Consider the following 57671-nt stretch of genomic DNA (forward strand, 5'->3'; position numbering starts at 1 on the left):
CCCACATTTTTTTGGCCGGCCCCCGCCCCCCGCGGGGGGGGCCCGGCCCCCCCCCCCCCCCCCGCCGCTCCAGCTCCACCGCTCCTGATCGCGCTCCCCGGTAAGGCTCACATACGCCTTCGCCGCGAACGTCAGGAACACCCGAGCCGGACCCGCGTCATGTCATCAGCGCTGCAGCGTCAGCAGACCCGGCCGGTAGGGCAGGAGGCCGTAGTCGCCGCCGGAGCTGGGGCTGCGACCCTGGTAGAGCAGCTGCAGGTTGCAGGGGTCAACGGTCTTGGTCTGGTCGGGGTTGCTGCGGACCAGATCGCCGTGGCTGATGTCGTTGGTCCAGGTGGCGCCGCTGTTGGCCTTGCCGGCGAAGGGGTTGCTCTCGGTCGCGGCCTGCGGCGTCCACGTGCCGTCCAGGCTGTTGGCCGTGAACGAGCGGAAGTAACGGCCCTGCGCGCCGATCGCCTCGACAATCATGAGGTACTTGTTCTGGCCCTGGAGCTTGTAGACCTCGACCGCCTCGAACAGGTTGTTCGTCGAGTCGCTCATGATCGTGGTGTAGTTCGAGCCGAAGCTGCCGGGGAAGTTCCCGATGGGCATGCTCTGCCGGTAGATCTTGCCGTTGTCCCCGGCGAAGAACAGGTACATGTTGTTGTTGTCGCCGATCAGCGTCTGGTCGATCGGCCCGGTGCCCGAGCCGGAGATGCTCGCGGTGGACAGCGTCTGCTGCGCCGACCAGCCGTTCGGGTTGGTGGGGTCGCTGGAGGTCCGGTAGGAGAAGGCGGTCCCGCCCCACTGGTAGGCGAGCACCCAGATGTTCTTGGGGGCGAAGTAGAACAGGGTGGGCGCGACGGTGCCGGAGCTCATCCCGGTCTGGGTGGCCGAGGCCATGTCGGACCAGTTCGTGAAGGGGCTGAAGGCCATCGAACCCCAGCTCGATCCGTTGTCGTGCGTCGTCGCGTAGACGAGGTGCTTGCCGTTGTAGACGACGTTGGTGAAGTCCTTGAGCGAGACCCACCCGGACTTCGGGGTCGCCAGCGGGCCCGTCGACGTCCAGCGGTACGTCGACGGAAGAGCGCACGTGCCGGTCGGCGACGGAGACGGCGACGGCGACGGCGATGGGGACGGGGACGAGGACGGAGACGCGCTGGGCGACTGCGTCGGGGAGGGGCTGGGCGAGCCCGGGCTGCCGGTGCAGGCCACACCGTTCAGGGAGAACGAGGTCGGCACCGGCGTGGAGCCGTTCGAGGAGCCGTTGAATCCGAAGTTCGTGCTGCCGCCGCTGGGGATGCTGCCGTTGTAGGAGACGTTCGTGGCGGTCACCGACGAGCCGGACTGGGTCTGGGTGGCGTTCCAGATCTGGGTGATCTGCTCGCCGGCGCCGAACGACCAGGTCAGCCGCCAGCCGTTGACCGCGTCACCGAGGTTGTTGATGGTGACGCTGGCGTTGAAGCCGCCCGGCCAGCTCGAACTGACGGTGTAGTCGACCCGGCAGGCGACGGCGGCCTGGGCGGGCTGTGTGACCAGCAGGCCGCCGGCTCCGGCCAGCAGGACCGGGATGGAGCCGATCACGAGGCCGCGGCGCGAGGCCCGCCGGGGCGGCGCCGCGGTCGTGACGGCGGAAGGGCGCGGTGACCGCGCTCGCCAGGGCAGACGCATCTGTCATTCTCCTCATCATCATGTCCGGCCGCCGTCAGGAGCTGGTGCCTGCGGGTAGCGGTCGGGGTGGCTGCGGTGCCGTTCGCGGTGAACCCGAAAGTCGTGGAGCCGCCGGCGGCGATGGAGCCGTTGCGGGAAAAGCGGACACGCGGAGGTCACCCCGCGCGATCGACGCCGCGTCCCGTGATCGGGGAACGCACACCACCAGGGCGTCGCGAACGGCGGCCCTCACCGCGCACCACCACATGGCAGGAGGAGGCCGCCTCGAGGACACAGTTTGGAAATCACGCCGAAATGTGTCAAGCCCCGCGAGAAAGTTTCAGAGTGACGCTCTCGCCGCCACGGGCGGCGAGCCCCGATAATGCCTGATGAGCCGCACGCCCGTCCGCCGCCCCTCCGTTGGGGCGAGGTGCCGCCCTTGACATCGCCTCTTCGTCTTGTATTGGCTCCGACCTGCCACCACAGCCACCTCGACAGAGAAGGAACCGCGACAGGCGCGAAATTGTTAGCGCTAACAGAGGACCTGCGGCCACCACCCGGTGGCCATCGTGCGGGGCGGTCCGGCGGACAGACACCACGTCCCTGGAGCCGCCCTCTCGGACAGTCACCGATGAGGAGGTTCACGGCGGCAAAGACGAACGTCCGGACGGTCGCCTTCGTCGGGTCGTGTCATCACCGGCGAAACCGCGGGCCGTCCGGTGCCCGCGCGCGGATACGTCACGTAGCCGATACCCCGGACCCACCCCGGCCGCGTACGGCCGCGGGGTGCGTCACCCGACCCCGACGGGCGTGCGGCCGACCGGCAGGCGCAGAGCCGGGCGCCTGGAGGACGCCCGGCCCGGGACATCGGCCGGCCGGCCTTATCCGATTCGCTTCCAGGGACCGTTCGGGTCGCCTGGGGTCTGGTTGCGGGTCCACCATCGTGCCTGGTAGACGATGCCCTGGTAGTCCGCCCGGTCGCCGGTGACGAAGATCCGTGACGGGGTCCACACGGCGGTGCCGTCCGCCGTGGTCACGATCTGCTGCCAGGGCCCGTACGGATCGCCGGGGGTTTGATTCTTCGTCCACCACGAGCCGCGCCAGCCGGATCCGTGGTAAGACACCTGGTCACCGGTGTTGTAGACCGTGCTGGCGGCCCACGCCGGAGGGTTGTCGATGACGGTGACTCCTCCGCTCCCTGAGGGGAGCGGCTTCTCGCTAGGCCGCTTGCGCAGCGTCGCGAAGGGCAAGCCCTGCCCTGAGAATGTTCTTGGCCGCGTTCACGTCGGCGTGCGCGGTGTGCTCGCACGCCTGGCATCGGAACTGGGCTTGGGTGAGGCGGTTGTCCTTCGCGCAGTGCCCGCACCGCGAGCAGGTGCGGGAGGTGTTGCGGGGATCAACCGCGATCAGCTCGCGACCGGCGCTTTCAGCCTTGTACGCGAGCACACGCAGGAACACCCCCCAACCCGCGTCCAGGATGCTCCGGTTCAACCCTGACTTGGCCGCGACGTTCCGCCCAGGCTGGGCGATCGTGCCGGCGGCCGAGCGGGTCATGTTCGCGATCCGCAGGTCCTCATGCACGATCACGTCATATGCGCGGACCAGGGTAAGCGCCGCCTTGTGCGCGCCGTCCAAACGCTGGCGGCGGACCTTCGCGTGCAGCGCCGCCACCCTCGCCACCGCTTTCCGCCGCCGTGTGGACCCGCGCCTGGTGCGGGCCAGAGCCCGCTGGGCCGCTCCCAGACGACCGGCGGACGCCTTCAGGTGGCGCGGGTTGGCCAGGGGGTCACCGTCGCTGGTGGTGACCAGCGATGCCACGCCCATGTCCACGCCCACGGCCGCGCCCGTCGCGGGCAAGGTCTCGGCGGGCACGTCGTCGCACGACAGGATCACGTACCAGCGGGAACCCTCCCGCTTGACGCTGATCGTCTTCACCCGGCCGCGCACCGGGCGGTGCTGGTGCACCCGGACATGCCCGATGCCCTGAAGGCGGACGAACGTCGCCGTGGGGTGCTCGGGCTGGCAGTCCCACCGGCAGCCGTCCCCGTCCTTCGGCCAGGTCACCGTGTCGAACCAGCCCCACCCCTTGAACCTGGGAAACCCGGGCGTGCGCCCGGCCTTCACCCGGCGGAAGAACGCCCCGAACGCCTTGTCCAACCGCCGCAAGGTGGCCTGCTGGGAGGAGAACGACCACCGGCCCTGACCGGCGGGGTCATCGGCACGGATGTGCTTCAACTCCCCAGACTGGTCACCGTAGCGAACCGTCACACCCGCCGTGCGGTAGGCCGTCCGCCGGTGCTCCAAGGCGGCGTTGTAGAGGACCCGGTGATCCTCAAGGCAGGCCGCCAGCGCGGCGGCCTGCTTGCCGGTGGGGCGCAGCAGGAACGTGAACGACCGGCGCACACCCACCTCCTACATTCAGTAATCAGATCACCACGCTACCGGAAGGTGCCGACAAAACCCGGAGGCAGGAAGCGCGGAATCACCGGTGAGCCAAAGCAGGCCGCGGATCAGCTCTTCACGGCGGGCCTTCACCCGGCCACCCAGAACGGGACGGCGGTCTTCGGACACCACACCACCTGGCACCCGAGGTCATACGCCACACCGGGGGAGGCCCGGCGCGTGGTGCGGGCAGAGGCGACGGCCCGTCGCCCCCGTCACCGCTCCTGTGGTGCGAGCGGGATCCGGACCCGCGTGGCTCCGTACGGCGAGGCCGGACGATACGAGTGGGGCATGCGGGGGGATTCCTCAGTCCTTGACGGCGCCGGCGGTGACGCCCGCGGCGACGTATCGCTGGGCGATGACGAGCAGCACCGTGGCCGGGATGGACGCGACGACCGCGGTGGCCATGATGGCGTTCCACTGCTGGTTGTTGTTGCCGATGTAGTGGTAGATGCCGAGCGTGATCGGCTGGTGGGCGCCGCCCTGGTCGAGCGTGCTGGCGAAGACGAAGTCCGACCAGGCCCACAGGAACGTGAACAGCGACACCGTGATGACCGAGTTGCGGGAGACCGGCAGCACGATCGACCAGAACGTGCGCAGCGCGCCCGCGCCGTCCACCCGGGCGGCCTGCAGCAGCTCCTCGGGGATGCCGGACATGAACGCGGTGAGGATCAGCACCGCGAACGGCACCGCCAGGGTGGAGTCGGCCACGATCAGCCCCGGCACCGTGTTCAGCACCCCGGTGCTCAGGTAGATCGCGTAGAAACCCATCGCCATGATCACGCCGGGGATCATCTGCGCGATCAGCAGCACGAAGCTCAGCACGCCGCCGCCGCGCGGCCGCAGCTTGGCCAGCGAGTACGCCGCGGGCGCCGCGATCACCAGCGTCAGGGCCACGGTGCCCAGCCCCACCACGAGACTGGTGGCGAGGTAGGGACCCTGCTGCTCCAGCACCGCGCGGTAGCCCTCCAGCGTCCCGTGGACCGGGAACCAGTACGGCGGCGACTTGCGCATGTCCTGGTCGCGGGTGAACGACACGTTGATCATCCAGTAGACGGGGAAGAGCATGAGCGCGGTGAACACCACGCCCAGGCCGGTCCGCCACCAGGTGCGCCGGGTCGCCGTCATGCCGCCCCCTGCCTTCGCTGCGTGCGGATGTAGACGAGGCCGAAGACCAGCGCGATCACGATGAGCAGGTTGCCGACCGCCGCGCCGGGCCCGAAGGAGGGCAGCAGGTTGCCGAAGCCGAGCCGGTACGACCAGGTGGCCAGCGTCGTGGACGCGTCGCTCGGCCCGCCCTTCGTCATGATCCAGATGATGTCGAACACCTTCAGCGTGTAGACCAGCCCGAGCAGCAGCGTGATCGCCGAGACCGGGCGCAGCAGCGGGAACGTCACCCGCCAGAACCGCTGCCAGCCGGTCGCCCCGTCCAGCGCCGCCGCTTCGTACACAGCCGAGGGGATCGCCTGCAGGCCGCTGTACAGCACCACCAGGTTGAACGGGATCCCGATCCAGATGTTGGCGATGGTCACCGACCACAGCGACCAGTCCGGGGACGTCAGCCAGTTCACCGGGCCGATCCCCACCGCCGAGAGCACCGCGTTGACCACGCCCGACTCGCTGTTGAGCATCCACGACCACGTCGAGGACGACACGATCAGCGGCAGCAGCCAGGGCACCAGGAACAGCGCGCGCAGGGTCGCCGACAGCCGGAAGTTCCTGGCGAAGAACACAGCCAGGGCGAGCCCGATGGTGAACTGGAAGGCCAGCGACACCACGGTGAACACCACCGTGTGCCACAGCGCCGGCCCGAACGTCGCGTCGCGGACGACCTTCGCGTAGTTGGCGAGCCCGGTGAACGGCGCGTCCCCCCGCACGAACGACCGCACCGTGTAGTCGCGCAGGCTGAGGTCGACGTTGCGGTACAGCGGATAGACGTAGAACGCGAGCAGGTAGACCACCACCGGCGCGAGGAACGCCCACGCCGCCCACCGGCCCGACCGCCGTACGGGCGCGCGGCGGGCGCCGCCGGTCTCCCGGGCGGGGGCCCCCTCCCGCCGGTTCTCCCCGGTGGGCGGGGCCGGCATCCGTGTTGCGTGTTTCATGCTTTCCTTCGTATGGACGACCAGGGCCGGGCCCGGAGACGGGCGCTCCGGGCCCGCGCGACGCTACTGGACGGCGCTCGCCGCCGTGGCCTGGGCGGCCGTCAGCGCCTCCTGCGGCGGCTGCGACCCGCTCAGCGCGGCCTGCATCGCCTTCCACATGGGCTCGGAGATCTTCGGGTACTTCGTGCCCAGGTTGTCGCTGGTGCGGCCCTTGGCCGCCTTGACCGCCTCCACCCACACCTTCAGCTCGGCGTTCTGCTCGACCTGCCTGGCCTGCACCGCTTCCGTGGGCGCGATGTACGACAGCGTGGTCGTGGTGGTCAGGGAGTTGCCGGTGCTCGCCAGGCACGTCACCAGCTTCTGCGAGGCGACGTATCGGGCGGCGTCCTTCTGCACGGGGACGCTGACGAACTCGCCGCCGGTCGGCGCGGGAGCCGTGCCGCCGTCCTTGCCGGGGATCGGGATGATGCCGTAGTCGAAGCCGGTCTTCTTGGCGTTGGCGAGCTGCCAGGTGCCGTTCTCGCCGAAGGCGAAGTCACCGGTCGCGAACTCCTGCCAGCTCGTCGTCTGGGTGTTGTTGATCACCGAGGTGGGTGCGTACCCCTTCTTCACCCAGTCGGTCCACAGCGAAAGCGCAGCCACGCCCTGCGGGGAGTCGAGCTTGGTGAGGTTCGCGCCGGAGCCCCAGAACCAGGGCAGGAACTGGAAGCTGCCCTCCTCGGTGCCGATCGCGGAGAACGTGATGCCCTTCTTGCCCGCCGCCTTCACCTTCTCCAGCGCCGCGGTCAGCGACGCCCAGTCCTTGATGCCGTCGGCCTCCACCCCGGCCTTCTTGAGGACGTCCTTGTTGTAGTAGAGGGCGAGGGTGTTGGCCCCGATCGGGATGCCGTACGTCTTGCCGCCGAGCTGGCCCGCCGCGAGCAGGTTCGGCGAGACGGCCGAGGTGTCGATCTTCGTCTCGTCGGTCGAGGTGAGCACCCCCGCCTCGGCCAGCGTCGAGACGACCGGGTTGTCCACGATCAGCACGTCGGGCGAGTTGCCCTGCTGGGCCGCCAGCAGCGCCTTGTTGGTCAGGTCGGTGGTGTCGTAACCGGTCCGCTTGACGGTCACGCCTGCCTGCGTGCCGCACTGGGTGAGCAGCTTCACCCAGTCGGAGGAGTCGTCGAACTGCGGGTAGGGGTCCCAGATCGTGTAGGTCCCTCCCCCGGCGGCCTGGCCCGCGCCCGCCGAGGCGCCACCACTGCCGTCACCCCCGGACGACCCGGAGCACGCGGTGAGACCGCCCGCGACGGCGAGGACCACCAGGCCCAGGCCGGCGGCGCGCCGGCCCCTGTCGAGGCTTTCCATATCGTTTTTCCTTTCGACGGCCGGCGTCCGGCCGATGTCATCTCGTTCACCGGCGCGGGTCCGCACGGTCAGGGTGCGAACCCGCGCGGCGGCTCAGGTGAGCTGGATGTAGTCCAGCTCGGCATAGCCGGTCCCGCCGCCGAAGTTGGGGGATCCCTTGGCGAGGCGGATCACGTTGTAGCCCGCCCGCAGGTTCACCGTGGTGCTGACCGTGGCGCCGAACTGGCCCCAGGCGGCGGTGGGCGGGTAGCTGACCGTCGTCCAGGCGCCGCCGTTGTACGCCAGCCCCTGCGTGGCGGTCGCCCCGGTGGCGTTGGCGTAGCCGATGGTCATCGTGTACGCCCGGGCCGTGGGCACGTTCACCACGAAGTCGACGTAGCTGTCCGTGGTGTGATCGCCGTTGTTGTTGTCGATGCGCCCGACGTAGCCGCCCTCGGACGCGCTGGAGCTGCTCAGCCGCTGGGCGCGGAAGACCGACGCGTTCTCCGCCTCGTAGCGCTGCTGGTAGGACGGCACACCGCTGACCGGCTGGATCACCAGGTTGTAGGCGCTGGTCGCCGACATGTTCGGCACCGGCACGCTGATCTGCCCGTTGCTCACGGCGTACGTGCTGGTCGAGATGGTCGTGGGCGCGGTCACGGCGGTGAACCGGCCGTTCGCGGGGGTCGACTGCAGCGTCACCTGGACCGAGGAGCCCAGTGCGCCGATGCCCGTGACGCGCACCGTGTTGGTGCCCGACTCGTTGCCGAAGACCACGTTGACGATCTTGCGGGTGGAGTCGTAGGAGGCGAAGCCGTCCAGCCCGGTCTGGGTGGCCGGGGTGGTGGTCACCATGCGGCCGGCCATGTCGCCGTACCACTTGTACAGCCACCAGGTGCCGGTGGGCTGGCTGTTGTTGACGACAAGCCCGTTCATGGTGCCGTATTCGTACCAGAACGCCCGGTGCGCCATCTCGACGCCGCCGCGCTCGAACTTGGCCACGTAACTGGCGATCCTGCCGGGGACGTCCACCTCGCTCGTCGCGGCGTACTCGTTGATCGCGATGCGCCGGGGGCTGATGCCGAGCGAGGACTCCAGGGAGCGGTAGTCGGCGATGTGCGCGGCGATGGCGCTGGGGTCGCCGCCCAACTCGTGCCAGCAGATGACGTCGGGCAGGGTGCCCGCGGCCTTGGCGCTGCTCAGGAACGACGACAACCAGGACCGGTTGTAGTAGGAGATGCTCGGGCCGACGATCGGCGTCGTGGTGTCCAGCGCCCGCACGGCCCGGTAGGTGCGCGTCCACCCGTCGTTGAACGGCCCGGCCGCGGAGGTGTTCCACGTCCCATCGGGCTCGTTCCACAGCTCCCAGCCGATGACGTTGGTCACCGAGGTCGCGTTGCGACGGGCCGCGACCATCGTGTTCACCTTGGCCAGCCAGTCGTTCCAGCTCACCCACTGATAGGGGAAGTTGGGGTAGATGTCCGGCATCCGGACGAACTCCCCGGCCCCGACGCGGGTGGCCTGCGGGGCCACGAGCAGCGAGTCACCGCCGGGGGGCTGACCGTTGGGCCTCTGCCCCACGCCGGGGGCGGGCTGCGTCAGCGAGTTGACCTTCAGCGGCAGCAGCGTGGAGTCGGCCGGGCGGCCGTTTTCCGCCAGGCCGTACAGGCCGCCGGCCGCGACGTGGGTGACGGGCCGGAAGGGCTGGGCGACGTTCACCGTGAGGGTGGCGCCCGCCGCCTCGGCGGGGCTCAGCGGGACGAGTGCCGCGGTCAGCGACACGGCCAGCGCGGACAGTGACACGGCCGGTGCGGGCAACAGGGTCGTGCGTCGGGGTCTGCGCATGTACTTACCTCGCTCTTTCTGTGCTCAGGTGGGGGGTAGAGCAGGAGGTGAAGCAGGGACCGCCCGCCCCGAAACCGGCGGCGCGCGCCGCGGGCGGTTCCCTCTGTCGCCGCGGGCCGTACGCTGCGGCCCGCGAGGTCATTCCGTGGCGGCGACCGGGATCCAGACCCGCATCGGGCCCTCGCTCCGGTTGCCCCACAGGAAGTACGGCACCGCGGTGAGCGTGAGCGGCGTGCCCGTCCGCTCCCGCCTGGCTCCGGCGGTGTACAGCGAGTCGCCTGCGTGGGCGACCAGCCCGCCCGCGGTGATCACGACCGGGATGTCCGGCAGGTCCTCGCGGTGGGCCGCCGTCATCTCGGCGGCAGGGTCCAGCCGCACGTCCTCCAGGACCGTGCCGGGCGGCAGGTCGGCCTGCTCCAGGCAGTACACGAGCGGGCCGCGGGCCAGCGCGACGCAGCCGCGCACCGCGTCCACCCGCGGATGCGCGGTCACCTGCCGGACCGGCATCTCCAGGTCGAGGACGACGGTCGTGCCCGGCGCCCAGGCCCGGGTGAGCCGGACGTAGCCGTCCTTGGCGGGGGCCATCACCGGGCCGCCGTCGATCAGGACCTTGTAGGCGTCGCACCAGGAGGGCACGCGGAGCGCGAGCGTCCAGGGGGTGCGGGTCTCGGAGGTCACGGTCAGCTCGATCCGGCCGTGCCAGGGGTATCCGGTGCGCAGGTCCACCCGTGCGGCGGCGCCCGCGACCTCGGCGTTCACGCTGCCTGAGGCGTACAGGTGAATCTGCACGCCCTCGTCGTCGGCCGTGGCCAGGTAACCGTGCAGCGAGGCCATCAGCCGGGCGATGTTCGGCGGGCAGCAGGCGCACGAGTACCAGGGCAGGCGGCTCGCCGTGGCCTCCTCGCCCGAGCTCGCGTGCCCGGTGCGCACCTGCAGGGGGTTGGAGTAGAAGAAGTGCCTGCCGTCGGACGACACGGCGGCGGCGAACGCGTTGTACAGCACCCGCTCCATCTCGTCGGCGTAGCGGGCCCGGCCGGTCGCCAGCAGCAGCCGCCAGTTCCACTGGAAGCTCGCGATGGCCGCGCAGGTCTCGCCGTAGGCCCGGTCGGGCGGCAGCTCGTAGGGGTCGCCGTACGCCTCCTCGCGGTGGCGCGAGCCGTGGGCGCCGGTGACGTAGGTGCGCCGGTGGAAGGCGTCGGCCCACAGGCGCTCGGCCGCGTCCAGCAGCGCCAGGTCGCCGGTCTCCACGGCCACGTCGACCATCCCCGCCAGTAGGTAGAGCTGGCGTACGGAGTGTCCGGTGACTTCGCGGGCTTCCCGTACGGGCACGTGGTCCTGGTAGTAGGCGGGCCCGAACCGCCCGTGGCCGAGCAGCCCCCGTCCGCGCAGGTCGAGGAACCGGCGCGCCAGGTCGAGGTAGGGCCGGCGGCCGGTCAGCCGGTACAGCTCGGCGAGCGCGGTCTCGATCTCCGGATGCCCGCAGACCTCCTCCACCCCGCCCGGGCCGAACCGTTCCACCAGCAGATCGGCGAACCGCTGGGCGACCGCCACCAGGCCCGGGCTCACCCCGGTGCGAGCCGCGGCCACCGCCGCCTGGAAGAGGTGGCCCGCGCAGTACAGCTCATGGCTCCAGTCGGGCTTGCGCCACCGCTCGTCCGGCGCGGCCACGGTGAAGTAGGAGTTGAGGTAGCCATCCGCCTGCTGGGCGCGGGCGAGCAGCGCCGTCGTGTCCTCCACGAACGACCGCAGCGCCCCGTCCCCGGACGAGGTGCCCAGCTCCCAGGCCGCGGCCTCCAGTGTCTTGTGGACGTCGGAGTCGGCGAACCACATGCCGGCGAACGCCTCGTCCGACTCGCCCGCCGCGGCGCGGAGGTTGCCGATGTTCCCGGCACGGTGCAGGTTGTCCACGCAGTGCGGCAGCGTTTCCTCGGCGTTGCGCCGCTGCCACCGCCCCAGCAGGCCGTCCGGGTCGAGCCGGGCGTGGTGCAGGCGCAGCGGCCACAGTGCGGCGACCGCCCCGGGCCCCGGCGCGACCGGCCCCGCGGAGCCGTGGAGGCCGGACGGGCCCGACGCCTGGATCGTCTGAACGCCGGGAGCGGCAGACGTGTCTGACAGCTTCTGCTCAGTCATGCCTCATCTTTCGTGGGACAGTGGACGTCCTTCACGCCACCGAGGGTTTCTCCTGCTCCCGGCGAGGAGCGTGGACAGTCCGCCGAGGCGGAGCCGCCCTGATACCTGCGAGCGAGAAGCCGGCCGGGGGCGTATCGCGAGCAGCGGAAAACAGGAAGGAAACGAGGAAAACGGTTGCCGTGAAACTATCCAACCGTGCTCCGGATCGTCAATAGCCTGTTTCGGCGTGGTTACAGTGACCCCGCGGTCGGACGCATCGCCTATAGAGTGGGAACCAGGAAACCCCTGAGGAAAGTGGAGGAAACGTGGGAAAGCTGGAGCGTCATGCCACGATCGCCGACGTCGCGGCGCTGGCCGGGGTGTCGGTGGGCACGGCCTCCAAGGCGCTCAACGGGCGCGGATCATTGCGTGAGGAGACCAGGATGCGGGTGCGGGAGGCGGCCCGGCAGCTCAGCTTCGAGGCCAACGCCGGTGCCCGGAGCCTGCACTCCGGCCGCACCTACACGGTCGGCATGATCACCACCGACACGATCGGCCGGTTCAGTATTCCCGTACTGATGGGCGCCGAGGACGCGCTGGGCGCCGGGGAGATGTCGGTCTTCCTGTGCGACGGGCGCGACGATCCCATCCGCGAGCAGTACTACGTCAAGACCCTCCTCAGCCGCCGGGTCGACGGCATGATCGTGACCGGTCGGCGCACCGAGGCACGGGCGCCCATCGGCGCCAACCTGCCTGTGCCCGTGGTCTACGCCTTCATCAGCTCCGCCGACCCGCAGGACTGTTCGGTGGTCCCGGACGAGGCGGGTGGCGCGCGCAAGGCGGTCGAGCATCTCCTGGCCGTCGGGCGCACCCGGATCGCACATGTCACCGGGCCCGAGCACCACAACTCCGCCCGGGTACGTGCGGCCGCGGCCACGGAGCGCCTCGCCGAGGACGGGCTGTCCCTGGTCGCTCCCCCGCTGTTCGGCGGATGGAGCGAGGTGTGGGGACGTCAGGCCGTCGGCATCCTCCTGGCCGGCCGGACCGAGTTCGACGCCGTCTTCTGTGGCAGCGACCAGATCGCCCGGGGCGTCTGCGACGCACTGCGGGCCGCCGGCCGCCGGGTTCCGCAGGACGTCGCCCTCGTCGGCTTCGACAACTGGGATGTCATGACCGAAGCCTGCCAGCCACCGCTGACCAGCATCGATCTGAACCTCGAAGGGCTCGGCCGTTCGGCGGCCGAGATGCTGCTGGCCGCCATCAACGGCTCTCCCTCCCCCGGCCGCCACGCCCACCCCTGCCGGCTCGTGGTGCGGGAGTCGACCACCATGCCACTCCCCTGACCGGCGCACGCGACGGAAACCCTTGTCCCCGCGGACACGGACCGGCATGAACGCGCGCGTCGTCCCTTCCCGATCGGGTCTCGTACGGCCGCCCGTGATCACCGCTGGAAGGTTCTGCCAGGATGAGGCGCATGTCGGAGCGGGTCGCAGTGGAGTCGTCGGCAGAGATACCACCCCCGGAATGGGGACGCAGATCGGCCGCACCTCCGGCGACGCCCTGGCTGTTCGCGCTCGTCGCCGCGCTTCTCGTCGTCGGCCGCCTGGTGCTGACCCCCCTGATCACGGCCCCGGCGCTGCGGACCTGGGCGACGGTCTTCGTGGCGATCTGCGTTCAGGCGCTGCCGTTCCTCGTCTTCGGCGTGCTGCTGTCGGCGGCCATCGCGGCCTTCGTCCCGCCGTCGTTCTGGACGAAGGCCCTGCCCCGCAACCCCTACGCCGCCGTCCCCGTGGCGGGGGCGGCCGGCGTGGTTCTGCCGGGCTGCGAGTGCGCCTCTGTCCCGGTGGCCTCGGGGCTGATGTCGCGTGGGGTCACCCCGGCGGCCGCGCTGGCGTTCCTGCTGTCGTCGCCCGCCGTCAACCCCGTGGTCGTGGTCGCCACGGCCGTGGCCTTCCCCGGACAGCCGATGATGGCCGCGGCCCGCTTCGCCGCCTCGCTCCTGGTGGCGGTCGCGGCCGGCTGGCTGTGGCTGCGCTTCGGCCGGGCGTCCTGGCTGCGGGTGCCCTCCCGCACGTTCCCCGGCGGCTCGAAGTGGGCCGAGTTCCGCGACGCCATGCGGCACGACCTCCTCCACGCGGGTGGGTTCCTGGTGGTCGGCGGGATCACCGCGGCCACGCTCAACGTGATCGTGCCCCGCGCGTGGCTGACCTCGGTTGCGGGCGTCCCGGTGCTGTCGGCGGTCGTGCTCGCGCTTCTCGCGGTCGTGCTGTCGATCTGCTCGGAGGCCGACGCGTTCGTCGCGGCCTCACTGACCGCGTTCTCCCCCACGGCGAAGCTGGCGTTCCTGGTCGTCGGGCCGATGGTCGACCTGAAGCTCATCGCCCTGCAGGCGGGAACCTTCGGCCGGGCCTTCGCGGTGCGGTTCGTTCCGCTGACGTTCCTGCTCGCCCTCGTGGTCAGCTCGGCGATCGGAGGAGTCCTGCTGTGAGCCGCATGTCCCAAAGTCTCGTGCTGACCCTGCTCGGCGGCGTCGTGCTCTGGATATCCGCCCTGACGACGTCGTACCTCAACTATGTGAAACCCGGCTTCCGTCCCTTCCTGCTCGCGGCGGGGGCGGTCGTCCTCGCCCTCGGGATCACCGGTCTCGTCCAGGAGTGGCGGCGTCCATACGCCGGCGCTCACGCCGGACACGTTCGCGAGGGGACGGGAGAGCACGCCGAGGGCCACGACCATTCACGGGCGCCGAAGGTGGGCTGGCTGCTCTGCCTGCCCGTCTTCGCGATCGCCCTGATCGCGCCTCCCGCGTTGGGCGCCTTCGCCGCCCGTACCGAGGACGGGCCGGCCCGGCCGCCGGCGACGGCCGGCTCCTATGTCCCGCTCTCCGGGGAGAAGATCATCCCGATGGCCGTGGGCGAGTTCATCGGCCGGGCCTGGGACTTCCGCGAGCGCACGCTCACCGGCAGAAAGGTCCGCCTGACCGGCTTCGTCGTACGGTCGAAGAGGAAGGACCGCTGGTACGTCACCCGCATGCAGATGAGCTGCTGCGCGGCCGACGCCATCGCCCTCAAGGTGGCCGTGCTCGGCGCCGCTCCGCCGCCCGACGACACCTGGGTCGAGGTGACCGGCGCCTGGGTCCCGCCGAGGTCTCGCGAGATCCCGAACGGCACAGTGCCCCATGAGACGACCACGGGGCCCCCGGAGATGACCGCCGTCCAGGTGACGGAAATCCCGCAGCCGAGCGAGCCGTACGAGTAAGCCGGAACACGCCCGCGCCCTTCTCCGCCTCGTCACGGCTCCAGTCCCACAGTCGAGTCGCCTGCGGCCACGACGAAACTAGCGCGAATCGCCCACAAGTCGATGAAAGCGCACGTACGGGACGACGCTCCGCAACTTCTCGCACGTCTCTTCGTATTCGCGCTCAGGGGCGGACTGCCCCATCACTCCGGCTCCGGCACGGAGCCAGGTGCGCTCCCCCCTGCCGAGCAGCGTCCGCAGGACCAGCGCGGCATCGAGTGAGCCGTCCGTCCCCACCCGGAACACCGCACCGCCGTAGAGCCCCCTGGGCTCCACCTCATGCCGGGTCAGGGCGGTGAGGGCGGCGGCTCTCGGCACACCGGTGGCCGTGATGGCCGGGAAGAGGGCCGCGAACGCCTGCCAGGGGCCGACGACCTCCTCCAGGCTCCCGGCGACCCGGGAGGCGAGATGCTGCACAGAGCCACGCTCCTTGACCGTCATGAACTCCTCGACGATCACCGATCCGCGCCTGCAGATCGACTCCATCTGCTCGCAGGCGAGACGTACGGAGATCGCGTGCTCGTGCACCTCCTTCGCGTCCGTGAGGAGCTCACGGCGCAGACGCTCGTTCTCCTCCGGGTCCGGCCCCAGAGCGCGGGTCCCCGCGAGTGGCTGGGTGGAGACGCGCCCGCTCGGGTCGACCTCGACCACGGTCTCGGGACTGAAGCCGGCCGCCCGCCAGCCGCCGAGGTTCAGCAGGAAGGATCGCGCGGGGGTGTTCGCCCGGCGGCCCGCGAGGTACGAGGCGGCGAAGTCCGGCACGCCGCCAGGAGGCAGCGGCACGGCCCGTGAGAGGACGGCCTTGCCGACGAGGCCCGCGTGGATGTCGGCGACGCCGCGGGCGACCGCCTGCCGGTAGGCGGGCCCGCCCGCGGCGATGAGCTTCTCGGCATCAAGCAGATCAAGCAGATCAGGCATCTCGGGCAGCTCGGACGGATCAGGCAGCTCGGGCAGCGCCGGAAGGGCCGGAAGGGCCGCCGCCTCGGCGTCGGGCGCTGCCGCGTCCGCGAGGAGGGCGCACACCCTCCTGGTCCAGGCGTCGCCGATCGCGCGCACCTCGGCCTTCCCCGGGCGCAACGCGACCTCGACGCTGGGCACGACGAGGTGCAGGAGCGGCTCGGCCCCCGCTTCGGCGGGGTCGCCGTGGAGCATGTGGGCGAGCTCGAAGGCGGCCCACCCGTACAGATGACGGTCTGCCGCGCCGGGCTGCCCCAGCGCCGCGACCGCGTCGGCGACCGGGTCCAGCGGCGGGCCGTCGACGGGCACGGTCCAGGAGCGGCCGCCGGCGCGGGCGACCACCCGCGCCGCGTCCACGGTGAGCGTGACGGCGCCTCCCGCGGCGAAATACCAGATCCCGGCCTGCTCATAGACCACGTGTTCCTCGTCGAGTCCGGCCCGGGCGAGCCGTACCGCCGCGGCGGCCGGGTCGTCGGGGGCGTCGTGGACAGCCGAGGGCCCGAGGGCGGGCACCGCCCGTGCCCAGTCCGCCCACATCGTGGCCGGTTCGATGCTCATCGTCGTGCTCCTTGTCATGCGGGCGCCGTCGGCGCCGCAGGTCGTGCTTGTCGGGGCGGGCAGGTTCATCGAGCGGGCTCCAACCGCCATCCCTCGGCCCTGCCGCGCTGGTCCCAGAAGGCGGCGTAGGTGCCGCCCAGAGCCATCAGCTCGTCGTGCGTGCCGCGTTCGGTGATCCGCCCGCCTTCCACGACGAGCACCTGCTCGGCGGCGAGCACCGTGCTGAGCCGGTGTGTGATGACGAGCAGCGTCTTCTCCGCGGCCAGCGCCCGCACGGCCGATGTCAGCACCGCCTCGCTTTCGTGGTCGAGAGCGGCGGTCGCCTCGTCGAGCACGAGGATCGGCGCGTCCTTGAGGAGGGCCCGGGCTATGGCGACACGCTGGCGCTGGCCGCCGGACAGGGCGGTTCCGCCTTCTCCGACCACTGTCGACCAGCCGTCGGGCAGCGTCCGGACCACCTGGTCCAGCCCGGCCAGGGTGGCCGCACGGTGGAGCGCCTCCTCGCTCGCCTCCGGGTCGCCGACCCGCACGTTGTCTTCGATCGTGCCCTCGAAGAGGTAGACGTCCTGGAAGACGATCGAGACCGACGCGGCCAGATCCTCGGGAGAGATGTCCCGCACGTCGACGCCGCCGATGCGTACGGTGCCCCCCGTCGTGTCCCAGAAGCGGGCCAGCAGGCGGGCGACCGTGGTCTTCCCGGCTCCGGACGGGCCGATGAGCGCGGTCATGCCGCGCTCGGGGAGGCGGAAGCTCACGTCGGCGAGCAACGGGTCCCGCCCCCCTGCGGACGGCTCCTCCCCCACCGGCGGGTTCCGCGGGTAGTCGAAGCTCACCTGATCGAACTCCACCTCGGCCCCGTCGGGCAGCTGCGGCTCGGCGGGCCGGGGAAACGGGCGTGTGTCGAGCACGGCGCGCAGCCGCAGGAGGCTGCCCCGCGCGATCCGCATCCCGGCACCGAGATCGGCCGCGGTGGACACGCTGTCGGTGAGCCTGCCGACGAGCACCAGCAGGGCGGGCATGGTCGCGACGTCCAGGGAGCCGTCCAGCGTCCACGACACCGACAGGGCCAGCAGCAGCGCGAAGACCATCCGGGCGGCGAAGGCGAAGGACACGAGCCCGGGGGTGCCGCGCTGGATGAGCCGGCGGTCCCCCCGGGCCTCCCCCACCAAGGCGTCGTCGAGCGCGCCGTAGCCTTCGGCCGTCCTGCCGAACGCTCGCAGCACCGGCTGGTTCCGCACGAACTCCAGGACGCGGTCGGCCGACTCCGCGATGGCGCCGTCGCGGCCGTCGTCCAGGCTGCGTACGACGGAGGTGCTCCACAGGTGGACCGCCAGCAGCACGGGCGCGCACAGCACCAGCACGAGCGCGACCCGCGTGTCGAGGAAGAGGCTCGCCACGACGATGGTGACCGGCGTCAGCACCGAGGTGATCAGCGGGCGCAGCAGGTGGGCCGGCATGTTCATCACCTGGATGACGTCCTGCCCGGCCAGCCTGCTGAATTCAGCGGCCCGCCCGGCGGTGAACCAGCCGAGAGGCAGGTCCAGAGCGTGCTCGGCGAGACGCCGGTGCAGCACGCGAGACAGCTGGGAGCCTGCGGCGAAACCGCGGCCGAGACCGATCGCCTGCACGATCGCATATCCGAGCGAACAGATCACGAGAGCGGTGAGCCACGGCCAGGCATCGCCGGAAGCGTCACCGAGCAGGGCCCGCAGGAGGGGCACCAGGAGGGCGAAGGCGACGCCCTGGAGGACGGCGGCACCGGCCTGCACGGCGAGAAGGCGGTTCAGCGGGCGCGATCCTTCGGATCCGAGCACACGGTGGAGATCACGGATCATCGCGGGGTTCCCTCTCGTGCGTCGCCGGATCGGCCGCGGCCGGCCGGAGCCGGAACGGCCGCCTCGTCACCCGTCACGTCTCGTCCGGTGGACTGTGCCTTCCATTCGGTGGACTGTGCCTCTCGTCCGGTGGACTGTGCCTCTCGTCCGGTGGACTGTGCCTTCCACAGGGAGGCGTAGCGCCCGCCCGCGTCCAGCAGCTCCTCGTGTCCGCCCCGCTCGGCGACGCGCCCGCCGTCGAGCACGACGATCTGGTCGGCGTGGCGGATCGTCGACAGCCGATGCGCGATGACGAGGACCGTACGGCCGGCGGCCAGCGTCGACAGCGCGCTCTGGATCAACGCCTCGGAGTAGGGGTCGGCATGCGCCGTCGCCTCGTCCAGGACGAGCACGGGAGTGTCGGCCAGCAGGGCGCGGGCGATGGACACACGTTGCGCCTCCCCGCCGGAGAAGGTGACCCCGGTGCCGACCTCGGTGGCGTAGCCGTGGGGCAACGCGGCGATCCTGTCGTGGATCTGGGCGGCACGCGCGGCCCGTTCGACCTCCTCGTCGGTGGCGGTGGGACGGCCGAGACGGATGTTGTCGGCGACGGAGGCACGCAGCAGCCGCACGTCCTGCAGGACGAAGCCGACATTTCGGTAAAGGCAGGCGGATGACATGTCGCGGACGTCGACGCCCCCGATGGTCACGGCCCCGGCCGTCACGTCCTGGAAACGGAGCAGCAGGGAGGCGAGGGTGGACTTCCCCGATCCGGAGGGTCCGACGAGCGCGGTGATCGTGCCCGGCTCGAGGTCGAGATCGACGCCGCTCAGCACGTCGGCGTGCCCGTCGTAGGAGAAGGAGACGCCGCGCATCGACACGCGGGACCCCCGCGGGGTGAGGGGCGTCTCGGTCCGCGGCAGGGCCGGCATGCCGAGCAGGGCGGAGATCCGGGCCGCCGCCGCCTGGCCGGCCCTGATCTGCTGGACCCGGGTGCCGACCACGCTCATCGGGGCGGCGACAGCAGGCCCCAGCAGCATGAACGGGACGAGGTCCGCGCCGGTCATCCACCCGTTGGTCACGAGCACAGTGCCGGCAGTGGCCGGCAGGAGCAGCACGAGCACCGGGGAGACGACGAGCAGGGCTCCGGTGGAGGTGACCAGGGTGGTCCGGACCCAGGTGGTGAAGAAGTCGGCGAAGCCGTCGGTCGCCGCGAGGAACCGGTCGTGGCCCCCGCGTCCCCGGCCGAAGGTCTTCAGCACCGCGATGCCGGTGACGTACTCGACCGCGGTCGAGGAGATCCGGCCGACGGCCGCGCCGTACTCGGCCATCTGGGCCGCCGCCCCGGACATCGCCCGGCCGAACAGGTGGGCGCCGAGGGCGAGCGGCACGATGCCGAGCAGCGCGAGGCGCCAGTCGACGGCGAACAGATACACCAGCGCCGCGGCGGGCGCGACGAGCAAGGCCGTCACGTCGAGCAGGGTGTGGGCGACGAGCGTGTGGAGTGCGCGGACGTCGTCCTGCGCGGCTTGCTTGATCTGACTCGCGCCTCCGGTGCTGATCCAGCCCAGCGGCAGGCCGCCGGCGTGGGCGGCCAGCCGCCGGCGGAGGGCGAGTTGCAGGTCGTTGTCGGCGATGTGGCTGACGAACGCCGCCGCCGAGCCCAGCACGAGGGCGGCGAGCCCGGAGACACAGGCCACGGTGACCAGGAACCACAGGTCGTCGGCCTGGGGACGGGAGTCGCCGGTGAGCCGGACGGCGATCCGCGCCACGGCCACGAAGGGAATCACTCCCGCCACCGCCGCGGCGGCCTGGAGGACGACGGCCGTCATGAGGCGGCCCCGGACCTGGCGGAGGAGGCCGCGCAACGGAGGCGGCGAGGTGTCGCCCGGCGCGGAGGGCCGGTGCACGACCGGAAGTGAGGGCTGATGTGGCGGCTGATGTGAGGGCTGATGTGAGGGCTTTCGCATCACTTGACGAGAACTCCGATCTCGGGAATGGCCTGCCCGGCCGCCTCGGTGACGCGGCGGCTGGTCATCCCGGCCTCACGGGCGAGACGGGCGACGTCGAAGGTGTGCCAGATGTAGTCGTCGGCGACCTCGCGTACGGTCCGGCCGTCCCGGAGCACCTTCCAGGTGGTGGTGAAGCGCATGGCGTCGCCGTGCGCGGGCTCGCCGCCGATCCACCACTCGTAGGTCTGGCGGCCGATGGTCTCCCGCAGGGACATCACGGGCGGGATGACACGCGGCGAGGACACGCCCATGAGCTCGACGACGATGAGGCCGCCGTCGGGCAGCCTCTCGGACAGCCGCCGCCACAGCGAGCCCCGCTCGGCGGGGGTGAGGTGCCCCGCCACCCCGAAGATCACAACCGCCGAGAGCCGATCGGGCAGTTCCAGGTCCTGCGCCGAGCCGTCGACGACGGTGACACGGCGGCGCAGGTCCGCATCGCGCGCGATCCGCGAGGTGAGCACGGCGCGCATGGTGGCGGACGGCTCGGCGGCGACGATGTCCGCCTCGGGCAGCGCGGAGGCGATGACCTCGGTGATCCGGCCGGTGCCGGCGCCGATCTCCAGCACGGGCCCGTGCGAGACGTCGACGTCGGCGAGCACCCGGGTGAGGGGCGGCCCGCTGCTGGCCGTGTGGCGGGTCGCGACCATCTCGTAGAACTCGGCGGACGGCGAGTAGTAGTCGATCATGATTACTCCTGGTCGTGGCCGGTGGTCAGGGGGTGCTCGGCCAGGTCTGACCGTTCGGTGCGAGCGACGGGTCCAGCCGGCGCAGGACCGACGCGACCACCTCTCGTCTCCGGCGGTTGAGGTAGAAGTGGTCCCCCGGGAACACGTGCGTCTCGGTGCCCGCGGTGGTCAGGTCCGCCCACCCTCCGGCCCGCTCGTTCACCGTCTCGAGCGGCAGCTCCGGGTCCGCGTCCCCGGTGAACACGTCGATCGGGCAGTGCAGCGGAGCGTGGCGCCCAGGACGGTAGGTCTCGATGAGGCGGTAGTCGCCCCGCACGCACGCGAGCACCACCGCGCGCAGACCGGGATCGGCCAGCACCTCCCCCGTGGTGCCGCCGAGCCGCTCGAGTTCCCTGCGGAGGGCCTCGTCCGGCTGCCGGTGGACCTCGCCCGTGGGCGCGGTCCCCGGAGCCGCGCGGCCCGAGGCGAACAGCCGGCGCGGCTCGGGAGCCCCCCGCCGGCGCAGCTCCAAGGCCAGCTCCCAGCCGACGGCCGAGCCCATGCTGTGGCCGAACAGCGCGTATGGGCGGTCGAGAACCGGCCGCAGGTCGTCGGCGATCCCCGCGACCAGATCCGCCATGTCGTCCACCATGGGGTCGTCGAAGCGGTCCTCCCGGCCCGGGTACTGAACGACGAGGAGCTCGACCTGCGGCGGAAGCAGTGCCGCCCACGGCCGGTAGGAGCCGGCGCCGCCTCCGGCGTGCGGAAGGCAGACCAGGTGCAGACGGGCGGCGGGGCGGGGGCTCCAGCACCGGAGCCATGGCCCGAGCCGCCCCGCGCCCGGTCGTGCGCCCCGGTCTTCCCGGGAGACCCACGCGTTCACCACGTCACCGGCATCCGTTCGACGCCGAACGTCGCCGACTCGTGCTTGAACTCGACCTCCTCGTACGGCACCGCCAGGCGGAGCGTCGGAATACGGCGGATCAGCGTCTCCAGGGCGACTTCCATCTCCAGCCTGGCCAGGTGCTGGCCGATGCACTGGTGCACCCCGTAGCCGAAGGCGACGTGGTGGTTGTCCGGGCGGTGGAAGTCGACGCGGCCGGGGTCGGGGAACCGCTCGGGGTCGTGGTTGGCCCCGGCGAGCAGGCCGATGACGCCGTCGTCGGCGGGGATGACGTGGCCGGAGATCTCGATGTCCTGGGCGGCGACCCGCAGCGGGATGGAGTCGGCGATCGACAGCACCCTCAGGAGCTCGTCGACGGCGGCCGGCATGAGGGAGGGATCGGCACGCAGTTCCCGCGCCAGCTCGGGGTGCCGGATGAGCAGCAGCGCGCTCAAGGCCAGCATGTTCGTGCTGGTCTCGCGCCCGGCGTTGATGGTGATGCCGACGGTGGACAGCAGCTCGTCCAGGGTGATGTCACCGGTCTGCAGGTGGTCGGCGACGAGCTTGGACAGCAGGTCGTCGCGGGGCTGTTCCCGGCGCTGCGCCACCAGGCCGGAGATCAGTGTGAACAGGCCGCCGAGCGCCTCCGCGACCTGCTCGGCGGTGCTGGCGCGGGAGCCGGAGACGCGGGTGACGTCGCGGAAGAACTCGAGGTTCTCCCTGGGGATGCCCAGCAGCTCGCAGATGACCGAGGTGGAGACGGCGTTGGCGTAGGCGGGCACGAAGTCGACGGGTCCCCCCGACGCGAGCATGGCGTCGATGAGGTCGTCCACGATGGCCTGGACGGCGGGCCGCATGGCGCGGGTCTTGCGCACGGTGAATTCGGGGAGCAGCATCCGGCGGTAGCGCGTGTGCTCCGGGGCGTCGGTGCGGATGAAGGGCCGCAGCCGCGCCCCGACCTCCTGTTCGCCCTCGCCGAGCGCGGGAAAGCCGGCGCGGCGGATGTCGGCGCTGATGCGGGGATCCGCCAGAAGTTCCCGCACGTCCTCGTAGCGGGAGACCACCCAGGCCTCGCGTCCCGTGGGCAGGGTGACCCGGGCGACGGGCTCCTCGGCGCGCAGGCGTGCGTAGTCCTCGGGCGGAGCGAAGGGGCAGCCCCGCCGCATGGGGAAGTCGCGGGGCCGGGCCGTACGGGGTGCGGAGTCCGCGTGGTCTCCCGCGCCGGAAGGACCGGAAGGGCCGGAAGGGATGGTCGTGCTCATGGGGTCGTCCTTTGTGTCCTAGACAGGCGGGAGGGTCATCGGGGGGTCGTGGCCGGCGCGCGGGTGAGCACCGCGAGCGGCGGCGCACCGGGCCGGGTGGACAGGGGTCGCGCGTGGAGCCCGGACTCGGCGGCGACCTGACCCAGCCCGAAGGGGATCCAGTGGTAGGAGTCGTGCACCTCGCGCAGGGGCCGTTCGTCGTGGTCCCGGTGGTCGTGGTCCCGGTGGTCGTGGTCCCGGTGGTCGTGGTCCCGGTGGTCGTGGTCCCGGTGGTCGTGGTCCCGGTGGTCGTGGTGGCGGTACACCCGCCAGGTGCTGTGCAGCCGCATCCTCGTGGCGCCGGCGTCGTCGGGTGCGCCCGAGAACCACCATTCGTAGCGGTGGTGTCCGGCCCTGGCGGTGGCCAGCCGGGTCTCGGGGAGGACCAGGGGGTGGTCCACTCCCATGAGTTCGACGACCACGACTCCGGAGGGGGACAGCCGGGGCAGGATCCGCTCCCAGAGCCGTCGGCGCTGATCGGCGTCCAGGTGGCCGAGCACGCCGCACAGCAGGACGGCGCCGATCCGGTCGGGGAGCTCCAGCTCGGGGGCCGCGTCCGCGCTGATCGTCACCCGGGAGCGCAGGTACGGGTCGCTGAAGACGCGGCTGGTGAGCACGGCTCTCATGGCGACGGCCGGCTCGCAGGCGAGGATCTCCACGCCGGGCAGGGCCCGGGCGACGGCCTCGGTGACCAGGCCGGTGCCGGCGCCGATGTCGACGACCGGCCCGTCCGACGGGTCCACGCCGGACAGCGCGTCCGCGACGGCCGCCGCGCTCGCGGTGGCGGTGTGCTCGGCGGCCACGAGGTCGAAGAACTCGGCGGACGGCGTGTAGGGGGCCGGCGTGTCGCCGTCCGCCGGCCGCGTCGATCCTGACGAGGCGGGTGCCCGGCCGCTCGGATCGCCGTCCGCCGGCCGCGTCGATCCTGACGAGGCGGGTGCCCGGCCGCTCGGCGGGGTATCGGGGAACAGCTCCCCGGCGGGAAGGGGGCGGGGCGCGGGCGGGCGGACGACGTCGGGCGGCCCGAGCCGCGCGGCCAGGTCCGACCAGATGCGGCACACCGCGAGGTCGTACTGCGCGGCGCCCAGCGCGTCCCGCCCTTCGGCCACCGCGTCCCTGAATCCGTCGAGGGCGCGGCCGATGGCCTGCGGCCACAGCTGCGCGAACACGTCGCGGAACGTCCCGGTATGCCCGATCACCGAGGTCGTGGTGAGGTCGAGGTGCCCGGCGTCGGGTGCGTCGAGCACGAACCGGTGGTCGGCGTCCCGTGCGACATGCAACCGGGGGCTCCACAGCAGGGGTCCGTGGGTGTCGGCGAGTGTGAGCACTCCTCCTTCGGTGCCGATGGAGACCCGATGCCAGTGCAGGGCGTGGTTGTCCCGGTCCGCCGGATCCATCTGGTGGTGCACGCGCAGCGTCACAGGCACGCCGCCGAGCGTGCCCTGCACGGTGCGGAACGGCTGCGGGCCGAGCCGGTCGGGTACGACCGGCGGGTCGGCGAACCCCCACGGCCGCAGCGAGCCGAGCGCCCGGCCGAGGATGTCCGTCATCGGCTGCATCAGGTGGACGGGGGTGGCGGCGTCCACGAACAGGGGCCGCTGCCTGCCGGCGAGCCTGCGGGCGGCCTCGGTGAACGCGCGCACCGGTTCCACGTGCGGGTAGTGCGTGTTGACGCGGTACTGCACCCCGTACCGGCGGGCGAGCTTCAGGCACGCCGTCATCTCGGCGAGATGGACGGGATGCTCCTGCAGGACGTGGATGCCGCGCCCGATCAGGGACATCGCCATCTCGGTGCCGGCTCCGCCCGAGATCGACGAGCCGACCACCACGCACGCGACGTCCACGTCGTCCGGCAGCTCGTCGACATGGGTGTAGTGCGGCACCCCGAGACGGCGTGCGTGGTCGCGGGAGGCGGCCGATCCGCGGCTGACGATCCCGGCGAGGACGTAGCCGGGATGGCGCAGGACGGCCTCGGCGTAGAAGCGGCCGAAGTTGGTGCCGCACACGACCGCTCGCAGGGCCCGGCTCACAGCACGCCCTCCTCGGCCAGGGCGCCGGCGCGTTCCCCCTGGAAGGCACCGGAGGACAGCTCGAACCGCTCGGCGACGCCGCCGCGGAGCCGGGCGACGACGGCCTCGGGGTCGAGCACGTCGGAGGCGAAGTGCACACCGGGTGGCACGATTCCGCGCGCCACCGCGTCCACCGCCAGCGCCCCCACGGCCGCCGTGAGCCGGTAACTGCTCCCGGTGCGCACGGTCAGGCGGCGCTGCGCCGGTCCGCCCGCCTCGGTCCCGGTCATGCGGAAGTCGAGCACGTAGAAGGGCGTGCGCCCGGCGAGGTCGAGATCGGCCGCGAGGATGAGCCGGTCGGCCAGCTCGTCGAGCCCCGCGCCCGCGGCCAGGCGGGCGGGCAGCAGGTTGAGCACGGCGTGGACCTGGGGGCCCGGGTGGACGTTGAACCAGTCGACCCGGGCCAGCCCGAGACGCGTGGCGAGGCGCTCGGTCTCGCCGCTGAGATACGGCTGTACGGCCACGCGGCCGGGAAAACCGCCGAGCACGGTGTCCTCGACGGCCCGCAGGGCCCGCGAGACCCGCCGGCCCCCGCGGATGGCCGCCAGCGCCTCACCGTAGGCGGCGCCGTGCGCGCCTCCGGCGGTGAGGGAGAGCATCAGGTCCACGGCCACGGTCGGGGAGCAGGGCTCCAGCCCGCCGCAGTAGGCGACCAGCCCGGACACGCTGTCGAAGCCCTGCCGGGCGAGCCATCGGGGCAGGATGGCCGACAATCCGGGCAGCGCCCCCGCGGACAGGACCACGGTCCTTCCGTCCCCGGCGGGGTCGCCCGCGGCGAGGAGGTCCTCCGCCGCGGGGTCGTCCCCGGCGACGTCGACGCAGTGCGCTCCGGCGGCCAGCGCCGCGGAGGCCACCGTGGCCCTCAGCCGGTAGGTCGGGCCCGCGCAGTTGAGCAGGACGTCGCATCCTTCGGCGAAGGCGGCCAGGCTCCGGGGGTCGTCCAGATCCGTCCGCACGATGTCGCACACGATGTCGCCGGCGGGGCCGTCGTGGTCGTTCACCTCCCGCAGCGCGTCCACGCGGCGGCCGCCGAGACGCAGCGTGGTGTGGCCGAGGTCCCGGAGCTCGCGCACGGCGGCCCGGCCCACCGCCCCGGAGGCGCCCAGCACCCCTACGACACGCTGCCCCGTCATCGGAGCACCGCCCCGCCGGTCAGCTCGCCGAGGATCTTCAGGATCGCGGGGGCGTGTTCGACCGACAGGCAGCTGAAGTGGTCGCCGCCGATGTCGACGATCTCCAGGTCGCCGAGCGTCAGCTCTTCCCAGTACTCGGTGACGGCGGCCTTGCTGCCGGGGAAGGGATAGGCCCCGTCGTGCCGGAGGAAGGTGATGTCGCCCGCGTACGGCTCGGCGTTGTAGCGGGTGATGGCGAAGACGCTCTGGCGGAAGGCGGAGAACAGCCGGGTCATGTGGTCCGGCTCGTAGTTCCCGGCGGACGCGGGCACCGCTTCGCACATCCGGGCGATGCGGGTGGCGCGCGGCACCTCGGCGAGAGCGCGGAACCGCTCGGCGACGTCGGAGAGCTCACCGGTGAGGGATGCGAGCCCGCCGTCGGGCAGGACACCGGGGCTGTCGGCGAGCACGGCGTCCGCGGCGGCGGCCACCCGGTACTGGTCGCCGGGGAAACCGAGGTCGGCCGGGTCGATGCCCATCATGACGGCGAACGCGTACTCCGACAGCAGCTCGTCGTCGAGGCGGAACCGGGGGCTGTGGCTGCTGATCACCGTCAGGGTCTCCACCTGCGCGCCCGACTCGGCCAGGTTGCGGGCGACCTCGGTCGCGATCAGGCCGCCGAGGCAGTAGCCGACGACGTGGAAGCGGCTGCCGCCGGACGCCTTGAGCGCGCGGGCGTAGCCGGCGGCGAGCCGCTCGATGAGCCCTTCGGGCGAGGCGGCCAGGTAGCCGTCGAGCTCGGGCACCTCCACACCCACGACGTTCGCGACGCCCGGGGAGCGGCGCCTGATCTCGGTGATCAGCGCCCGGTACGGCATGATCGTCCCGGTGCCCGCGTGGACCAGGACCGTGGTGGGTTCGTCGGCCGAGCGGGCGCCGTGCAGGTGGATGACGGGGTCGCGCGGTCCCTCGGACCCGGCGGCGGGGGATTCGCCGGTCAGGCCGCGCAGGAACGCGGCGAGCCCGGCCACCGTGGGCTGTCGCAGCATGTGGCGGAGCACGAGCTCCCACTCCAGATCGGCTGCCCGGGGGATCCGCTCCCGCAGCCGGCCGACCATGCGGGCGACGAGCAGGGAGTCGCCGCCCAGTGCGAAGAAGTCGTCGGTGCGGCCGACGTGCTCCGCCACGAGCAGCTCCGCCCACAGCTCGGCGAGCCTGCTCTCCAGCTCGTCCATCGGCCGGTCGCCGGCGGGCGGAGCGGCCTGAGTGGTGTCGCGGGGCAGCCAGGAGCGCAGCAGGGCCCGGTCGGTCTTGCCGTTGGCGGTGCGGGGAAGCGCGTCGACGATCTGCCACACCGAGGGGACCATGTACTCGGGCAACCGGGTCGACGCGCCGCGGGCGAGTTCTCCGGCGGTCGTGTGGACGCGGTCGGTCTTCATCCGGGCCAGGAACAGCTCCTGGCCCGTCGCGGCCAGCGGGTCGCCCGGCTCCGGGAGCGAGACGACGTCCGCGGCGCCGTGGCGGGCCAGCACATCCCTCCACTGCGAGGCGGTGAGGAAGGACTGGCCGGTGTGCTCGCGGAGGTCCATCCAGGTGCGCCCGGCGACCTCCAGGAACTCCATGGACACCAGCAGCGGCGCGTGGTCGTCCTTGGTGTTCTCGACGAACACCAGATGCCCTCCGGGCACCAGCAGCTCACGCAGCCGCGACATCGCCGTCTCGGCGTCGGATGCCGCGTGCAGGGTGTTGGCGCACACCACGACGTCGAAGGAGTTCGGCGCGAATCCCTGTTCGCGGATGTCCTCGTCGACGTCGAAGCGTTCGTAGCGCACCCAGGGGTGGTCGGCGAACCGTTCCCGGGCCTCGCCGAGGAAGAACGCCGAGGAGTCGGTGAACAGGTAGTCGACGCCGAACTCCGCGAGGGCGGGCACGAGCTCGCCGGTCGTGCCGCCGACGCCGCCGCCCACCTCCAGGACGCGCAGCCGCTCCTCCCCCGCGTGGCCTGCGGCGATCTCCCGGACGGCGGCCACGACGGCCCGGTTGAGGTGCCTGATGGCCAGGTTGTCGCGGTAGGCCGCGTCGGCCGCGTCCGTGCCCGCGCCGGGGAACAGCAGCGTGCGGATGTCGACGTCGCCGGCCACCAGCTCGGCCAGCCGATCGGCGCAGGTCCGCATCACGTCGAGCAGCTCGGTGCTCCAGCCCACCTCGCGTTCCAGGTCGGCCGCCCGCCGCCAGGCCTCGTCCAGCTCCTCCGCCGAGGCGGCGCGTGACAGGCCGAAGGTGCCGGCGTCGAACGTCAGGCGGTCCCGGGCGGCGAGCACGCGCAGCCAGCGGCGCACGATGTGCCGGTGGCGGGGGGTGGCGCGCAGAGCCGCACACACCTCGTCGCCCGTGTGCGCGGCGCCGCCGGCGAACAGCCCGGCCCCGGTGAGCACCCGGGTCATCACCGACAGCGCCACCTCGTCGAGCGCGTCGAGGAAGGCGGCGAGTCGTTCGGCGTCGACCTCCGCGGAGGCGCGCCGTACGGCGTCGGCCGCGGCCTCGTGAACGCGGGCGGCGGCCCGGGATCCGGAGCGGCCGGGCTCGCGGCGTGCGGTCTCGACGAACGCCGCCAGGCGGCGTCCACCGGCGGCCGAGTCGTCGACGACGACCGCCCCGGCGGCGACCGCCGGGTGCGCCTGCACGGCCGCCTCCACCTCGGCCAGCTCGATCCGGTAGCCGCGGATCTTCACCTGGGCGTCCTCGCGGCCCAGGAACTCGATGGTCCCGTCCGGAAGGTAACGTCCCAGGTCGCCGGTGCGGTAGATCCGCGCGCCGTCGGCCGGGTCGGTGACGAAGCGCTCGGCCGTACGGGCGTCGTCGTTGAGGTAGCCCATGGCCACACCGGCGCCGCCGATGTACAGCTCCCCGGTGACCCAGTCGGGCCGGGGCCGCATGGCGTGGTCGAGCACCGCGAAGTACTGGTTCGTCAGGGGGGTGCCGTACGGGATGCTGGGCCTGGCGGTGTCCACCTCGCCGATCGGGTGGGCGATCGACCAGATGGAGCCTTCGGTGGCCCCTCCGAGGGAGACGACCCGCAGGCCGGGCAGGAGCGCGCGCGCCTCGTCGGGCAGGGTCACCGGGATCCAGTCTCCCGACAGCATGGCCAGGCGCAGCGTCCGGCCGTCGCCCGGGGGCTCGGAGCGCAGCCAGTCGCAGAGCATCTGCATCTGGCCGGGGACCGAGTTCCATACCGTGACGCCCCGGTCGCGAATGAGCTCCGCCCAGTGGGACGGGTCGCCGCGGCGTGCCGCGCCGGGCAGCACGAGGACGCCCCCGGCCGACAGCGGGCCGAAGATGTCGTAGACCGACAGGTCGAAGCCGAGACCGGCGATGCCGAGCACGCGGTCTGCGGCGGTGACGCCGTAGCGGCGGTTGATGTCCTCCACGGTGTTCAGCGCGGCCCGGTGACTGATCATCACCCCCTTCGGCGTGCCCGTGGAGCCGGAGGTGTAGATGACGTAGGCGAGGTCGTCGGGTGCCACGCGGCGTACGGGCGCCGTGTCGGACAGGGCGCCTTCCGGCAGCCCGTCCACGACGACGGCCGACAGGCCGTCGGGCAGGTCGCCGAGCTCGGCCAGCCACGACTGGGTGAGCACGATCCGCACGGCGGCGTCGGCGAGGATGGTGTCGCGGCGGGCCGCGGGCTGCGCGGTGTCGACGGGCAGGTAGGCGCCGCCCGCCAGCAGGGTGCCGAGCACGGCGACGATCTGTTCCCAGCCCTTGTCCATCCACACGGCCACCGGTTCGGCGGGGCGCAGGCCCGCCGCGGCCAGCTGGTCCGCGACCACCGCCGCCCGCCCGAGGAGCTGGCCGTAGGTCAGCGTGCGGTCCGGCGTCTCCACCGCGGTCGCGCCGGGGGCGGCCACCGCCCGGGCGAGGAAGGCCTCGTGGAGCAGCGCGTCCGGCAGCGGACCGCCGGTGGCGTTCACCTCGGCCCGCCGGGCGACCTGGGCCGGGGGCAGCTCGACGCGGGCCGGGGCGTGCCACGCGGCGGCCGCCTCGCCGCCTTCGGCGGCCAGGAGCTCCACCAGGGCGGCGTAGCTCCCGAACATGTCGTCCGCGAGACCGGCGGGCAGGACGCCGTCGCGGACGTCCCAGGACAGGACGAGGGCGTCGCCCCGCTCCATGACCTGGCAGTCCAGCCACACCTGGGGGGTCTGGGTGACCGCGTAGGAGACCTCCGGCGGCTTCCCGGCCGGTTCGGCCGCCCCGAGGGCACTGGTGAACACGACCGGCATCAGCACCGGCGCACCGGCCCGGCGGGACAGCTCGGCCAGCACCTCGGACCCGGTGAACAGGGTGTGCTCCAGGTCTTCGAGCAGGCGGGCGCCGACGGCCCGCACCCGCTCGGCGAAGGCGACGGGCTCGGTCAGGTCCACTTCGAGCAGTTCGAGCGTGGTGAAGTCGCCGACGAGCCGGTCGATGTCCTCGTGCAGCGGCGGGCGGTCGACCGTCGGCACGTTGAGGGTGAACCGGGTGCCTCGCGACCACCGGCCGACGACTTCGGCGTACGCGGTGAGGAGCACCGCCGGCAGGGTCAGGCCGTGCTCGGCGGCGCGCCGGATCAGGCGTTCCCGGGCGGCCGCGGGCAGCTGCCGTTCCAGGCGGCGGAACCGGACAGTGCCGTCCGCAGGCCGGTCGGCGGCCCAGGGCTCGGCGAGCGGCAGTTCCGGAGCGGCCGGGAGAGACTCCAGCCGTCCGGTCCAGTACTCCCGGTCCCGGGCGTACGCGGGGGTGTCGGCGAGGGCCCGCCGGGCGAGCACCACGTCGCGGAAGGTCACGGCGAGCGGCGCCGGCTCGCCGGCGCTCCCCTCGTACAGGGCGTGGAACTCGGCGAGGAGGATCCGCACACTGGCGTGGTCGACGGCGAGCATGTCGAACGACAGGTGCAGGACCGCCCCGTCGGGCCCGCGCGTGACGTGGACGTCGAACAGCGGCCACCGGTCGGCCGGGCTCCGGCGCGTCGACATCCTGGCACGGGTCTGCCTGCGGGCCGCCTCGGCCTGCACGGCGCCGGCCGTGTGCGTGGTGGTGACGACCAGGTCGGGCACCTCGGGCAGGACCCGCTGGTAGCCGTCGGTGTGGACGACCGCGCGCAGCATGTCGTGTCGTGCGATGAGGCTCCGCCAGACCGCGGCGACCCGCTCCTCGTCGAGTTCGGGGTAATCCAGCTCGACGTAGGCGTGGCAGGCGACGCCGCCGTACGCGTAGGCGTCGGCCCGGCCGATCAGGTAGGCGGCCTGGACGCCGGTCAGGGGGAAGGGGTCGTGGCGCGCCGCCTCGTCGTGGCGAAGCGTGGCGGCTTCCTCCGTCTCGGCCAGGTGGCGGAGGATCGCGTCCTTGTGCGAGCGCAGCTCCGCGCGCCGTTCCTCCGTCAGGTAACCCTTCGGCGCACGGAACCGCAGTCGGCCGTCCTGCGCCCACAGGTCGACGCCGTCACGTGCGTACCGGGCCAGCAGCTCGGTGATGGTCACAGCTCCCCGCTTTCGGTCTCGGCCGCGCCGGCGGCCACGGTCTTGGTGATCTCGGCGCCCAGGGCGGCGATGGTCGGTGCCGCGAGGAACCTGCGGATCGGGACGCCGGCTCCGAACCGCCGTTCCACCGCGGCGAGAAGGCGGATCGCGGACAGGCTGTCCCCGCCGATGGTGAAGAAGTTGGCGTTCCGGTCGCGTGCCGCGCCGGGCAGCCGGGCCTCCCACAGCTCGGCCAGAACGGTTTCGACCTCTCCTTGGGGTGGTTCGGCACCGGTGGACCGCGTCTCCTGCACGGCCAGGGCGGTCAGGGCGTTGCGGTCGACCTTGCCGTTGGCCGTCAGCGGCAGGGCGGACAGCGTCAGCACCTGGGAAGGGACGGCGTAGGCGGGCAGGTGCTCGCCGAACCAGGCGTGCAGCCGGTCGGCGAGGGCGGCTGAGCCGTGCCGGTCCTGAGCACCGTCCGCGTCGTCGCGGACGACGGCGAAGGCGACCATCCTCCGGGCGGTGCGCTCCCCCACGGCCACCACGGCGGCACGCGAGACGTCCGGGTGGGCTTCGGCGACCGCCTCGACCTCGCCGGCCTCGATCCGATGCCCGGCGATCTTCAGCTGGGTGTCCATCCGGCCGAGGAACTCGATGAGCCCGTCCGGGCGATAACGGCCGAGGTCTCCCGTGCGATACCAGCGCTCCCCGTCCCGCACGACGAACTTCTCCGCCGTTCGCCGTGGGTCGCCCTGATATCCGTCGGCGAGCCCGGCGCCGCCGATCCAGAGTTCCCCTGCCGTCCAGTCGGGGCAGTCGCGGCCGCCCCCGTCGACGACCCGGTAACGCTGCCCTGTCAGCGGGCGCCCGTACGGGATGGACGCCCAGCTCGGGTCCACCTCCTCCACGGTGAAGGTGTTGGACCAGATGGACGCCTCGGTCGCGCCTCCCATCGCGACGAACCGGCACCGGGGTGCCCGCTCGCGCAGCCTCCCCGGCAGGTCGAGGCCGATCCAGTCGCCGGAGATCAGCGCGACCCGCAGGCCGAGCAGCGCCTCGGTGGGGGCGTGCTCCTCGGCCTCCAGGAGGAGGTCGAGGAGCGCCGGCACCGTGTTCCATACCGTTACGCCATGCCGGCGCGCGAGGTCGGGCCACTTCGCGGGTTCGCGCCGCAGGTCGTCGCCGGGGATCAGCAGGGAGCCGCCCGCCGACAGCAGGCCGAACACGTCGTAGACCGACAGGTCGAAGTCGAGCGCGGACAGCGCGAACACCCGGTCGGCGGGGCCGACGGCGTGGCGCGCGTTGACGTCGAAGACGGTGTTCCAGGCGGCGGCGTGCGTGATCCGCACTCCCTTGGGCTCGCCGGTCGAGCCGGACGTGAAGATCACGTAGGCGATCGCGCCGACCGGCGGTCGCACGGGCCCGTCCAGGGGACGATGCTCCAGTGCCTCCCCCAGGGAGAGCACCCGGTGCCCGGCGGTCCGCGACGCGGCTTCCCCGGCCGAGGCCGGCCCGATCGTGAGGCGGATCCCCGCGGCGGCCCGCATCCTGTCGCGCCGCTCCGCGGGCTGGTCGAGGCCGATCGGGACGTAGGCCGCTCCGGCCGCGAGGACGCCCAGCACCGCCATGACCTGGCCGGGCCCCTTGGGGAGGGCGACGGCGACGAGGTCGCCGTCGCGCACGCCGTGCGAGCGGAGGGCGGCGGCGACGCGCAGCGCGCCGTCCGCGAGCGCGCCGTACGACGTCGTGGCGCCGTCGGCGGTGACCAGGGCGACCCGTGTCGGCTTCGCGGTCGCGTGCGCGAAGAAGGCCTCGTGGAGCAGCCGCGGCGGGATGGGCCGGCCCTGCCCTTCCAGAGCCGCCGCGGCGCGCCGTTCCCGCTGGGACGCGGGGAGCAGGTCGGGAAGGGCCGCCGCCCAGTCGCCGTCGGCCAGATGGTGGAGCAGCCGCGTGTGGGCGGCGAACATGGCGTCCAGCACGCCCTCGCTGAACAGCTCCTCGACGGCGTCCCACGTGACGACCAGCTCGCCGCACTCCTCGGTGACCTGGTTGTCCAGGCAGACCTGGGGCGACTGGGAGATTCCCCACACCTTCGCCGGGAAGCCCTTGGCGGGGTCGGCGAGTGCCGCGTCGCCGACGCCGAGCGCGCTGGTGAACACCACCGGCGCGGCGGCGTCCACGGTGCCCGCGCGGCGGGCGAACTCCCGCAGCAGCCACGCGATCGGCACGTCCTGGTGGTCCAGGTCCTCGGCCTGCCGCCGCTGGAGGGCGGAGGCCGCCGCCGGCCAGCCGCCCTCGTCCCGGTGGTAGGCGGCCAGCGACAGGGACGTGAAGTCGCCGAGCACGCGGTGGACGTGCGGATGCACGTCGCGGCGGTTGAACAGCGTGAGGGTGACGGTGACCGCCTCGGAGCCGCTCCAGGTCGCGAGGACCTCCCCGTACGCCGCGAGCAGGACGGTGGAGGGGGTCAGGCCATGCCGCGCCGCCCGATCCCTGATGCGCCGCCAGCGCGCCGCGTCGAGACGCAGCTGCCTGCGGGTGAACCGGGGCGGTCCCATCGCCGTGCCTCCCATCGCCGTCCCGGGGCCGCCGTGCGCCGGATCCCGGCTGAACGGCAGCGCGGGAGCGGGCGGCAGCTCCTCCAGTCGTCTCTCCCAGTGGGATCGGGCCCGCTCCACGGACGCGGGATCGACCGGGAGCTGGGTGAGGTAGTCGCGGAACGACAGGTCGACGGGGGGCAGCTCGGCGCCGGGATCGGCGTAGAGCGCGTTGAGCTCGGCGTAGAGGTTCGTGATGGACAGTGCGTCCAGCACGAGGTAGTCGAGGCCGACGGCGACGCGCGTGCGGACCTCCCCCTCGGGGCCGGGGTATCGGACGGCGGCGACGTCGAACAGCGGCCATCGCGCCGGATCGCGCACTTGATGGGACATGCGCTCGCGCAGCGCGGCGAGGGCGCGGGCGGCTCCGGACGCGTCCGCTTCCTCGCACTCGATCACGAACGGAGGCACGGTCTCCAGCACGGTCTGCATGCCGTCCTCGATGACGGCGCGCAGCATGTCGTGGCGTGCGACGAGGGTTCGCCAGGCCCGGCCGAGCCGATCCAGATCGACGTCCGCGCCGTCGAACTCGCTGTAGTGCCAGGTCCCCACACCACCGAGGGCGAACCCGGGGTCACGTCCCGTGTGATAGGCGGCCTGCACGTCGGTGAGCGGGAACGGATCATGGGCGTGACGGGGATCGGGCGTGATGACCGCCCGCGCGGCGTCGTCGGGCTCGTGCCCGTCCCGCAGGTGCGCGCAGAACTCGCGGAGAACCGGGTTGGCGAACAGCGTGGCCACGCGGGCCCCCGCGAAACCGGCGACGCGCAGGCGGCCGATCATGCGGGTGGCGACCAGCGAGTCGCCGCCGAGGGCGAAGAAGCTGTCGCCGCGCCCCACCTGCGGGACGTCCAGGAGCTCGCGCCACACCTCGGCGACCGCGGCCTCCACCGGTCCGGCCGGCTCCTCCGAGGGTGCGGGGTGTTCCCGGGCGGCGGCGTCCAGGGCCCGCTGCGCGGCCGCGCGATCGAGCTTGCCGTTGCCGGTGAGCGGCATCGTGTCCAGCACCAGGATGCGATCGGGCAGCATGTGGGCGGGCAGCCGTTCCGCCGCCCGGTCTCGCAGCGCGCCGGGGTCCAGCGTGACACCGTGCACCGGCGACACCGCGACGGCGAGACGGCGGGCGGGCGTTTCCACCACGGCGGCCACCGCGTGCAGCACGCCGGGGTGTCCCTCGATCGCCGACTCGACCTCGCCGAGCTCGATGCGGTGCCCGCCGATCTTCACCTGGTGGTCCGCGCGGCCGAGGAACTCCAGCACGCCGTCGGGCCGGTAACGGGCCAGGTCGCCCGTGCGGTACCAGCGTTCGCCGTCGTGCTCGACGAACCGGTCCGCGGTGCGCTCCGGATCGCCCCGGTAGCCGGTGGCGACGCCGGGACCGCCGAACCACAGCTCCCCCGGCACGTGGTCGGGACAGTCCCGGCCGCGTCCGTCCACGACGCGGGCCCGCATGTTGCGCAACGGCACGCCGTACGGGATGGACCGCCACGAGGGGTCGACCCGCGTGACTTCGAAGACCGTCGAGTGCACGGCCGCCTCGGTCACCCCCCCGAGCGCCACGAACCGGCAGCCGGGGACGAGCGCCCGCAGGCGGGCCGGCTGGTCGAGCCCGACCCAGTCGCCGCCGAGCAGGACCAGGCGCGGCGTGTCGCCCAGCCCGGAGCCGGCGGCGGCCGTCATCAGCAGGTCCAGGAGCGCGGGCACGCACTGGATGACGGTGACGCCGTGCTCACGGACAAGGTGCGCCCAGTGATGGGCGTCGCGCCGGTGTTCCTGGCCGACGGCGACCACCCGCCCGCCGGCCGACAGCGGGGCGAAGATGTCGTACGTCGCCAGGTCGAAGTCGAGGGCCGAGATCGCGAGCGTGCTGTCGCCGGGACCGACGCCGAACTGGGCGCCCATCGCCTCGATGGTGTTGACGATGGCACGGTGCGGGACCAGCACCCCCTTGGGCGTGCCGGTCGACCCCGAGGTGAACAGCAGGTAGGCGGGGCTGTCCGGTCCGGGATGCGCGACGGCCGCGGGCGCCTCGGCCTCCGCGTCGGCCAGCCGGACGGCGGTGAGCCCGGGCACATCCGCCGACAGGTGCGCGTGGGCGTCGTCGGTGATGACGACGGACGCGCCGGCCACCTCGTGGATGCGGGCGCGGCGGACGGCCGGCTGCTCGACGCCGACGGGTGCGTAGGCGGCGCCCGCGGCAAGGACGCCGAGGACGGCGGTGACCTGGTCGGCCCCCTTGGGAAGGGTGACCGTCACGATGTCGCCCTCCCGCACACCGTGGCGGCGCAACAGGGCGGCCAGCTTGCGCGCCGAGGAGGCCAGCTCGCCGTAGGTCACCGCGGATCCGTCCTCCCGTACGACGGCGGTCGCGCCCGGCTGCTCGTCGGCCAGCCGGAAGAACGGGATGTGCACGGCGTGGCCGGGCGGCGGAGCCGGGGGCAGCGCGGCGGCGGCGCGGACCGTCGGCAGGCCGGCGGCCGGCATCGGTTCGACCGGCCGCAGCCAGGCCTCGTCGGTGGTGACGAGGCCGGTGACCAGGCGGCGGTAGGCGTCGAAGGCGGCGTCCGGCACGCCGGGCGCGAGGACGCCGTCGCGGACGTCCCAGTTGAGCAGGAGGCCGCCGTCGAGCTCGGTCACCTGGGCGTCGAGGAACACCTGAGGTCCCTGGGAGATGATCCAGACAGGGCGGCCGAAGCTCGCCTGCACATCGGATGCGAAGATCTCGCCCAGGCCGATGGCGCTGGTGTAGACGACGGGCGCGAGCACCGGGCCGCCCTCGGCGCGGGCCAGGTCGCGCAGCACCTCGACGCCGCCGTACGCGCCGTGGGAGACCGCCTCGCGCAGGCCGTCCTGGAGCCGCCGGGCCTGCTCGGCGAAGGGCAGCGCGGCACGCATGTCGGCGTCGAGCAGGATGGAGCTGCTGAAGTCGCCGACGAGCCCGGCCACGTCGGGTGTGAACATCTCCCGGTCGAACAGCGGGAGGTTGAGCAGGAAGCGCTGGCTGTCGCTCCAGGCGGCGATGACCTCGGCGAACGCGGTGGCCAGCACCGCGGCCGGGGTGATGCCCCGCGCCCGCGCACGGGCGTGGAGCGCGGCCTTGGCGTCGGGGCCGAGCCAGTGGTGCAGCCGCCGCGAGTGGGTGAGCGCGGAGTCGGCGGCCGACACCGGCCGCAGCGGGTCGACGGTCGTCGGCAGCCGGGGCGCCCGCGGCAGCTCGGGAAGCCGGTCCCGCCACCATCGGGCGGCGCGCTCGCGTTCCGCGCTCCGGCTCCTGGAGCGTTCGGCGAGGTATCGGCGGTAGTCGAGGGTCAGGGCGGGCAGCGGCTCGCCGGGACGCTCGTAGAGCCGGCGCAGGTCCGCGAGCAGGACGCGCAGGCTCATGGCGTCCCCGGCCATCATGTCCAGGTCCAGTTGGAGCCGGGTGCGCCCGCCGGGCAGCAGGCACAGGGAGACCTGGAACACCTGCCCGGCGGCGATGTCGAGCCGCCGGTGGGTGTGCTGCTCGCGCAGCCGTTCCAGCGTCCGCGCCACGTCGTCCGGTGCGTGATCCCGCAGGTCGTGCACGATGAGGCCGCCCGCGGCGTCGCCGACGCGCTGACGGCCGTCGTCGTCGAACCGGGCCCGCAGCATGCCGTGGCGTTCGGTCAGGGCCCGCAGGGCGACGCCGAGCCGTTCGGGGTCGACCCCCGTGCCGTCGAGTTCGACGTAGAAGTGAGCGGCGACCCCGCCGAGGGGCTGACCGTCCTGCCGGCCGATCCAGTACGCGTGCTGCATGGTGGCCAGCGGGAACGGCGTGTTCTCGTCGTCCTCGTGGGCCGGCTCGGCAGCGAGTGGTGGAGCGGGTGACTCCCGCCGCTGCGTTTCCCGCCCCAGCAGGGCCGCCCAGGCGCTGAGCGTCGGTTCCTCGGCCAGGTCCTGGAAGGTGACGGCGCTGCCCCGGCGGCGCCAGGCGCCGACGAGCCCCATCAGAGTGAGGGAGTCGAGACCCATCTCGAAGAGGTCGCGCTCCTCGCCGATCTCGTCCGCGGGCAGTTTCAGCGCGTGGGCCACCGTGGCGCGCAGGTCGTCCAGCGCGGGCGTTCCGGTGGGTGGTGGCGAATCGGGATGGTCCGGCGCGTGCTCGATGACGGACTGCTCGTCACTCACGGATGAATACCCCTCGGGTCGTGCTCTGGGTTTCGCGCGGTTCTCGCCGATGCGGCCATCCGAGGCGGACATCCAGCGCGATGGTATGAAAATGGTTATCATTTCCATCAGCCCCGATCTTAGACACAGAACCCGGGCACGCGCTACCGCCGATCGGAACCCGAGAAGGGATCACCATGACGACGACCCACCCGGCCTGGCCCGACGCCTTCGCGGAGCGCTATCGCGCCGCGGGCCACTGGAGCGGCCGGACATTCGGCGACCTGCTGCGCACGTGGGGCGCGGAGCGCCCGACGAGGACCGCCCTCGTGGACGGTGACCGCCGCTGGACCTATGCCGGCCTGGATGCCGACGTGGACCGGCTGACGCGGGGACTGCGACGGCTCGGGCTGCGCCGGGGCGATCGGGTGGTCGTCCAGCTTCCCAACCGCGCGGAGTTCGTCCTGCTCTGGTTCGCCCTCCAGCGGCTCGGCGCGGTGCCGGTGCACGCCATGCCCGGGCATCGCCGCACCGAGATCGGCCATCTGGTGCACGTCTCCGGCGCCTCGGCCTGCGTCATCCCCGACAGGCACGCCCGCTTCGACCACCGCGAGATGCTCCTGGAGCTGCTCGCCGGGCAGTCTGGCGGCGGCCCGCTCCGGCACGTGATCGTGGTCGGCGATCCCGGGCGTCACCGGCAGTTCACCGGCTTCGACGAGCTCCTGGACGAAACCCGGGACGGTCTCGCCATCTCGCCCGATCGGCCGGAAAGCGGGCCCGCCTCGGGTGACCTGGCCCTGCTCCTGCACTCCGGGGGCACCACGGGCCTGCCCAAGCTCATCCCGCGCACGCACGACGACTACGCCTACAACGCCCGTGCCGCGGCCGAGATCTGCGGTCTCGGCGACGACTCGGTCTATCTCGCGGTGCTTCCGATCGCCTTCAACTTCACCCTGGCCTGCCCGGGCGTGCTCGGCACGCTCACCGCCGGAGGCACCGTCGTGGTGTCGCCCGACCCGAGCCCGCAGACCGCCTTCGCCCTCGTCGAGCGTGAGGGCGTGACCATCACCTCGCTCACGCCACCCCTGGTCCCGCACTGGATGAACGAGGCCGCGTCCGGCGACGCCGACCTGAGCAGCCTCAAGGTGCTCCAGGTCGGTGGAGCGCGGCTCCCCGACGACGTCGCACGTGCGCTCGGTCCCGCGCTCGGCGTGACGGTCCAGCAGGTCTTCGGCATGGCCGAGGGCCTCATCAACCTCACCCGGCTGGACGACTCCGAGGACCTCCTCTGCACCACCCAGGGCCGCCCGATCTCCCCCGACGACGAGATCCTCGTGGTCGACTCCGAGGGCATGCCGGTGCCGGACGGCGTCGCCGGCGAGTTGCTCACCCGTGGCCCGTACACCCCGCGTGGTTACTACCGAGCGGATGAGCACAACCGCGTCTCCTTCACCGAGGACGGCTTCTACCGCACCGGAGACGTCGTACGACGGCTCCCCTCGGGGCATCTCGTCGTCGTCGGCCGGGTCAAGGACCAGATCAACCGCGGCGGCGAGAAGATCGCGGCGGCCGAAGTGGAAGAGCATCTGCTCGCGCACCCGGCGGTCACGGCCGCGGCCCTGGTGGGCGCTCCGGACGAGCGGTGGGGTGAGCGGTCCGTGGCGTTCCTGGTCTGCGCGGGAGATGTTCCCGGTTCGCGTGAGCTCGCCGCCTTCCTCAAGGAGCGGGGGCTGGCGAGCTACAAGAGTCCCGACCAGGTGGTGGAGGTCGCGGCCATGCCGCTGACTCCCGTCGGCAAGGTCGACAAGACGGCCCTCGCCGAGATGCTCCGTCCGGTGTGAGGTACGCCCAGGGGCCGGGAGGAGCCGATCACCGCGCACCTCCCGGCCCCCGTATTCAGGGCACGCCCGCTTCGACGATGCGGCCGCCGTCGAGCGCGACGACCTGGTCGGCGTACCGCGCCGCCGCGGCCGGGTCGTGCGTCACCAGCAGCACGGTCAGACCCAGCGTCCGGCGCAGCGTGGTCAGGAGGTCGAGGACCCCGTCGCCGATCTCCCGGTCCAGCGCCGAGGTGATCTCGTCGCAGACGAGCACCCGCGGTGCGGCCGCCAGCGCGCGTGCCAGGTTCACCCGCTGCCGCTCGCCTCCGGACAGCTCCCCCGGCCGCCGCGTGAGGAAACCCGGAGCCAGGCCGACGAGCCCGAGCGTTCGCTCCGCCTCGGCGGCAGCGTCCCGCGCGGGCATGCCGCGCAGGCCCCGCAGGGGCCTGAGCAGAGCCGTCCGCACGGTTTCACGCGGGTTCAGCGCACCGGCGGAATCCTGGGCCACCAACTGCACCGCCCGTCCGCGGGCCGGGGGGTGCGGCGTCTGCGCCTCCCTCCAGGAGACGGTGCCGCCTGCGATCGGGTGCAGCCCGGCCAGGCAGCGCGCCAGCGTGGACTTGCCGGAGCCGGACGGCCCGACCAGCGCGGTGCACGTGCCACTGGGGACGGTCAGCGACACGTCATGGAGGACCGTGGTGCGGCCGTGCCGCGCGGACAGGCCGCGCACCTCCAGCCCGCCGCCGGTTCCGGCCGCGGCCGCCCTGCGGGTCGCGGCGCGCGCGTGGTCCGCCGGCGGAGTGACGCGTGCGGTGAGCACCTCCCTCGGCGGCCCGGACGCGACGACCCGTCCGTCGTGCAGCAGGACCACCTGGTCGGCCAGGTCCGCCACCAGGCCGGGATCGTGGCTTATCAGCACCATCGCGCGGTCGGTGTGCCGCAGCGAGGCCGCCACGAGTTCACGCATCTGCCGGGCCAGCGGGACGTCCAGTCCGCTGGTCGGCTCGTCCAGCACCAGGAGCCGCGGCATGCCCGCGAGGGCGGCGGCGAGGGCCACCCGCTGCGCCTGCCCGCCGGAGACCTGATGGGGACGGCGTCGTAGGAACGCCCGGTCGGCCGGCAGCCGCACCGATGCCAGGAGCCGGCGAACCTGCCCGGTGACGTCCGTCGTCCCCGGGGAGCGCGCGCGGACCGCCTCCGCCACCTGGGTGCCGATCCGCAGGGCGGGATTGAGCGAGGCCGCCGGGTCCTGCCCCATGTACGACACCACCCGGCCGCGCAACCGGCGCAGCGCCCGCGAGTCGAACGGATCGAGCCCCGCCACCCGCACCGTGCCGGATCGGCGCTCCAGACCCGGCCGGATGCGGCCGAGCAGACTCAGCGCGAGGCTGCTCTTGCCGGAGCCGGACCGCCCCACCACGCCCAGGACCCGTCCGGGAGCCAGGGCGAGCGTCACCTCCCGGAGCACGGGCGGGCCGCCTCCGGCCGGGCCGAGCGTCAGTCCCGCCACGTGCACGAGGTCTCCGCTGTTCCCGCTCACGAGTGGCCGCACGTTCTTGCTCACGGGCGTCCGCATGTCCCCGCTCACGGGCGGCCGCCTGATGCGATGCCGGCGAACCAGTCGGCGAGCAGGCCGACGCAGACCGACAGCAGCACGAGGAGCAGCGTCGGCGCGAGGAGGGGCGTGACGGACAGGGAGGCGCCGGAGAGGTTCTCGCTGACCATGCGCCCCCAGTTCGCGGCGGGCGCCCCGCGGCCGAGGCCGAGGAAGCCGGCCGTCGCCGTGAGGTGGAGGGCCGCGACCAGGCGCAGCGCCGCGTCCGCGAGGGCCGGCCCGGCGATGTTGGGCAGGATGTCGTGGAGCAGCACGGTCCACCTGCCGTCCCCGCGGGCAAGCGCGGCTTCGGCGTAACCGGTGGTCGCGATCCGGCGGGTCGCCGCGCCCAGCACCCGGACCGAGAACGGGGCGGTGGCGAGCGCGACGGCGGCCACCACGGTCACGTCGCTGCCGGGGAAGCCGGCGGCGAGCACGAGGATGAGGAGCAACGCGGGAAGCACCGCCAGCACGTCCACGAGCCGCGCCACCACCTCGCCGGTGCGGCGTGACACGAGCCCGGCCAGCACGCCCGCCGTCATTCCCATGGCTGTCGCCACGACGGTCGCCCCGATCGCGGTGAGGATGAGCGCCCGACCTCCCCACAGCACGCGGCTCAGCACGTCACGCCCGAGAAAGTCGGTGCCCAGGGGGTGGCCGCCGTCCGGCCCCTGAAAGGGCAGGCCCAGCCGCTCGGCCGGGTCGTACGGCGCGATCAGGGGTCCGAACAGGGCGATCGCGACCACCGTGATCGTCCCCGCCGCGGCCGGCAGCGGCAGGCGCCGACCTGTCCGCGCCGGCGGGCTGCCGGCCCGCGCCTGTGCCTCCGCAGTGGCCGTCACCGCCGCTCTCCCCGCATCGGATCGAGCAGCCGCCCGCAGACGTCCCCGAGCAGCAGGATCAGCAACATCATCGCGGCCGACGCCATGGCGATGCCCTGCACCATGGGGATGTCCCGAGCGGCGACGGCCTGTTGGAGCTCCCTGCCGATTCCGGGATAGTCGAAGACCCTCTCCACGACCACCGCGCCGCCAACCAGCGCGCCGACGGCGAGCGTGAGTGCCTGTACGGCGGGGCCGGCGGCGTTGGGCAGGACATGGCGCAGCGCCAGGCGGAGGCCGCGCACCCCGTTGAGCCGGGCCGCCTCCACATAGGGGGACGCGACGACGTCCGCCACCGACGCGCGAATCAGGCGGGTGGCGGTCGCGGTCACGACCCCGGTGAGGGTGAGGACGGGCAGCACCAGGGTTCGCGGAGCGTCGAAGGGGCCGGCGCCGAGCGGCACCAGCGAGACCCGGGGAAGCAGCCCGAGGTGCACCGACAGCACGGTGATCAGCAGGGCCGCCGAAACGAACTCCGGCACCCCCGCCGCCATCTGTGCCGTCGTCGTGACCCACCGGTCGGCGGCGCCGCCCGCCCGCAGCCCGGACCACAGCCCGAGCAGCACCGCGAGCGGCGCGGCGACGACGAGGGTCAGCCCGGCCAGGATCAGGCTGTTGGGGACACGGGCGGCCAGCACCTCCGTGACCGGCCGGTTCCCGACGAACCCGGTGCCCAGGTCGCCGCGCAGCGCGTGGGACGCCCACTCGGCGTACCTTTCGGCCACCGGCCGGTCCAGGCCGAGGCTCGCCCGTACGCGTGCGCGGTCATCCGCGGAGGCGTTGGCGCCCGCGACGGCGCTGACCGCGTCCCCCGGCAGCACGGCCGTGGCGGCGAACACCACACCCGACAGCACCGCGAGGGACGCGGCCGCGATCGCGAGGCGGCGGCCCACGAAGACCGCCCAGCTCACGGCAGAGCCGCCCGGGAAAAGCCGGGGAACTGCTCGAACAGGTCGTCCTGGACGCCGGTCAGGCCCTTCGCCTGCGCGTTGACGTAGGGCTTGAAGACCGGCACCACCGTGTTGCCGTCCTCCCACAGCTTCTTCTGCGCCTCGGTTCCGGTCTTCTTCGCCTTCGCCGGGTCGCTCTGCGCGCGGGCCTCTGACACGAGCGCGTCGACGTCCGGTCGCTTCCACCCGAACGCGGCGGGAGTGCCCCCTGCGGTGGTGATCTGGTAGGTCGAGAGGGTGGGGACCGGCACCTGGTACGACGCCGCCAGCGGCAACCGCGCGTAGGCGGCGAAGTCGGCGAAGAGCTGCCCGGCGGGCAGTTCCCTGAGCGAGGCCTTCACCCCGATCTTCTTGAGATCCTCGACGTAGAGCGTCGCCACCTCCACCATGCCGGGGGTCTCCGGTCCGGTGGTCAGCACGACCTCCATTCCCTCGGCACCCGCCTCCTTCAGCAGGGCGCGGGCCCTGTCCGGGTCGTGGTCCCGCTGCGGAAGGCCCTCGGCGTAGTCGGGGAACCCCAGCGAGGGCAGGTCGTTACCCACGGTCGCGCTGCCGTAGAACACCGTCCGCACCATGGCCTCGCGGTCGACGGCGAGCTTGAACGCCTCACGAACCCGCTTGTCGTCGAACGGCTTGACGTTCATGTTCATCCGGAAGGACAGGCCGACCAGATAGGGGCTCTTGGACGGCACGAGGTCGATCGCGCTGTTGGCCGAGAGCGTGCGCGCGGTGACGGGGGCCAGATCGTGGACGAAATCGACCTCGCCGCTCGTGAGGGCACCCGCTCGGGCGTCGGAATCGGCGATCGAGCGCAGCTCCAGCCCGTCGAGGAAGGGCGCCGGGCCGTAGTAGTCGTCGTTCCGCGCGAACGCGGCGCCCTGCCCGGCCGTGAACTCGGTGAGCTTGAAGGGCCCACAGCTCGGCATTCCGACCGAGAACTGCTTCGTACCGTCCTTGACCACGAGGAAGTTGCCCTGGCAAAGGATCATTCGTCCGTCCGCGATCGGGCGCACGGTCGGCAACACCACTTTCAGGTCGCCGTCCGCCCTGGCTTTGGCGAGATCGAAGTTGGCCGCGGCCATCCGGAAAACGGGCAGCGTGCTGCCGGCCGCGAGCGTCGCCAGCGAGTACAGGACGTCGGCCGCTGTCAGCGTGGACCCGTCGGTGAACCGCACACCGGGCCGCAGGTGCAGTGTGTAGGTGCTCAGGTCCTGCGACACGTCGATGCCCTGGAGCACCCCGTAGCGCACGCCGTCCTCTGCGGTGGGGTCGAGATTTCCGAGGCTGCCGTGCCAGGCGCGGGCGCGCACCAGGTCGAGCGGGGTCGGCCCGTTGAAGAAGTCGAGGGTCTCCGACGCGCCGCCGCCGACGAACGCCGCGCGCAATGTGCCACCGGCCCTGCGCGTGCCGGAGGAGGCACCGGCAGCCGGGGTGGCCGCGGGTCCGGCCGCGGTTCTGCCGGGGGCGCAGGCGGAGACGAGGCCGCCTCCCGCGGCGATGGCCACGGCGGCCAGGGCTCCCTGGCGCATGAAGAGGCGTCGGTTGAGAGGGCTGGACATGGTTCTCCTGTAGACAGGCGCCCGGCATGGGAGAGTCCGGGCGAAGTGGGGGGCCGCTCACGGAGCGGAAGTTCGGTGGCGTTCCGGTCGATGGGAGCCGCGGACGGTGGATCGGGGCCGGCCCGGTGTCAGCGGAGCTCGTCACGGACGGTCACGGCTCCCGAGGGGCACCGGTGTGCCGCTCGCCGTACGGCGCCGGCGAGCGGCGCCGGAGGAGCCTCGTCCAGGACGACGACGAGACCGGTCTCCGCGTCCTGGTCGAAGACGTCGGGAGCGGCGAGCACGCACTGTCCGGCGCCCACGCATACCCGCGTGTCCGCCGCCACGATCAGGCTGCGCTGTTCAGGTGCTCTTGTGATGACATACATCCCGAGCTCCGCGGGACCGGTGGGGTCGAGCCGAAGGCCGTGTTCGCCGAGTTCCGCCCTGAGCCGGTCTTCGCCGAGCACCCACCAGGCGTACTCGACGGCTGTCTCCTCGGTGAGATGCCCGTCCTGGAAGGTGCGGTAGGTCATGTGCCAGGTGATCTGGCCGGGACCGGCGGGCTCGGCGCGGCCCCATCCCTCGTAACGGCGTCGTCCGATGCGGAGATCGGAGAATCGTGCCTGCGGCACTCGCACCGGCTCGGCCGGCGGCTGGAGGTTCACCACCGCGCGTCCGGCGGGCAGGAGCCGCCGGGCGAGCAGGTCCCAGACCAAGTGCCGTTCGGCCGGGGTGAAATGTCCGATCACGTTCATCGCCACCACGGCACCCAGCCGGGGCGGCAGCTCGGCCTGGAGAAGGCCGCCGGGGAGCACGGTCACCCGGTCGCGCAGCTCCGGGCTTTCGTTCACCCTCGCCAGGAGGACCGAACGCAGAGCGGGTGACGGCTCGACGGCGACGACCTCCGCGCCGGGCACCGCCTGTGCGATCGCCCTGGTGCCGTGCCCGCCTCCGGCTCCGACGTCGACGATCGGGCCGGCGCCGCCGTGGAGTGCCTCCACCAGCGCGGGTCCGAGAGCCGACCAGTGCGCCGCGAGCATGATGTCGACGAATTCGGCGGATCGCTCGTACTGATCGATCACCGGGATCACCGGGGACGAGACGCGTACGGGAGCAGGGCCATCTCCCGGGCGTTCTTGATGGCCCGGGCGAGCTGCCGCTGCTGTTGCACGGTCACGCCGGTCACGCGGCGGCTGCGGATCTTGCCCCGGTCGGAGATGAACTTCCGGAGCAGGTCGGTGTCCTTGTAGTCGATGGAGGTGACCCCGAGCAGCGGATTGGTCTTCTTCCGGGGAATCCGGCGGGGCTTCATGCGATCTCCTTCATCTCGATGAAGTCGGCGAACGGGTCGGAGTAGGCGGCCCACTCGGCGGAACCGGGAAGTGCGTCCCGTTCGGTGAGCAGGCAGGAGTCGAGCAGAGCGCAGACGCGCTCGCGGTCGAGGTCGGGCCCGGTGAAGACCAGGTGCTGGATGCGATCGCCGGTGACGCGGTTCCAGTCCAGCGCGGCGGCGGCGCGGCGTGCCGGAGAGACCAGGTCCCAGGCCGCCTCGGGCAACGCGGCCAGCCACGGTCCGACGTCCTCGACCGAGACGACGCCGGCCACGGCGTCCCAGGCCAGCATCCGCTCGTGCCGGTTGGCCAGCCAGAACCGGCCACGGGAGCGGACGGAGCCGGTCACCAGCTCGTCGACCGCGTCGAACAGGCGTCCCGGGTGCAGCGGGCGCAGCCGGCGCCAGACCACGGTGGTGATCTCGCCGGTCTGCGCGTCCCCGGGCAGTTGGGCGGTCGCCGGGTCCACTCGTTCGCCCAGCTCGTGGACGCACAGAGCCGGGCCGGTCACCTCGGGCAGCGACGTGGAGAAGACCGGGGTGTGCGGAGCCAGGTGGCCGAGCACCGCGGCGGCCAGCTCCAGGTCCTCCTCGTCGTCACCGAGGAGGAAGAGTCCCGTGGCGTACTCCACCTGACGGGCCAGCACCTCGGCGAGGTAGCGCTGGTCCCCCGCGGCGGCACGTTGCCCGGTCTCGGTCAGACGCTCGCCGCGGCAGATGTCCACCGGCATCAGCTCGGCGTCCAGCGCGGTGAGCACGCCGGTCAGGGCAAGCAGGTCAGCCGCTTCCTCATTGGCCAGCGCCTCCGCCACAGGTCGGGGCTCGACGGAATCCCACAGGTCGACGATCAGCAGGGACGCCGTCCTCGCGTGCCGTACGAGCTGCGGGAGCAGGTCCTCGCGGACGGTGCAGGTGACGCACCCGTGGGCCAGGCGCACCTCGGCCCGATCGAGGATGCCCGAGCCGTCGCGGGTGACGCGCTCGACCCGGTCGGTGACGACGGCGGTCAGATCGTGGTGGATCGCGACGGCTCCCGGATGGGTGCGAAGCAGCCGGTCGACCACGGCCGCCCGGGCGTCGCCGTACAGGCCTGCCACGAGGACGACGGGCGTGGGCATGTGACCTCCCCAGGATGAAAATGAAAACCATTGTCGTTATCATTGCACAGCCGTCGACCGAGAAGGACGAGAGGGATGGCCAGAAACGAGCTACGACCGGTGATCAAGCTGCGCTCCGCCGCGGGCACCGGCTACACCTACGTGACCACCAAGAACAGGCGCAACGATCCCGACCGGCTGAAGCTGCGCAAATACGACCCGATCATCCGCCGCCACGTCGAGTTCCGGGAGGAACGATGAAGAAGGGCATCCACCCCCACTACCGGCCGGTCGTCTTCCGCGACCCCGGCACGGGCTTCGCCTTCCTCACCCGATCCACGATCACCAGCGACAAGACCGTCGTGTGGGAGGACGGCAACACCTACCCGGTGGTGGACGTCGACGTCTCCTCGGCCAGCCACCCCTTCTACACCGGCCGCAACCGGGTCCTGGACACCGCCGGCCGGGTCGAGCGGTTCAACCAGCGCTACGGGAGAAGCTGATGTCCGCGCACTGCCAGCTCACCGGCGTCAAGCCAATCTTCGGCAACAACGTCTCCCACTCCCACCGCCGCACCCGGCGGCGGTGGAACCCCAACATCCAGCACCGCCGTTACTGGCTGCCGAGCGAGAACCGGTTCGTACGGCTCACGCTCAGCGCCCGCGCGATCAAGACCATCGACAGGATCGGCATCGAGAAGGCCGTCGCCCTCATCCGGGCCAGGGGGGAGAAGGTCTGATGGCCAAGAAGAGCAAGATCGCGGCCAACGAGCGCAGGAAGGCGACCGTCGCCCGCCACGCCGAGCGCCGCACGGAACTGAAGGAGATCATCCGCACCGGCACGCCCCGGCAACGGGCCGAGGCCGTACGGCTGCTGAGCCGCCAGCCGCGCGACGCCAGCGCCACCCGGGTGCGCAACCGCGACTCCGTCGACGGACGTCCTCGCGGTCATCTGCGCGCGTTCGGCCTGTCCCGCATCCGATTCCGTGAGATGGCGCACCGAGGCGAACTGCCCGGCGTCAGGAAGGCGAGCTGGTAGCCGTGGCCGTACCCAAGCGCAGGACCTCCCGCAGCAACACCCGGCACCGCCGCTCCCAGTGGAAGGCGCAGCGCCCCGGCCTCGTCCCGATCATCCTGAACGGGCGGGAACTGCTGGTGCCCCGCCGCCTCGTCCGCGCCTACCAACGCGGCCTGATCGACCCGCCGGCGTGACATCCGCCGCCACCGCCGGTCCGATCCCTTCGGCAGGCGGCGGTGGCGGCCGCAACACCCGAAGGAGGCACTCGAGCCGTCCACGACGGGGACCCTCAGAAGGCCGCGGCGGTGCGCGTCGCGCGCCGGCCGGCCGCGGGGCCGCGGCGGCCTCGCGAGCTCGAGACCGCGCTCTTCTGAACGGCGGGAAAGCGGCAGGCTCCCGGCCTGCTGCCACCAGGTGTCCGTTTCACATACGGCTATTTCTAGGCGATATATGGCTGGACAGCGTTTCAGCCGTGTTAGGCCGGGAGTCATTCCCACTGTCAAACATCCCAGTGGACGTTCGCCTCGACGCCACCACTGGGGAGCATCATGGATCCCGCCCTCAGCCGCCGCGCCTTCCTGCTCGCCTCCGGAATGACCGCCTCGGGCGTCGCACTGGAGATCGCGCTTTCCTCCACGCCGGCCGCCTCCTCGACCGTGACGCCCTCGACCGTGGCGCCCATGACGACGGTCCACACCGTCGCCAGGCCGCACGGCACCGGCGGATACCGCAGGCTGTCCGACGGCCCCGGCTGGCGGCGGGTGACACGCACCGAGCTGGCCGAGGCCAAGAAGGGCAGGGCCGAACGCCGCACGGTGCTGGCCTGCTTCGTCCAGTTCACCGACCTGCACATCACCGACGTGCAGAACCCGCAGCGCTATGAGTTCCTGCGCGCCGGAGACACGGGCTCCTGGCGCCCGCAGGAGGCGCTGACCGCCGTCGGCGCCGTCTCATTGATCGAACAGGTCAACACCCTGCGGTACGGCCCGGCCACCCGCGCGCCGATCGGCTTCGTCATGACCACCGGCGACAACACCGACAACAACTCCCGGATCGAGCTGGAGTGGTTCCTCACGGCCATGACCGGCGGCCGCTTCACCCCCAACACCGGCGACGCCGGCGCGTACGAGGGCGTGCAGAACTCCGGCCTGGGCCTCTACTGGCAGCCCGATTCCGGCATGCGCGACGTCGACAAGCGGGTAGGGTTCCCTCGCCTGGACGGCTTCCTGGAGGCGGCCATCCGCGAGGTGAGCAGCCCCGGCCTGGCCGTACCGTGGTATTCCACCATCGGCAACCACGACCAGCTCTTCGGCGGCGCCTATTCCCCGGCCGGCGGTTTCTTCACCGACCTGGCCACCGGCTCGCGCAAGTTGTTCGCCCTGCCCGCCTCCGAGGCCGGGGCCGTCTACCAGGCACTGCGCCGGGGCGACCCCACGGGCGCCCGCTTCCGTGCCGCCTGGAAGCGCTACAAGGGCAAGGCCCGCACGGTCACCGCCGACGAGCGCCGCGCCCCGTTGAGCCCGCACGCCTACATCGCCGCTCACCTCGACCCGGCGTACACCGGCTCGGGACCCGTCGGCCACGGCTACACCCGGGACAATCTCGACAGCGGCCGGCTGGACTACTCCTTCCGGATCGCCGACGGGGTCGTCGGCATCAGCCTGGACACCACCGACCGCGGCGGCGACTACCGCGGATCGGTCGGCACCCGGCAGCTGGCCTGGCTGGAGCGGACCCTGAAGACCCACGCCGACGACACCGCGCTGATCTTCAGTCATCACCCGAGCTGGGCCATGACCAATCTCGTCCCCAATCCGGCCCGCCCGCACGAGAAGCGCCACGGCGGGCAGGAGTTGCTGGCGGTGCTGAGGAAGCACGGCAACGTGGCCGCGTGGATCAACGGTCACTCCCACCTCAACAAGATCGTCCCTCATGGCGGCTTCTGGGAGATCTCCACCGCCTCCCACGTCGACTACCCCCAGCTGGCGAGGGTCGTCGAGCTGGCTGACAATCACGATGGGACGCTGTCCCTGTTCACCACGCTGGTGGAGTCGGCCGCGCCGCACCGCACCGACTTCACCGATCTGTCCCAGAGCGGCCTGGCCGCGCTCTACCGGGAGCTCTCGTTCAACTCCCCCGGCATGCGGAGCGGGCTGGCGGGCCTGCCCGGTGACCGCAACACCGAGCTTCTGTTGAAGAGGCGCTGACGGCGCGCTCGCGGGCACCCGCTGCCCGCGGAGGTGGCAGAGCGGTCGCCTCGGCCGTGACGGAGATCGCCGGATCTCGTTGCGTGGGAGGACCGCTCCGCGGAGCGCTGAGCGGTTCGGTTCGGCGGCGGGCGGGCGCGATTCCGGCGACGCGCACGGGCTCCACCAACGCCTCGCGGGCGGGGGAACCGACGGTACGGCGCGCCGGTGCGAGGGGCGCGCCGCTTATTTCAGGGGGCGGTTCCCTGGGATGTCGGGCCGGCGAAACTCAAATCGGAGGATCCTCCGGTAAAAGTGCTACAGTGCGATGAAGCGGAGGTTCCTCCGTTTCTCTTATCGTCTCATGAGGATGGAAACTCCCATGACCGCGACCAGCACTCCCTCCTCCGAGCTCACGGCTACCGGCGTCCCGCGCGCCGGAGGGGCCGGGACGATCGGAGGCCGTACGGTTTCCCGTATCGGGTACGGCGCGATGCAGCTGGAGCGCCTGCACCGCGACCGCCACGCCGCGATCGCGCTCCTGCGCCGCGCGGTCGAGCTCGGCGTCGACCACGTCGACACCGCCCAGTTCTACGGCGACGGTTTCGTCAACAGTCTCATCCGCGACGCGTTCCGTCCCGAGGACGGCGTCGTGGTGGTCAGCAAGATCGGTGCCGATCCCAATCCGGGCGGCACCGTTCCGTTGCGTCCCGCCCAGCGGCCCGAGGAACTGCGGGCGAGCGTCGAGGACAATCTCAGAACTCTCGGCCTCGGCCAGATCCCCGTGGTGAACCTGCGCCGCCTGGACGACGAGGTACGGCTGCGGGCCGAGGGCGACCAGGTCGTCGACCTCGACGACCAGCTCGCGGTGATGACCGCGCTGCGGGACGAGGGCAAGATCGGAGCGATCGGCCTGAGCGGCGTGACCCTGGACGGCCTGCGCCAAGCCCTTCCCGCCGGGATCGCCTGCGTCCAGAACCTCTACAGCCTGGTGTCGCGCGGCGACGAGGAGATGCTGCGGCTGTGCGCCGACCAGCAGATCGCCTGGGTGCCGTTCCTCCCGCTCGGCGGTGCCTTCCCCGGCAGGCCGAAGGTGACCGACAATCCGGCCGTCACCGCCGCCGCGCGGTCCCTCGGCTGCACCCCCGCGCAGGTCGGCCTCGCTTGGCTGCTCCGCCACACACCGAACACGCTGCTCATCCCGGGCACCGCGGACATCGGCCACCTGGAGCAGAACATCGCCGCCGGAATGATCGAACTCGACGACGCCACATCGGGCGCGCTGGACGCCCTCGGCTCACGGCCGATGTAGCCGCTGCCGGCGGAGGCGAGGAAGGCCACGGCGGCGGCCGCGTTGTCGCCGGACGCCTCCGACGAGCCCGTGTTCAGCCGCCGCGCTTCGCGCGCCAGGCCGACGCGACCGGCCAGGACCACCCAGCCCGCGGCCTGGCTGTCAAACACCACTCACCTGCATCGTGGCGCGACCCGGAGCCGAGACTCCCCCGGTGCCCTTGGCAGCGAGCCACCCGACGCGTATCAGATCACGACCTTTTCTTCGGTGACCATGACCGCCACCGAATCCATGTCGATGAACTTGCTTTCGTCCGGGTTCACCAGCTCCTTGTAATTCTTCGACGCGAAGAAGGCGTCATGGTCCGCCCAGCTTTCGAACCAGATTTCGGTGAGGCCGTCGTAGGGGGGACTCGGGTAGCCGTCTGCGGGCACCGGGTGAGAAACGGTGTACTTCTTCACGTGCCGTCGCGCCTCGGGGATGGAGGTGAACAATGGGGCGTGGTGGTTTCGGTGATATTCGACGAATTCCTCGAAGGTCATTCCATCGATACGGTTGATCATGAAAGCGAACTTAATCATGGTCTACTCCCATTCGTTCTTGCGGACACGAGGCAGGCGACCGCCTGCCCCCGGCGTCGGGTTGCGAGCCATGGGGTTACGCTAAACGCTCACATCGATGTCATGGGCAAGTCGTTGTGGCCCAACGCATACGAGGAGTTGAGATGCGGATCGGTGAGCTGTCCGCCCGGACGGGAGCAAGCCGTCGATCGCTGCGCTACTACGAGCAGCAGGGCCTGCTGGTCAGCACGAGATCGCCCAGTGGCCAGCGGTGCTACGACGACGGTCACGTCCAGCGGGTGACGCTGATTCAGACATTCCTGGCCGCCGGAATGTCCAGCAGAAGCATCGCCCAGATGGTCCCCTGCATGTCGGAGCCCAACGCGGACAGGGCCCGGCGAGCCTTGACCGTCATGGATCAGGAGCGAACCCGCCTTACATCGACAATCGACAGCCTCACCGCCGCCAGAGAAGCGCTTGATCACCTGATTGACGTCAACCGGTCCTTCCTGGCGAACACGGCGGATGACCACTAGGCCAGGCCGACCGCCCGGCCGTGCGTCCTGGGATCACCAGCGCTCCTGCCATGACGTGGCGGGACGAGTCAGCCTCCTGCGCCATGTGGTGGGTTCCTGATGCCGCCGGGTCGGCCGGCATCGCCGCGGGCGAGCGCGTCGCGGTCGGTCATGTCGGTAGGCACTGCCGGCGCCGTGCCTCCGCGCCGGCTGACCCGATCGGCGGTGGCGTCGAGCCGGTCCGCGCGCCGGGCCAGCGGAGCGACGTCCGCGCCCAACGCCGCCAGGCGCTGCGCCGTAGCTTCTTGTCGGGTCCGGCACCGATCCTCACGTCAGGCGAGTCGGCGGGCAAAGCAGACGGCCATGGGATCGCCGGCATAGGGACCGTAACCGTCGGTTCGTTCGTAGCCCTCGCGCTCGTGGAACCGGATCGCCTCGGGCTGCTTGTCGCCGGTCGCCAGTCGCACAGTGTCGAGCCCACGCCGGCGGGCGTGCTCCTTGTCAGCCGGCGTGGGCGATGTCCAGTTCCCGTTCTCGGATGGACTTGCTGCTGCTTCGCAGGGAGCGCAAGGCATTGCCGATGACCGGGAGCCGGAGGCTGCGCGCCATGACCGGCCGGAGGGCGATCTGCCGCTGGTTGCCGGGGGTGACAAAGTACCGCTGTTCGACGCCGTTGGCCTGGTAGTAGGTCATGTGCGGGCGGAGCTGCGCCTCCCAGGCGCGCAGAGCGCCGCGGATGTCACCAGGGTGACGGTGCAGCATGCTGCCGAGCAGGTCGGCTCCGGCGAGCCCGGCGGAGATCCCCATGGCGGCGTACAGGCTGGGGCACCACGCGGAGTCCCCGACCAGCACGACCCGGCCGCGCGACCAGGCGTCCATGCGGGGTTGCTCCACCGAGTCGAACAAGAACTCGTCGGCGGCGTCGAGCGCGTCGAGCGCCTCGCCGAGCAGCCGGCCCGTGGGCTGAGGTCCGTACGCGGCGCGGACCCGTTCGGCGGGCCGGCCGGTGAACTCGGCGTCGACGTCGTCGGTGCGGTACGAGAAGAGCACGGTGGGCGGGTGGTCGGCGAACGGAAAGACCCACATGGCCCGGCCGGGCTCGAGGAGACTCGCCCCCTCGTCCGGGGAGAGCCCGCCGACCGCGCCCGGCAGCATCGTCGCCGCGATCATGTAGCCGAGCCGATGCAGATATCTGTCGTGCGGGCCGAAGACGAGACGCCGGACCGTGGACCGCAACCCGTCGGCGCCCACGACGAAATCGAATCGCTCGGTCACGGATCCACCGTCGTGTTCGAGCGTCACCTCGACGCCGGAGGCATCCTGCTCGATGCGGGTGGGGGTCGTCGCGTAGCGGATCTCCACGTCGTCCGGGAGCGCGGCGAAGGCGGCACGTTCCACGTCACCTCGCAGCATCATGCGAGGCGAGACCGGCAGATCCCCGAACCCCAGGCCGGGTTTGCGTACGCCGGCGCGATCCACCGTGTAGGTGATGCCGGTGGGCGGCGATCGGTCGGGGATGGCGTCGAGAATGCCGAGTCGCCGCGCCGCGGCCTGGCCTGCGCCGAACAACACGACGAAGTAGCCACCCGATCGACGACCCGGCGCTCTCTCCACGATCACCGGATCCCAGCCGATGCGCCGAAGGCCGATCGCCGCGGCGATGCCGCTGACGCCGAGACCCACGACCAGGGCCCGTCTCCCGCTGCTGCTCAACGAGGTCACCGCTTCCTCCTCGGATGTGACGGCTAGGGGACGAGAACGATGCGGTCGTCGGTCTCGGCGGTCCACGCCTGCGCGACCTGGGCCAGGGGTACGGCTCGAGCCCGTACGTCGATCGCGCCCGCGGCCACCGCTGAGGCCAGCTCCGGCAACTCGGCGAGGATGTCCCGGGCGGGGACCGAGCCGATGCCGCTGCCGACGATCTGCAGGCGGGCGGAGCGCAGTGCCGCGGAGGGGATCGGCGCCGTCTGGCCGGCGATGGATCCGATCTGGATCCAGGCCAGCGGGGCGGTGCGGTCGGCGCGGGCGGTGAGCATCGGAATCATGGCGCCGGCAGCGGTTTCACCCCACACATAGTCGATGACCACGTCGACGTCGGCTGCCTGGCCGATCTGGTCGAAGGTGATCGTCTCGTCGGCGCCGAGCGCGGTCAGCGCCTTCAGGCGGGTGGTGTCGCGGCCGGCGGCGATGACCTGGGCGGCGCCGAACAGTTTGGCGATCTGGACCGCCATCCGTCCGGCGTTGCCGGTGGCGCCGAGGACGAGGACGCGCTGACCGGCGTGGAAGTCGACGCGCCGGCGCAGCGCGACCCAGGACGACATGGCCGGGTTCATCGCGGCGGCGATCTGCACGGGGTCGATGCCGTCGGGCAGGATCACGCTGCGGCGAGGGTCGATGAGGGTGCGGTCGGCGAACGTCCCCAGAGCCGTGTCGTCCAGGACCACGTAGCGGAGGTTGCCCTCCTTGTCGCGTACCACGCCGTCGACGCCGGGGACGAGCGGGTACAGGCCGTTGCTGGAGTAGTGCGAGCCGTTCGCCTTTGCCCTGGTCAGATGGTGCAGACCGGCCGCGAGAACCTCAACGACCATCTCGTCGCCGTGGCGTTCGGTGGGGTCGGGGTGGTCGCGATAGACCGGCGGGACATCGGCTGCCGGGATGACGGCGGCATACATGGTGGCCTCCCGAAGGTGGTTTGTTTTACCAACTACTTTCATAATGGTTGGGAATACAAACCATGTCAACCCGGTACGCCATCTCGGATCAGGGACAGCAGGGAGCAGCAGGGACAGCAGGGAGCAGCGGGCAGCGTGCCGGTGCCGGAGCAGGGGGGAGCCATTCGCATCCGCTCGGGCCGGCTTCGGCATGGTTGGCATTGCCAACCATGCCGACTAGCATGACGGCATGACCGCCACCGACGATGTCATGGACGCCCTCGTACGGACCACCTTCGAGGTGGCAGGCGTGCTGACCCGCATCGGCGGCGAGCACGACCTGTCGCTCACCCAGCTACGGGTGCTCGGCATCCTCCGCGACCGCCGCGCCCGCGTTACCGAACTGGCCGCCTACCTCGGTCTGGACAAGTCCACCATGTCCGGCCTCGTCGACCGCGCCGAGCGCCGGGGGCTGCTGACGCGCGGCAAGAACCCCGATGACGGCCGGGTCGTTGATGTGTACACGACCCCAGCCGGGCTCGAACTGGCCCAGCGGGTGGAGGACGAAGCCCGGCGCGCCCTGACACCCATGACCGGCCGTCTGGACGCGGAACAGCTCGATCAGCTCGCCAAGCTGCTCGAACTCGTCTTGACCCGCCCGTAGCGAACACACCGCGGGGCGATCGGCCCACCTCTCGGACGGGGGGCGGACGGGGTGGGAAGGTCCTCGTCATCGGCGACGTAGCTGAACGGCTCGGCAGGGGACGTCGCCGGGGACACTGCTATTGATGGGCGGGTTGACCTGGTTGGCGTCGTTCAGGATGTGGGTGGTGCCGCACGCGGTCCAGATCGGGCCCCCATCGAGGCTTCCCGGCACGGGAGAAGTGGTGATCACCCGTGCCAGGCGGTTCGTCTCAGGTCACCAGGCCCCTCCGGTAGGCGTAGACCACCGCCTGCACGCGGTCACGCAGGTCGAGTTTGGTGAGGATGCGCGACACGTACGTCTTGACGGTCTCCTGGCTGATCACGAGGGTGGCGGCGATCTCGCTGTTGGACAGGCCGTCGGCGATGAGGCGCAGCACCTCCAGTTCGCGCGGGGTCAGCGCGACGTCGTGCGGCGTGCCTTCCGCGGGGCGGATCCGCGCCGCGTACCGGCCGACGAGCTGACGGGTCACCTCGGGCGCCAGCAGTGCGGCACCGGTCGCGACGGTGCGGATGCCGTGCAGCAGCTGCGCCGGTGGGGCGTCCTTGAGCAGGAACCCGCTCGCCCCCGCGCGCAGCGCCTCATAGACGTACTCGTCCAGGTTGAACGTCGTCACCACGAGCACCTTGACGGGATCGGCCACCCCGGCGCCGGCCAGCAGGCGGGTCGCCTCGATGCCGTCGAGCACCGGCATCCGCACGTCCATCACCACGACGTCGGGGCTCAGCCGGCGGGCCAGGTCGACCGCGGCACGGCCGTCGCCGCACTCGCCCACCACCTCCAGGTCGGGCTGGGCGTCGATGATCGTCGCGAACCCGGTGCGGATCAGCGCCTGGTCGTCGCAGACCAGGACCCGGACCGGCGCGGTCACGACGGGCTCCCCGTGGGGATGCGGGCCCGTACGACGAAGCCGCCGCCCGCCCGCTGGTCGGCGCTGAACTCGCCGCCCAGGGCGTCGACCCGCTCGCGGAGCCCCGCCAGGCCCCGCCCGCTTCCGCCGGGTGCGCCGGCCCGCGAGCCGGAAGGGCCGGTGCCGACCTCCACGATGATCTCCTTCTCGCCGTAGTGCACGTGGACCGCCGTGCGGCTGCCGTGGGCGTACTTGAGGGCGTTCGTCAGGGCCTCCTGCACGACCCTGTAGGCCACGAACTCGGCGCTGCCGGCCGATTCGGCCGCACTGCCCTCCTCGGTGAA

44 protein-coding genes (1 of these 44 running past the window's edge) are annotated in these 57671 nt (G+C 72.1%); 13 read left to right on the top strand and 31 right to left on the bottom strand.

Going from position 1 to position 57671, the window contains the following annotated elements; translation table 11 throughout:
- Positions 1-165: 165 nt before the first annotated feature.
- From ABZ857_RS04755 to ABZ857_RS04790, 8 genes are all read right to left on the bottom strand, one after another.
- Positions 166-1650, bottom strand: a complete 1485-nt coding sequence (locus ABZ857_RS04755; RefSeq protein ID WP_357037531.1) for a non-reducing end alpha-L-arabinofuranosidase family hydrolase — start codon at positions 1648-1650, stop codon at positions 166-168.
- A gap of 860 nt (positions 1651-2510) precedes the next feature.
- Positions 2511-2879, bottom strand: a complete 369-nt coding sequence (locus ABZ857_RS04760; RefSeq protein ID WP_357037534.1) for a carbohydrate-binding protein — start codon at positions 2877-2879, stop codon at positions 2511-2513.
- Positions 2848-4032 carry a transposase gene (locus tag ABZ857_RS04765; RefSeq protein WP_357037537.1) on the bottom strand — a complete coding sequence of 395 codons (1185 nt, stop codon included), beginning with the start codon at positions 4030-4032 and terminating at the stop codon, positions 2848-2850. The genes ABZ857_RS04760 and ABZ857_RS04765 overlap by 32 nt, the downstream gene beginning before the upstream one ends.
- A 345-nt stretch (positions 4033-4377) precedes the next feature.
- Complete coding sequence (locus ABZ857_RS04770; protein ID WP_357037540.1) at positions 4378-5199, bottom strand: carbohydrate ABC transporter permease; 822 nt, start codon at positions 5197-5199, stop codon at positions 4378-4380.
- Entirely contained in the window at positions 5196-6176 is a 981-nt protein-coding gene (locus tag ABZ857_RS04775) for a sugar ABC transporter permease (protein ID WP_357037542.1), read from the bottom strand. The genes ABZ857_RS04770 and ABZ857_RS04775 overlap by 4 nt, the downstream gene beginning before the upstream one ends.
- A gap of 63 nt (positions 6177-6239) precedes the next feature.
- Positions 6240-7523 carry a sugar ABC transporter substrate-binding protein gene (locus ABZ857_RS04780; RefSeq protein ID WP_357037545.1) on the bottom strand — a complete coding sequence of 428 codons (1284 nt, stop codon included), beginning with the start codon at positions 7521-7523 and terminating at the stop codon, positions 6240-6242.
- A gap of 93 nt (positions 7524-7616) precedes the next feature.
- Complete coding sequence (locus ABZ857_RS04785; RefSeq protein WP_357037548.1) at positions 7617-9347, bottom strand: hypothetical protein; 1731 nt, start codon at positions 9345-9347, stop codon at positions 7617-7619.
- A 138-nt stretch (positions 9348-9485) separates the two neighbouring features.
- On the bottom strand, positions 9486-11477 hold the full coding sequence (locus ABZ857_RS04790; protein WP_357037551.1) for a beta-L-arabinofuranosidase domain-containing protein: 1992 nt from the start codon (positions 11475-11477) through the stop codon (positions 9486-9488).
- A 305-nt stretch (positions 11478-11782) separates the two neighbouring features.
- Here ABZ857_RS04790 and ABZ857_RS04795 point away from each other — a divergent pair, with 305 nt between their 5' ends.
- From ABZ857_RS04795 to ABZ857_RS04805, 3 genes are all read left to right on the top strand, one after another.
- Positions 11783-12799: a LacI family DNA-binding transcriptional regulator gene (locus ABZ857_RS04795; RefSeq protein ID WP_357037554.1), complete on the top strand. Its 1017-nt coding sequence runs from the start codon at positions 11783-11785 to the stop codon at positions 12797-12799.
- Positions 12800-12930: 131 nt separating this feature from the next.
- Positions 12931-13944 carry a permease gene (locus ABZ857_RS04800; RefSeq protein WP_357037557.1) on the top strand — a complete coding sequence of 338 codons (1014 nt, stop codon included), beginning with the start codon at positions 12931-12933 and terminating at the stop codon, positions 13942-13944.
- Between the two features lie 5 nt (positions 13945-13949).
- Positions 13950-14711, top strand: a complete 762-nt coding sequence (locus ABZ857_RS04805) for a TIGR03943 family protein (protein ID WP_357038396.1) — start codon at positions 13950-13952, stop codon at positions 14709-14711.
- A 78-nt stretch (positions 14712-14789) separates the two neighbouring features.
- Here the strand turns inward: ABZ857_RS04805 and ABZ857_RS04810 are convergent, their stop codons facing one another.
- The 10 genes from ABZ857_RS04810 to ABZ857_RS04855 form a co-directional block, all read right to left on the bottom strand.
- On the bottom strand, positions 14790-16265 hold the full coding sequence (locus ABZ857_RS04810) for a salicylate synthase (protein WP_357037560.1): 1476 nt from the start codon (positions 16263-16265) through the stop codon (positions 14790-14792).
- 65 nt (positions 16266-16330) lie between these two features.
- On the bottom strand, positions 16331-18100 hold the full coding sequence (locus ABZ857_RS04815; RefSeq protein ID WP_357037563.1) for an ABC transporter ATP-binding protein: 1770 nt from the start codon (positions 18098-18100) through the stop codon (positions 16331-16333).
- A complete protein-coding gene (locus ABZ857_RS04820) occupies positions 18097-19989 on the bottom strand; it encodes an ABC transporter ATP-binding protein (RefSeq protein ID WP_357037566.1) in 1893 nt (630 codons plus the stop codon). Before ABZ857_RS04820 ends, ABZ857_RS04815 begins: the two co-directional genes overlap by 4 nt.
- Before the next feature lie 59 nt (positions 19990-20048).
- Positions 20049-20777, bottom strand: coding sequence for a class I SAM-dependent methyltransferase (locus ABZ857_RS04825; RefSeq protein WP_357037569.1), 729 nt, complete (start codon positions 20775-20777; stop codon positions 20049-20051).
- A 25-nt stretch (positions 20778-20802) separates the two neighbouring features.
- A complete protein-coding gene (locus ABZ857_RS04830) occupies positions 20803-21642 on the bottom strand; it encodes a thioesterase domain-containing protein (protein WP_357037572.1) in 840 nt (279 codons plus the stop codon).
- Positions 21636-22901 (bottom strand): cytochrome P450, encoded by a 1266-nt coding sequence (locus ABZ857_RS04835; RefSeq protein ID WP_357037576.1) that lies wholly within the window; start codon positions 22899-22901, stop codon positions 21636-21638. Before ABZ857_RS04835 ends, ABZ857_RS04830 begins: the two co-directional genes overlap by 7 nt.
- Before the next feature lie 35 nt (positions 22902-22936).
- Positions 22937-24970, bottom strand: coding sequence for a bifunctional Gfo/Idh/MocA family oxidoreductase/class I SAM-dependent methyltransferase (locus ABZ857_RS04840; protein WP_357037578.1), 2034 nt, complete (start codon positions 24968-24970; stop codon positions 22937-22939).
- Positions 24967-26142, bottom strand: coding sequence for a saccharopine dehydrogenase NADP-binding domain-containing protein (locus tag ABZ857_RS04845; RefSeq protein WP_357037580.1), 1176 nt, complete (start codon positions 26140-26142; stop codon positions 24967-24969). The genes ABZ857_RS04840 and ABZ857_RS04845 overlap by 4 nt, the downstream gene beginning before the upstream one ends.
- Positions 26139-31637: an amino acid adenylation domain-containing protein gene (locus ABZ857_RS04850; RefSeq protein WP_357037583.1), complete on the bottom strand. Its 5499-nt coding sequence runs from the start codon at positions 31635-31637 to the stop codon at positions 26139-26141. Before ABZ857_RS04850 ends, ABZ857_RS04845 begins: the two co-directional genes overlap by 4 nt.
- On the bottom strand, positions 31634-38362 hold the full coding sequence (locus tag ABZ857_RS04855) for an amino acid adenylation domain-containing protein (protein ID WP_357037586.1): 6729 nt from the start codon (positions 38360-38362) through the stop codon (positions 31634-31636). Before ABZ857_RS04855 ends, ABZ857_RS04850 begins: the two co-directional genes overlap by 4 nt.
- A 176-nt stretch (positions 38363-38538) precedes the next feature.
- On the opposite strand from ABZ857_RS04855, the gene ABZ857_RS04860 reads away from it, so the two are divergent.
- Positions 38539-40182 carry a (2,3-dihydroxybenzoyl)adenylate synthase gene (locus ABZ857_RS04860; protein ID WP_357037589.1) on the top strand — a complete coding sequence of 548 codons (1644 nt, stop codon included), beginning with the start codon at positions 38539-38541 and terminating at the stop codon, positions 40180-40182.
- Between the two features lie 55 nt (positions 40183-40237).
- On the opposite strand, the gene ABZ857_RS04865 is transcribed toward ABZ857_RS04860, so the two are convergent.
- The 7 genes from ABZ857_RS04865 to ABZ857_RS04895 form a co-directional block, all read right to left on the bottom strand.
- On the bottom strand, positions 40238-41737 hold the full coding sequence (locus tag ABZ857_RS04865; protein ID WP_357037592.1) for an ATP-binding cassette domain-containing protein: 1500 nt from the start codon (positions 41735-41737) through the stop codon (positions 40238-40240).
- An 8-nt stretch (positions 41738-41745) separates the two neighbouring features.
- A complete protein-coding gene (locus ABZ857_RS04870; protein ID WP_357037594.1) occupies positions 41746-42597 on the bottom strand; it encodes an ABC transporter permease subunit in 852 nt (283 codons plus the stop codon).
- Positions 42594-43547 (bottom strand): ABC transporter permease, encoded by a 954-nt coding sequence (locus ABZ857_RS04875; protein ID WP_357037597.1) that lies wholly within the window; start codon positions 43545-43547, stop codon positions 42594-42596. The genes ABZ857_RS04870 and ABZ857_RS04875 overlap by 4 nt, the downstream gene beginning before the upstream one ends.
- Positions 43544-45145, bottom strand: a complete 1602-nt coding sequence (locus ABZ857_RS04880) for an ABC transporter substrate-binding protein (RefSeq protein WP_357037599.1) — start codon at positions 45143-45145, stop codon at positions 43544-43546. Before ABZ857_RS04880 ends, ABZ857_RS04875 begins: the two co-directional genes overlap by 4 nt.
- A gap of 128 nt (positions 45146-45273) precedes the next feature.
- Entirely contained in the window at positions 45274-46209 is a 936-nt protein-coding gene (locus ABZ857_RS04885; protein WP_357037602.1) for a ferredoxin, read from the bottom strand.
- 5 nt (positions 46210-46214) lie between these two features.
- Positions 46215-46439, bottom strand: coding sequence for a 30S ribosomal protein S18 (gene rpsR / locus ABZ857_RS04890; RefSeq protein WP_357037605.1), 225 nt, complete (start codon positions 46437-46439; stop codon positions 46215-46217).
- The gene (locus ABZ857_RS04895) at positions 46436-47575 is read right to left on the bottom strand and encodes a GTP-binding protein (RefSeq protein ID WP_357037608.1); all 1140 of its coding nucleotides are present in this window, start codon (positions 47573-47575) and stop codon (positions 46436-46438) included. The genes rpsR and ABZ857_RS04895 overlap by 4 nt, the downstream gene beginning before the upstream one ends.
- 75 nt (positions 47576-47650) lie before the next feature.
- Here ABZ857_RS04895 and rpmG point away from each other — a divergent pair, with 75 nt between their 5' ends.
- The 7 genes from rpmG to ABZ857_RS04930 all read left to right on the top strand — a co-directional run bounded on the left by rpmG (position 47651) and on the right by ABZ857_RS04930 (position 52069).
- Complete coding sequence (gene rpmG / locus ABZ857_RS04900; RefSeq protein WP_357037611.1) at positions 47651-47815, top strand: 50S ribosomal protein L33; 165 nt, start codon at positions 47651-47653, stop codon at positions 47813-47815.
- On the top strand, positions 47812-48057 hold the full coding sequence (locus tag ABZ857_RS04905) for a type B 50S ribosomal protein L31 (RefSeq protein WP_357037613.1): 246 nt from the start codon (positions 47812-47814) through the stop codon (positions 48055-48057). Before rpmG ends, ABZ857_RS04905 begins: the two co-directional genes overlap by 4 nt.
- Positions 48057-48293: a 50S ribosomal protein L28 gene (gene rpmB, locus ABZ857_RS04910; protein WP_357037615.1), complete on the top strand. Its 237-nt coding sequence runs from the start codon at positions 48057-48059 to the stop codon at positions 48291-48293. Before ABZ857_RS04905 ends, rpmB begins: the two co-directional genes overlap by 1 nt.
- On the top strand, positions 48293-48592 hold the full coding sequence (rpsN, locus tag ABZ857_RS04915) for a 30S ribosomal protein S14 (protein WP_357037618.1): 300 nt from the start codon (positions 48293-48295) through the stop codon (positions 48590-48592). Before rpmB ends, rpsN begins: the two co-directional genes overlap by 1 nt.
- A gap of 2 nt (positions 48593-48594) precedes the next feature.
- Complete coding sequence (gene rpmF, locus ABZ857_RS04920; protein ID WP_357037621.1) at positions 48595-48765, top strand: 50S ribosomal protein L32; 171 nt, start codon at positions 48595-48597, stop codon at positions 48763-48765.
- 354 nt (positions 48766-49119) lie between these two features.
- Positions 49120-50778: a TIGR03767 family metallophosphoesterase gene (locus ABZ857_RS04925; protein ID WP_357037624.1), complete on the top strand. Its 1659-nt coding sequence runs from the start codon at positions 49120-49122 to the stop codon at positions 50776-50778.
- 361 nt (positions 50779-51139) lie between these two features.
- The gene (locus tag ABZ857_RS04930) at positions 51140-52069 is read left to right on the top strand and encodes an aldo/keto reductase (RefSeq protein ID WP_357037627.1); all 930 of its coding nucleotides are present in this window, start codon (positions 51140-51142) and stop codon (positions 52067-52069) included.
- A gap of 224 nt (positions 52070-52293) precedes the next feature.
- Here ABZ857_RS04930 and ABZ857_RS04935 read toward each other — a convergent pair whose 3' ends face one another.
- A complete protein-coding gene (locus ABZ857_RS04935) occupies positions 52294-52629 on the bottom strand; it encodes an EthD domain-containing protein (RefSeq protein WP_357037630.1) in 336 nt (111 codons plus the stop codon).
- Positions 52630-52772: 143 nt separating this feature from the next.
- Between ABZ857_RS04935 and ABZ857_RS04940 the strand changes: the two genes are divergently transcribed.
- Positions 52773-53144, top strand: a complete 372-nt coding sequence (locus ABZ857_RS04940) for a MerR family transcriptional regulator (protein WP_357037633.1) — start codon at positions 52773-52775, stop codon at positions 53142-53144.
- A 311-nt stretch (positions 53145-53455) separates the two neighbouring features.
- Here ABZ857_RS04940 and ABZ857_RS04945 read toward each other — a convergent pair whose 3' ends face one another.
- The 3 genes from ABZ857_RS04945 to ABZ857_RS04955 are packed head-to-tail and all read right to left on the bottom strand — an operon-like array spanning position 53456 to position 55795.
- Positions 53456-53590, bottom strand: coding sequence for a hypothetical protein (locus tag ABZ857_RS04945; RefSeq protein ID WP_357037636.1), 135 nt, complete (start codon positions 53588-53590; stop codon positions 53456-53458).
- 34 nt (positions 53591-53624) lie between these two features.
- Positions 53625-54845 carry an FAD-dependent monooxygenase gene (locus ABZ857_RS04950; RefSeq protein WP_357037639.1) on the bottom strand — a complete coding sequence of 407 codons (1221 nt, stop codon included), beginning with the start codon at positions 54843-54845 and terminating at the stop codon, positions 53625-53627.
- A 23-nt stretch (positions 54846-54868) separates the two neighbouring features.
- Positions 54869-55795, bottom strand: coding sequence for a zinc-binding dehydrogenase (locus ABZ857_RS04955; RefSeq protein WP_357037642.1), 927 nt, complete (start codon positions 55793-55795; stop codon positions 54869-54871).
- Positions 55796-56024: 229 nt separating this feature from the next.
- Between ABZ857_RS04955 and ABZ857_RS04960 the strand changes: the two genes are divergently transcribed.
- On the top strand, positions 56025-56438 hold the full coding sequence (locus ABZ857_RS04960) for a MarR family transcriptional regulator (protein ID WP_357037645.1): 414 nt from the start codon (positions 56025-56027) through the stop codon (positions 56436-56438).
- 250 nt (positions 56439-56688) lie between these two features.
- On the opposite strand, the gene ABZ857_RS04965 is transcribed toward ABZ857_RS04960, so the two are convergent.
- Together ABZ857_RS04965 and ABZ857_RS04970 are read right to left on the bottom strand one after the other, a co-directional pair.
- On the bottom strand, positions 56689-57348 hold the full coding sequence (locus ABZ857_RS04965) for a response regulator transcription factor (RefSeq protein ID WP_357037648.1): 660 nt from the start codon (positions 57346-57348) through the stop codon (positions 56689-56691).
- Positions 57345-57671, bottom strand: partial view of a histidine kinase gene (locus tag ABZ857_RS04970; RefSeq protein WP_357037651.1) — the 3' end only. Its footprint extends 828 nt past the window's final position; 327 of the gene's 1155 nt are visible here — the last part of the coding sequence; its start codon lies off the right edge, out of view; it ends in the stop codon at positions 57345-57347. The genes ABZ857_RS04965 and ABZ857_RS04970 overlap by 4 nt, the downstream gene beginning before the upstream one ends.

Origin of the sequence: Microbispora sp. NPDC046933, from assembly GCF_040644635.1 — a bacterium.
Taxonomy (GTDB): Bacteria; Actinomycetota; Actinomycetes; order Streptosporangiales; family Streptosporangiaceae; genus Microbispora.

Bases quoted from the DNA above. Each gene is read 5' to 3' on its own strand.
- ABZ857_RS04755 (WP_357037531.1), bottom strand. From the start codon at position 1,650: ATGCGTCTGCCCTGGCGAGCGCGGTCACCGCGCCCTTCCGCCGTCACG.
- ABZ857_RS04770 (WP_357037540.1), bottom strand. From the start codon at position 5,199: ATGACGGCGACCCGGCGCACCTGGTGGCGGACCGGCCTGGGCGTGGTG.
- ABZ857_RS04775 (WP_357037542.1), bottom strand. From the start codon at position 6,176: ATGAAACACGCAACACGGATGCCGGCCCCGCCCACCGGGGAGAACCGG.
- ABZ857_RS04780 (WP_357037545.1), bottom strand. From the start codon at position 7,523: ATGGAAAGCCTCGACAGGGGCCGGCGCGCCGCCGGCCTGGGCCTGGTG.
- ABZ857_RS04785 (WP_357037548.1), bottom strand. From the start codon at position 9,347: ATGCGCAGACCCCGACGCACGACCCTGTTGCCCGCACCGGCCGTGTCA.
- ABZ857_RS04790 (WP_357037551.1), bottom strand. From the start codon at position 11,477: ATGACTGAGCAGAAGCTGTCAGACACGTCTGCCGCTCCCGGCGTTCAG.
- ABZ857_RS04800 (WP_357037557.1), top strand. From the start codon at position 12,931: ATGTCGGAGCGGGTCGCAGTGGAGTCGTCGGCAGAGATACCACCCCCG.
- ABZ857_RS04805 (WP_357038396.1), top strand. From the start codon at position 13,950: ATGTCCCAAAGTCTCGTGCTGACCCTGCTCGGCGGCGTCGTGCTCTGG.
- ABZ857_RS04810 (WP_357037560.1), bottom strand. From the start codon at position 16,265: ATGAGCATCGAACCGGCCACGATGTGGGCGGACTGGGCACGGGCGGTG.
- ABZ857_RS04815 (WP_357037563.1), bottom strand. From the start codon at position 18,100: ATGATCCGTGATCTCCACCGTGTGCTCGGATCCGAAGGATCGCGCCCG.
- ABZ857_RS04825 (WP_357037569.1), bottom strand. From the start codon at position 20,777: ATGATCGACTACTACTCGCCGTCCGCCGAGTTCTACGAGATGGTCGCG.
- ABZ857_RS04835 (WP_357037576.1), bottom strand. From the start codon at position 22,901: ATGAGCACGACCATCCCTTCCGGCCCTTCCGGTCCTTCCGGCGCGGGA.
- ABZ857_RS04845 (WP_357037580.1), bottom strand. From the start codon at position 26,142: ATGACGGGGCAGCGTGTCGTAGGGGTGCTGGGCGCCTCCGGGGCGGTG.
- ABZ857_RS04860 (WP_357037589.1), top strand. From the start codon at position 38,539: ATGACGACGACCCACCCGGCCTGGCCCGACGCCTTCGCGGAGCGCTAT.
- ABZ857_RS04865 (WP_357037592.1), bottom strand. From the start codon at position 41,737: ATGCGGACGCCCGTGAGCAAGAACGTGCGGCCACTCGTGAGCGGGAAC.
- ABZ857_RS04880 (WP_357037599.1), bottom strand. From the start codon at position 45,145: ATGTCCAGCCCTCTCAACCGACGCCTCTTCATGCGCCAGGGAGCCCTG.
- rpsR (WP_357037605.1), bottom strand. From the start codon at position 46,439: ATGAAGCCCCGCCGGATTCCCCGGAAGAAGACCAATCCGCTGCTCGGG.
- ABZ857_RS04895 (WP_357037608.1), bottom strand. From the start codon at position 47,575: ATGCCCACGCCCGTCGTCCTCGTGGCAGGCCTGTACGGCGACGCCCGG.
- rpmG (WP_357037611.1), top strand. From the start codon at position 47,651: ATGGCCAGAAACGAGCTACGACCGGTGATCAAGCTGCGCTCCGCCGCG.
- ABZ857_RS04905 (WP_357037613.1), top strand. From the start codon at position 47,812: ATGAAGAAGGGCATCCACCCCCACTACCGGCCGGTCGTCTTCCGCGAC.
- rpmB (WP_357037615.1), top strand. From the start codon at position 48,057: ATGTCCGCGCACTGCCAGCTCACCGGCGTCAAGCCAATCTTCGGCAAC.
- rpsN (WP_357037618.1), top strand. From the start codon at position 48,293: ATGGCCAAGAAGAGCAAGATCGCGGCCAACGAGCGCAGGAAGGCGACC.
- ABZ857_RS04925 (WP_357037624.1), top strand. From the start codon at position 49,120: ATGGATCCCGCCCTCAGCCGCCGCGCCTTCCTGCTCGCCTCCGGAATG.
- ABZ857_RS04930 (WP_357037627.1), top strand. From the start codon at position 51,140: ATGACCGCGACCAGCACTCCCTCCTCCGAGCTCACGGCTACCGGCGTC.
- ABZ857_RS04935 (WP_357037630.1), bottom strand. From the start codon at position 52,629: ATGATTAAGTTCGCTTTCATGATCAACCGTATCGATGGAATGACCTTC.
- ABZ857_RS04940 (WP_357037633.1), top strand. From the start codon at position 52,773: ATGCGGATCGGTGAGCTGTCCGCCCGGACGGGAGCAAGCCGTCGATCG.
- ABZ857_RS04955 (WP_357037642.1), bottom strand. From the start codon at position 55,795: ATGTATGCCGCCGTCATCCCGGCAGCCGATGTCCCGCCGGTCTATCGC.
- ABZ857_RS04960 (WP_357037645.1), top strand. From the start codon at position 56,025: ATGACCGCCACCGACGATGTCATGGACGCCCTCGTACGGACCACCTTC.